We start from the raw sequence: 57,671 nt of genomic DNA on the forward strand, positions 1-57,671 counted from the left end.
GAATCCAGATAATCGGCATATTTCTTCTGAGCTGCATAATATTCTTGCTGACGTTCTTTGAAAAGTTTCTCCAAATAAATACAATCTTCTTTCGCCTTGAAAGTGCGGTAATCTATTATATATTCCTGCAATTTCTTCACTACAGAATCGGCTACGACTGCAGCAACCTTAGGATCCTGAAAAGTTGCAGTAACGGAAGTCATTGAGGTTTTCTTATCCACAGAAGCGGTTATCATTTTCTTCAGAGTCGCAATTTTCTTCGATTCCTTCTTTGAAAGCTCAATTGCGCCCTGACTTGTTTTATCAAAAGATGTAATTTCATCTTCCTCAGTAAACAAGGACTTTAATCCACCAATTACCATTCCAGGAACCCCGATTACATAACTCCACCAGGGAGATGACTCTTCATCTAAATAAGTGTTCAATGTCATTGCTTCATTTTTTGTTACCGGTATCTCCATTGCAGAAAGCTCCAATAAAAAGGGAGTAGAAGAGACAATATCAGCAGACAAGGAAGCATTTAAAGCATCAGTACCGTCACCCATAGTAACCCCACTTCCTAAAAAAGATGCAGCTAGACCAGATAAACCACCACCTTTATCATTACCCATTTCCGGAGAAAGGGTAACTTCAACCGTGTACTGCTTAGGGATACTTATTGCAACAATAATACCAATTATCAATCCGATACCCACTGCTTTATAGATCTTCTTACGAATACCTATAACCTTACGAAGAAGATCCATCAAATCGATTTCAATCTCCTCATCATTATGATTATTATGCAAATGTTTTGTTTCCTTTTCAGATGTTTGTTCCATCAAAGTAGCCATAAATAAAGGTATTCGTTATTTCTTGATTAAATTAGCAATAGAGGCGATCATCATACCCAATGAACTGAAAGAAGTGGCATATCCCAAGATTTCACCCACATTAGTACGTTTCTTCGATCTATTGGGAACGATTATTTCACAACCAGGCTCGATTTGTTTCTTACCGCTACCTTTAACCTTAGTGACTTGACCATTCATATAAACAATAAACTTCTTACTCTTTCTGGCATTATCAGAATAACCACCAGCCTGATTCAAATAATAGTCAATATTCTTACCCGCTATATAAGAAACTGTATTAGGAACCATCACAGCACCATTGATCTTAACCGTATTGGTACTTTTGGGAATAAAGACCACATCACCCTCACGTAAGACAATGTCCGCCGTGCTCCCTGGATTAGCTAAAGCTTTCTCCAAGTCAATGCCAACCGTAAAATGGTCTTCCACACGGACGCCCAAAGAATCCATCATAGCCTCACCCAACTGTCGACTCATCAAACGGATCACATCTCCCATACGTTTCTTCTCACCTTCAGTAGCTACACGAGTCAACTTGGCACCACGTAGGTAAGCGTTTTTAGTAGAACCACCAGCTTTGCGAATCAAATCGGAAAGACGTTCTTCACGGTTGGTCATGGCGTATGAACCTTCGAACAGAATTTCACCTTCAACAACCACATTCTGTTGAGCCTGATAACCCGGACTACGACGTACATAAACCTCATCATAAGGCTGAAGTACAAACCCCGGTGTTCCATCTATCACAAACCCTTCTTTAAGGGAGAATGTATACGTCCGACCGATAGTATCGTTATCCACAGTACTACGAGGATTCTTGATTCTACGCGATACATCCACACGAACAACAGAAGCGGCTTCACGCAATCCCCCTGCCTGAATGATCAAATCTTCAAGGGTCATATTATCAGCATAAGGATAAGAATCCGGTTTGGCTACTTCACCATGGATTACGACATTACCTCTGTCTTCCAAATCATGGATGCTCGGAATATAAAGGATGTCGTTTTTCGTCAGGATGATATTTTGAGAAGTACCATCCATGATGGCTTTAATGTCAACAGGGATAACCTCAGTGGTAAGGTCCTCACGTTGACGATAAAGGACAGCACGGTTCAAGAAAGCATCACCCGTCAAGCCTTGGGCTTCGTTTACCAATTCGCGGACGGTATTCAGTTTACCGTTTAGCTGGTAGATACCGGGACGGTAAACGGCACCACGGATTTCAAGCTTATTAGTGAAGCGGTTAAGGATAGCCTCGGCGGTCACAACATCACCGTTTCGCATTTTATAGACACTATAATCGAGGTCTTTAACTGTGTTTACTTCATACTCCTGTCCGTTCTGGCGTACGACACGCAGTGAACGGGTGTAGGCGTCAGCATCAAATCCACCGGCATAACTGATTAGAGTAGATAAGTTCTCATCCTTCTTCATTTCGAAGCGCATCGGACGTTTCACTTTTCCGTCGATCTTAACCAATACGTCATAGGCGGGAACAATCACGACATCACCTTCCTGCAGACGAATGTCATCCTGAATGTTTCCTTTCATGATGAACTGGTAAACGTCAATCGTGGCGATGTTTTTGCCATTACGTACCAGCTGGACATTGCGAAGGCTACCTATGTCACTCACACCTCCTGCACGGTAAAGTGCATGGAAGACAGTGGCAAAGGAAGAAAGAGAGTAAGTGCCCGGCTGAACTACTTCACCCATTACATTGATCTGAATAGTACGGATACTACCCAAAGTCAGACGGATGTCCGAAGTGGGATCGTTCGCATTATTAAGACCATTATATATCTTGTTTAATGTTTTTTTGAGATAGTCATTAGCTTCAGCAATAGTCAGTCCGTTCAGGTTGACGGGACCTATTTTCTGAATATTGATAGTGCCATCAGGAGAAATCTGTTGGCGGATAGTGTTCTGACTGGCTCCCCAGATGTCGATAATCACTTCGTCACCGGGACCGAGACGGTAATTTAAAGGGGTGGCGATGTTGACACTGGGTTCAAAAGTCAGGTTACGAGTATTGAAGATGTTACGTCCGAAAACCTGATTGCCACGTGCAAGATCTTGGGTACTCGGGTGGTCTTCCAGCATATCGGAAGTGTTTTCCTTCATTTCCTCACGAAGACGAGATTCATTGACATCCGTACCAGTAGCGTTGGAAGCATTGACATTGTTCTGCTGCTCATAAAGCTGCTTCACACGCATAGCCTGTTCCTTAGTCACACCTTTGCGTGCCAGTTCAGAGGCTAACTGCTTTTGTTCTTTCCCTTGTCTAATCCCCTCTTTGACATATTCCAATACTTGAGAATCGCTCATATTTTGAGCTGCCACAGGTGCGGCGCCCAACATCAATAAGAGGATGAGCGCCCCCATTAATTTTTGCATTTTCATTGAGTAATTTGAATTTTTAATTCAATTGATAGTGCTAAACCGGCTCTACACATCCTGCCGGTATATCTACACATGCACATCCTAACATTGTCAATCGGACTGCAACTTTTGATTTCCCATTTATATCTACCAATTCTCCTTCCAGCCCTGCTAATGGCCCTTTTATGACCCTTATTTTTTCTCCCGGCGCTAATGGCGATGTGCTCATACAGATCGTTTCATCCGAATAGTCGAGCATAAATTTGAATCGTAACATTTGTTGGTCGGGAATTACAGCCGGAGTACTCTCCCCACGAAGTACCATGTAACGACTGATAGCGGATAAGGTCAGAACTTCTTTTTGTTCTTGTGGATCAACGTGGACAAAGATCATCATTGGAAGTATGACACGGTCGACAACTTTGCGACGGTCACTCCATTTATGAACTTCTTGTTGAATAGGAAGGAAATTTTCAACGCCCATTTTAGTGAGGCGTTCACTTGTTTTTTTCTCATGATAAATGCGCACAATGGCGACTAACCAGCGTTTAGAGTGCGCTACGCTTCTGCCAATCACATCTGTTGGCAGAACTTCCCGATCGTCATTTTTGCTAATGATCATATATTTTTACCCCACTTTTTCCATTGCTACTTAGGCAATGAAATAATTCCTGCCGCAAAGATAGATAAAATAATAAATAAGAAACAAGAAAAAAATGCTTTCTTTTCTTTTTACCAATCAAAATATGCAGTTAAAGCACGTAGTAAGAATGATTACATCATATAACACAGATATGAACATAAAAAAAAGACTGAATAACTTTTATTGTTAAACAGCCTTTTCTTGTTTTTTAATAAGTTTTCCCGGAATACGAATTACCACTTATAATTGATACCGAAACTAAGCAATTCTTTCAACTGGAAGAAACTATCTCCTTCAGTCGGCTTCGAGCTGTCATCAAAACGGGTATGTATATAGAGCTTGGTAGAAAGATAACGGTTTAATACGAAATTGAACGTATTCTCCCACTCTACACGTGCCCAATGATAGTTGGTCAGGTAATTGAGACGAGACTCTAAAGTCACCGCAGAAATGATAGCCCAATTGAGTGTCGACTGCAACTGGGAACCAAAGTCATTTTTGGAGCATTTTCCTTTGTCTAAGCCAAACTTAGTTTCATCCACTTCAGAATTACCAATATAACGCAAGTTGTAAGTCAACGGCGCCATAAACACGGAAAGATTAAATTTCTTCTTACTCAACTTATAATCCATACCGACACTGACCGCCAAATCTGCCGGAGACAAGAAAGACGAAACCAATTCTTCACTGTTAGCTTTATATCCGTTGAAGAACTGTGTTTTAAACTCGGAAGAAATGGTATAATACCAATTCTTGAAAGCTCTCAAACCTAATTTATTATATATGCGGAATTGGTCGGTGTTAAAAAGGTATTTATGATATTCATCTGACGGAGTGGAGGTCATACCCACTTTAGCTTCCAACTGGTTCTCAAACAAGACCTTTTCATTGTCATTATAATTGGCAAAAATCTGGAAAGTGGCCAATCCGGAGAAGTTACTTTCACCTCCTTTATACCAGTTATCCGAAAGGTGGTTCTGACTGATCTGCAACGATCCGTTACCTCCGGTCACCCACCAGTTTGGTCGACTAATCTTCATATTGGCCTTTCCAACATTATCATCCATATTTTCCGGTTGGAACAGATGAATAACGTTTGCTCTGGGAGATATTTTCGGTTTCACATCATGGCGGAACACATCACGACTCATGATACGGTCTTCTGTAGTGACAACCAAATTTGGACATGCTAAATAAAGATCCATCAATGCACTATTCACTATTTTCCCGGCACGTTGGGTCTTGGTAAATGCCAGGGTATCATAAGGCAGAAGTTCTTGCGTCAGCCGAGGAGTGGTATCCAACTGCATGGGTTTCCATTCCAACTTCGAATATTGTGCCATCGGAGCATAATAATACGCCAATGGTGTGAACAGACGGAAATAATCGGGATCAGACGGAATATAACGTGGCGGCACAGACAGGTCGTTCAAATAATCTAATTGCGCGACATACTTATTATATAAATAAGAAACGGTATCCAGTTTCGGAGTCGGCCCCGACATATTAAGTTTAAGCATCAAATATTTCTGAAGCTCCGCCGAAAGCGTATCTGCTCTCACGACTCTGGCTTTTGCCACAACTGTTGAGGATTTGACCGTTTTAGTAGGTTTGCTCACTTCAGGAACAGACTGCAAAGAGTCAGTCGGAAGTGAAGAGGGTTCGACAGATTCCTGCGCAAAAAGCGATAACGATAAGATTGACAGGATAAACGCTGAACATAAAGTAGTAATTCTCATCATATTTGTCTATGGTTTAGGCTGCAAAGCTACATTATTTTGTTTAGAAATCATAGGATTCTTTTAAAATTGCATTTTTTAATAAAATTGTGGAGACGAAAGACTGTAATCTTCCTCTTTTTTTTATAATTTTGCGGTTTTTAAGTTCGTAAGAATACTACTAAGTAAACAATTATTAAAACAGTTATAGCTGTGGGAGAAACAAAGTATATTTTCGTCACCGGTGGTGTTGCCTCTTCTTTAGGAAAAGGGATCATTTCATCATCCATCGGTAAGTTGCTGCAAGCAAGAGGTTATAATGTAACCATCCAGAAGTTTGACCCGTATATCAACATCGACCCGGGAACATTGAATCCTTATGAGCACGGAGAGTGCTATGTAACCGTAGACGGACACGAAGCCGACCTCGACTTGGGACACTATGAGCGATTCCTAGGTATACAAACGACAAAGGCGAACAACATTACTACGGGACGTATCTACAAAAGCGTCATTGACAAAGAACGTCGTGGAGATTATCTGGGTAAAACGATCCAAGTGATTCCTCACATCACAGACGAGATCAAACGGAATGTAAAACTACTTGGTAATAAATACAAGTTTGATTTTGTGATTACTGAAATCGGTGGTACGGTAGGTGACATCGAGTCACTCCCCTACCTCGAAAGTATCCGTCAGTTGAAATGGGAACTCGGCAAGAACGCTCTTTGCGTACACTTGACTTATGTTCCTTACCTTGCTGCTGCCGGAGAATTGAAAACAAAACCTACGCAACATTCTGTAAAGGAACTCCAAAGTGTGGGTATTCAGCCGGATGTACTGGTTCTGCGTGCCGAGCATCCGCTAAGTGACGGACTGCGTAAGAAAGTGGCACAATTTTGTAATGTAGACGATAAAGCCGTTGTGCAGTCTATTGACGCGGAAACAATTTACGAAGTACCTATCCTGATGCAGGCGCAAGGACTGGACAGCACTATCCTCGAAAAGATGGGACTGCCGGTAGGAGAAACTCCGGGACTCGGCCCATGGCGTAAATTCCTGGAACGCCGTCACGCTGCAGAAACCAAAGAGCCTATCAATATTGCGCTGGTTGGAAAATATGACTTACAGGATGCTTATAAGTCTATCCGTGAAGCTTTATCGCAGGCAGGTACTTACAATGACCGCAAAGTGGAAGTTCATTTCGTAAACAGTGAGAAACTGACTGATGAAAATGTATGTGAAGCTCTGAAGGGTATGTCGGGCGTAATGATCGGTCCGGGATTTGGCCAACGGGGTATTGACGGCAAGTTTGTTGCTATCAAATATACACGTACGCATGACATCCCGACTTTCGGTATTTGCCTGGGTATGCAATGTATCGCCATCGAATTTGCACGTAACGTACTGGGATACGCTGATGCCAACTCACGTGAAATGGATGAAAAGACCCCGCACAACGTGATTGATATCATGGAAGAACAGAAAGCAATCACCAACATGGGTGGTACGATGCGTCTGGGTGCCTACGAATGTGTATTGCAGAAAGGTTCGAAAGCATATCAGGCTTACGGACAAGAACATATTCAGGAACGTCACCGTCATCGCTATGAGTTCAACAATGATTATAAAGACCGATATGAAGCTGCCGGCATGAAATGCGTAGGTATCAACCCGGAATCGGATCTGGTAGAAATCGTTGAAATCCCGGCATTGAAATGGTTTGTCGGTACACAGTTCCATCCGGAATATGGCAGTACGGTACTGAACCCTCATCCGTTGTTCGTGGCATTCGTGAAAGCTGCCATCGAAAACGAAAAAACAATGGTGAAAGACTAACGATACGCGGTAAACAACCGGTAGTTTGTAATTTTATAATTTGTAATTAAAATAAGAATGGATAAAAACACCATCACAGGTCTCGTTCTAATAGGCATATTATTGGTAGGATTCAGTTTTTTGAGCCGTCCAAGCGAGGAACAGATAGCTGCACAAAAAAGATACTATGACTCTATTGCCGTAGTACAGCAGCAGGAAGAAGCGCTGAAGGCAAAAACGGAAGCTGCGCTGGCTAACAGCCAAAAAGAGGTTGCATCGGCTGCCGATTCTTCTGCTTTGTTTTTCAATGCCTTGCATGGGACCGATTCTAAAATCAGCATCCAGAATAATGTAGCGGAAATTACTTTCGCAACAAAAGGCGGACGTGTCTATTCAGCCATGCTGAAGGATTATATGGCACAGGACAAAAAAACGCCGATTATGTTGTTCGACGGTGACGATGCTTCGATGAACTTCAACTTCTACAACAAAGCAGGAGCCATCCAGACCAAAGATTATTTCTTTGAAGCTGTAAACAAAACGGACAGTAGTGTTACCATGCGTCTGGCTACGGATAGCGCAAGCTATATCGATTTCATCTATACGCTGAAACCGGATAGCTATCTGATGAACTTTGAAATCAAAGCGACAGGTATGGAAGACAAGTTGGCAAGTACTAAGTATGTGGACATCGACTGGTCACAGCGCGCCCGCCAACTGGAAAAAGGATTCACCTATGAGAACCGTCTGTCGGAACTGACTTATAAAGTAACAGGTGACAATGTAGACAACTTATCTGCTGCCAAAGACGACAGCCAGGATTTGCCGGGACGCATCGACTGGATAGCTTTCAAGAATCAGTTCTTCTCTTCTGTATTTATTGCTGAACAGGATTTTGAAAAGGTTTCTGTAAAGTCAAGAATGGAACAACAAGGAAGCGGATATATCAAGGATTATTCTGCTGAAATGAATACTTTCTTTGACCCGTCAGGCAAGGAACCGACAGAAATGTATTTCTATTTCGGTCCGAATCACTTTAAGACACTGAAAGCGTTGGATAAAGGCCGCGACGAGAAATGGGAACTTCACAGACTGGTTTACTTGGGTTGGCCGTTGATTCGCTGGATTAACCAGTTTATCACAATCAACGTATTCGACTGGTTATCCGGTTGGGGATTGAGCATGGGTATCGTACTGTTGATTCTGACAATTATGGTGAAAGTGCTGGTTTATCCGGCTACCTGGAAAACATATATGTCTTCTGCCAAGATGCGTGTATTGAAACCGAAAATCGACGAAATCAACAAGAAATATCCGAAGCAGGAAGATGCAATGAAGAAACAACAGGAGGTAATGGGTCTTTACAGCCAGTATGGGGTAAGCCCGATGGGTGGCTGTCTGCCGATGTTATTGCAGTTCCCTATCCTGATGGCTTTGTTTATGTTCGTGCCGAGTGCTATCGAGCTGCGTCAACAGAGTTTCTTGTGGGCGGACGATCTTTCTACTTATGACGCGTTCATCACATTCCCGTTCCATATTCCGTTCTTGGGCAACCACCTTAGCTTGTTCTGCTTGCTGATGACGGCAACCAACATCTTGAACACGAAGTACACGATGTCTATGCAGGATACTGGAGCACAACCACAAATGGCGGCTATGAAATGGATGATGTATCTGATGCCGATTATGTTCTTGTTTGTCTTGAACGACTATCCGTCAGGTTTGAACTATTACTATTTCGTGTCAACACTGATTAGCGTGGGTACTATGATTCTGCTTCGTAAAACGACTGACGAAACTAAATTGTTGGCTATTCTTGAAGCGAAAAAGAAGGACCCGAAACAAATGAAAAAGACCGGTTTTGCTGCTCGCTTGGAAGCGATGCAAAAGCAACAAGAGCTACTGCAACAGCAAAGACAGAATAAAAAATAAGGAATTATTCCTGAATCATATTCTAAGAAAGCCGGACACCCTATTTTGGTTGCCCGGCTTTCTTTCTCTAAAAAAATAAAATAGGATGAAAACTAAATATTCTTATAAACAAATCTGGACGATTACCTACCCTATCCTGATCAGTCTGATTATGGAGCAAATGATCGGCATGACGGACACGGCCTTTCTGGGACGTGTGGGAGAAATCGAGCTGGGTGCTTCTGCTATCGCAGGAGTATACTATCTTGCCATCTTTATGATGGCATTCGGCTTCAGCATTGGTGCGCAGATATTAATTGCCCGCCGCAACGGAGAAGGAAACTACAAGGAAATCGGACCGATTTTCTATCAGGGCATTTATTTCCTGCTTGCCATGGCAGTGATTTTATTCACGTTCTCCATCGTATTTTCACCACATATCTTAAAGAATATCATATCGTCTCCTCACATTTACGATGCAGCCGAAAGTTATATTCACTGGCGTGTGTACGGTTTCTTCTTCTCTTTTATCATGGTCATGTTCCGCGCCTTCTTTGTAGGTACGACACAAACCAAAACACTGACACTGAACTCTATTGTGATGGTGCTTTCAAACGTAGTATTCAACTATATCCTGATCTTCGGTAAATTCGGTTTCCCGCAACTGGGAATTGCCGGCGCTGCCATCGGTTCGTCACTGGCTGAAATGGTATCGGTGATTTTCTTTACCATCTATACCTGGAAACGGATTGACTGCAAGAAATATGCATTGAACATATTGCCCAAATTCCATGGAAAAACACTGAAACGCATACTGAATGTTTCTGTGTGGACAATGATTCAGAATTTCGTTTCTTTATCCACTTGGTTCATGTTCTTCCTGTTTGTGGAACATTTGGGAGAGCGGTCATTAGCGATTGCCAATATCATCCGCAACGTGTCGGGGATACCGTTTATGATTGCAATGGCATTTGCTTCCACCTGCGGTTCACTGGTAAGTAACCTGATCGGTGCAGGCGAACAGGATTGTGTACGGGGAACTATCAAGCAACATATCCGTATCGGATATATCTTTGTATTGCCGATCCTGGCGTTTTTCTGCTTATTCCCGGATCTGATTCTGCGCATTTATACAGACATCCCGGATCTAAGAGCGGCATCCGTACCTTCACTGTGGGTACTGTGTTCTGCCTATCTGGTGCTGGTGCCTGCCAATGTTTATTTCCAATCGGTATCAGGTACGGGAAATACGCGGACTGCATTGGCTATGGAACTTTGTGTACTGGCTATCTATGTCACATACTCTGCATATTTCATCATGTATCTGCGAATGGATGTCGCATTTGCCTGGACAACGGAATGTGTGTACGGTACCTTTATACTGTTGTTCTGCTACTGGTATATGAAGAAAGGAGACTGGCAGAAAAAGAAGATTTAAGAATTTATTCCTTTATGAACCATTATGAACTTGATTTAAATAGGACAACCTCCTACCTTTGTATCAAACATTAAAAAACTAATCATTATGAAATTGCATCTATTAGGGGGAAGTTGTCTTTTGGCACTATTAAGTGCTTGTTCGGCAGGGGAAGAGGAGCAAACAAAGATACCTGAAGTACCTGTAAAACAGATTCCCATCACATTGAATTGTGTAGCAAGTAATGTAAGTATCAACGCAAAAGAAAGCGTTCATACTCGCGTCACTGACTGGGGCTATGAGAGCCAGGACAAAATCGGATTGTATGTCGTGAACTACAACGGCACAACACCGGGAACATTGCAAAACAACGGCAATCATGTGAATAACATGAGATTCACGTATGGCAGCGACGGTACATGGACACCGGACAAAGAAATCTTTTGGAAAGATGAAAACACCAAGGCGGATTTCTACTGTTATTTTCCGTATGCTACACTTTCGGACATTTCCGCACATTCTTTCTCAGTGAAAGAAGATCAGTCTACTGAACAGGCTTACAAGGCAAGTGAATTCCTGTACGGCAAGACTTCGGGAGTGGCACCTACGGAAGATGCTGTCAGCATTACGACCAGGCATATTTTCAGTTGTGCAGTTATCAACGTGAAGGCAGGCAACGGATTCACAGACGAAATTCTGGCACAATCGACCATAAGCGTAAAGATGAACGGAATAAAGACCGGAGCAACTGTCAACCTCACCAACGGCACAGCTACGGCAACGGGAACAGGCAAAACAATTCTTCCGCTCGAAAATGGAAATAACCGTTCGTACAAAGCGCTGGTTGTACCTCAAACAGCTTCGGGAGATAATTTCATCACCGTCAATATTGATGGCAGAGACTTCAATCTCAACAAGGAATTTACTTTCGTCGGAGGAAAAAGGCATACTTTCTCCGTAACCGTGAGCAAGACTAGCAATGGTATTAATGTCGGCATTGGGGCTTGGGAAGATGACGATATAGATAATGGTGGCGTAGCCGAATAAAATAGACAGACGTATGAGAAGAGAATGGCATAAATATATAGTATTCAGTGCTGTATCGGCATTGGTGCTTATGTCGTGCAACGACAATGAAATAACGGAAGGCGTCTCACGGAGACAGGATTCGAATGTCATATCCCTGTCGGGAGAAATAGATCAGGTGGCAGTGACCCGTGTCAATGACAATGGTTTCTGCGATGGCGACATCATGGGCGTATATATCGTTGACTATAACGGGAACACACCGGGAACATTGGCAAACAACGGTAACCGGGGAACGAATGTTCCGCACACTTTTGATGAAGCGGCCTATAAGTGGAACTCTGCCTACGACGTCTACTGGAAGGACGACCGGACACATGTTGATATCTATGGGTATTACCCGTACGGCACGCCAACGGATGTAAATGCATATACATTTGAAGTACAAAAAGATCAAACGAAAAATAATGGGGATGAAATGGGAAGTTACGAAGCAAGTGACTTCCTTTGGGGAAAGGCAGCGGACGTAGCACCTACGGAAAAAGTAATCCGACTGCCATTGCGGCACAAGATGAGTAATGCCCGCATTACCTTGAAAGAGGGCGAGGGATTCGCCGAAGGAGCATGGATAGAACTGGAGAAACAAGTACTGGTTCTGAACACCAAGCGTAGTTCGGTGATTGACCTCGCCACGGGTAATGTGACTGCTACAGGCGAAGTTGCCAAGACAGGGACTATCCCATTCTGTAAAGACAATGAATTCCGCGCCATTGTGGTTCCACAGACTGTGGAAGCTGGAAAAGTGCTTTTCAGTATTACGGTAGATGGAATGCCTTACACATTTAAGAAGGAAGAAGCATTCACGTACATAGCCGGGAAGATGCACAATTTCACTATTCAGGTGAATAAGAAGGAAGCAAGCGGACAGTATGAGTTTAAACTCATTGATGAGTCTATTACTGCATGGGAAAATGATATGGCTTCGCATGAAGCTACCGCCAAGGAGTATATTGTGATTAATGTGGAAAAGGCGGGGACGTTGAAGGAGTGTATCACGGCGGCGAATAAGGATTATACGAAGTTGCAGAATTTGAAGATTACGGGAGAATTAAATCCTAGTGATTTCTATTTCATGAGGGATGAAATGTCATCATTACAAGCTTTAAATTTGAAAGAAATAAAAATCAAGGGAGAAAAAATGACTGTAAATGATGGTTGGAATACATGCATATGCCAAGACGACCAAATCCCTCACTTTGCCTTTTCACAAAGAGGTAATAAAAACAAAAAGTTAGTTCGCCTTGTTCTGCCGGATAAACTTACTTCTATTGGAGTACGTTCTTTCTATCATTGCGAATATTTATCTGGTTCGCTTATCATTCCGGAGGGAGTGGTAGATATACAACAAGGAGCTTTTACCGGATGTAAATCCTTCAATGGTTCCTTATCATTACCTACAACATTAAAGTACATCGGTAATAATGGTGGAGAAGACATTGATTATTCTTGCGGAGTATTTTCAAAGTGCGGTTTTGTTTGTGAACTTACAATCCCTGACAATGTGGAAATAATCAGAGGATATGCTTTTGAAGGTTGTAAAGGATTATATGGTAACTTAAAACTTCCTTCAAAATTAAAAAAATTAGGAGAGTGTGCTTTTATAGGTTGTAATAATCTAACAGGTTCTTTATCTATTCCACAAGGAATAGTAGATATCCCTACTCAATCTTTTAGCGGTTGTAGTTTTGATGGTATGCTAAATTTACATGATGGAATAGCAACAATTGGGGAATACGCTTTTGAGGGTTGTCATTTCAAAGGAGAGCTTAATCTGCCTAAAAATTTAGTCATCCTCAATGATAATGTGTTCAATGGTTGTGATTTCTCTGGTGAGCTTAAACTTCCACAAGAACTAACAACCATCGGTGAAAATGCCTTCAAAAACAACTGGCGTCTTACGGGTATCCTCGAAATACCGGAAAATGTACAAAGCATCGGCGCAGGAGCATTTGCCAACTGCCGTAGCCTAGAAGGAGTGGTCTTCCCTGAAGGATTGGAGAATATTCGTTGGGAATCTGTATGGGGCGACGAAGGCGGCTCGTTCTCTAACTGTTTCGGCATCGGCTCCATCGTCTGCAAAGGAACCATCCCACCCTATGTACAAACAGGAGCTTTCAACGGTGTAGCTAAAGATAACTTCACTCTCGAAGTTCCCGAATCCGCCATCACCGATTACCAAACCGCAGTAGGTTGGAGCGACTTCAAACGTATCTCTGCCCACCGCGAACTGGTCTGCCGTCCTTCTATCGCCAATGCCATCAATACCCGATGCACACGCCGACTGGTATTGAACGCCGAAGGAGATTGGGAAGTAGAAAGCATGCCCGACTGGTGCAGTCTGTCACAAAACAGCGGCTCAAAGAAAACGGAACTGACCTTGACCATCAACGAAATGACCAAAGGCACTACCCAAGGACGTACCGGTGAAATCGTATTCAGACTGAAAGACAAGGATTATACTACTAAATGTTCCGTCTCTCAATATGACTATGAGTACGGCGAAGATGAAATCATTACTTTACAAAAGGCTACCAAGGGAAACAATGGAGGTATCAACCTCGTATTCCTAGGTGATGGATACAATGCGAAAGACATCTCCGAAGGCGAATACATGAAAGCCATGAGGGAGCAGGTAGATAACTTCTTCGGTATCGAGCCATACAAAACTTATCGTGATTATTTCAACATATATACCGCCATCGCTGTTTCTCCCGAAACCGGAATTGGTACTATCAATACCATCCGTTACGCCAAGTTTGAGACGACCTATACAGGCGGTGTAGGACTAAAATGCGATTATGACGCTGTGTTCAATTACGCACTGCGCATACCTACAGTGACAAAAGCAAATCTGAACCAAAGTTTGATTATCATCACCCCCAACTCTACCGACTACGGTGGCATTTGCCAGATGTGGGACGACGGTTCTGCCATTGCCTTCTGCCCGAGAAGTACCTATGGTTATCCACTTGACACACGCGGAGTGATTCAACATGAAGCCGGCGGACACGGATTTGGTAAACTGGGCGATGAATATATCTACCATAACGAATTCATTGATTTCTGTACATGTACTTGCTGCGGACACACATTCGAATTTAACTGTGCCAAAGCCTTGGGCTGGTATGACAACCTCTCACTGACAGGCAAAATGCACGAAGTGCCCTGGAGCCATCTGATATTTGACGAACGTTACAGTGACCGGGTAGATATCTACGAAGGTGGATTCATGCACAACCGCGGCGTATTCCGTTCAGAACTGAACAGCTGTATGAACAATGATATTCCGTATTACAGCGCCATCAGCCGCGAGTCTATTGTGAAACGCATCAAGAAGTATGCAGGTGAAGAGTATTCGTTCGAAGATTTTGTGAAGAATGATAAGGGAGATGCGGGATCCATCACACGCGCCATGAATGTTCCGTATGCAGGAAGCCGCGTACATACGTTCCAATATCCGCCCAAAATTCATAAAGGCAGCCCACTAAAATAGTCGAAAGGAGGCTATACATTGAATAGAAAGTAAAGAAGTCAAAAAAAATAGCAGGATTCAATTCCTGCTATCACAAAAAGACTTTGAGGAAAAAACTTTGAAAGAAAAAGACTCGAAGAAAGATATTCAAAAGAAAGAAACTCAAAAAAGGAAAAAGAACATGAAACCAACGATTCATACCATCTATACGGCTTGCATCTGCCTGCTCTCCAGCATGGCGATGGTAAGCTGCGGACAGGAAGAAACGGCAGGCAGTAAGGAGACGGAACGGAACGACGTGATGCAGTTCCGAATTGCGCATCCTTCACAGCAACAAGCTGCTCCTGCCAGCCGCGCCACGGAAACAGACTTCGAAACAAATGACCGCATCGGTCTGTTTGTCTGCGGAGAAAATGAACCTCTGCAAGTGGGAGGAAACTACGTGAACAATGCTTCACTGACCTACAACGGAACGACATGGACTCCCGCCCGCCCTATCTACTGGAACGACGGTAGTTATGACGTATACGCCTACTATCCCTTCTCCTCTCCCATCTTGTCGACAGACGAAATGGAATTCCGCGTGGCAACCGACCAAAGCGCAACAGGCACAGCCGACGCATTGGGAGGCTACGAAGCCAGCGATTTCCTATGGGCATCAGCAAAGAAACAGACTGCCGGCAATGATGCCGTGGCACTGAAATTCAAGCATTGCATGAGCAAACTTACCGTGCGCCTTATCAAAGGCGAAGACTACGAAGGCGATGAACTACCGCAGGATGCCGAAGTGTTCATTCACAACACCGTACCCAATGCTACCATCGACCTTGCTGCAGGGATAGCTACCAAAACACTCTACGGTACGGAAGCCACACTGAAAGCAAAGGCAGCAGGAAACAACAGATACACCGCTATCGTCGTTCCGCAGCGAATCACCAACCGCCGTCCGCTGGTAGAGGTAGTGATGAGAGGCGTGTCATATCTTATGGAAAGTTCATTCGTCTTCAAGTCGGGAATGCATCATATTGTATCACTGACCATCACGAAAAACCCTGAACAAGTGAAGATTGAAATTGGCGGTGAAATTGAAAATTGGGAAACAACAGAAGAATCATAATTTAGGTTTCACCACGAATTACACGGATTTTCACAGATTAAATAGTTTTCTATAGGTTGGATATAGTACATTCATCCGCATAGATTCCCCTTCTTCCAAAAAGAAGGGGGGCTGGAGGGCAGAGTGATAAACACGGCAATTAACTGGTTCACAATTGTATATAAATTTATGTATTCACTTACCACCTCCCTCTACAAATACTCCTCCTTCTTGAAGGAGGAGTATTTAGTTACTATCGGCTTTTCCCTCCAATCATGTGGAATATAGATTAATCTGTGGAAATCTGTGCAATCTGTGGTGAATTTTCTTGTAATATGTTTATATTTGCAACAGGGGTTTTAAAAGTTAACTATCAATGAACGACAAACTGAAGTATATTGTCACTTCTATCCTTCTTTCAAGCCTGTTTGCAGTGTTATATACCGGATGCAAATCGGACAGTATAGAAATCAACGCACTGCCTTTTCAGGAAAACGAAGGAGACAACTGGGGACTTATCTCCACCAGCGGAAAGATTGAAATCCCTTCCGGAAGCTTCACTCGCCAACCGTCAGCAGTGGTCAATGGAATGTTCAGTCTGCCGGACGAAAAAGGATATTATCAACTCTACGAATTAAAACATCCGACACACCCCACCAGTGCAAGGCGATTTGCGCAAATCGGACATTTCTTTGAAGACGTCACACTGGCACAGGAGTTTCCAGACTCCCCTATCCTCATCATCGACCGGAAAGGACAAAGCATCAACAATATAGGAATAAGCCTGCATTACGACATCGTATTGGCACATAACTTTGCCGAAGGCAGAGCTTTGTTCTGCACCCGAAAAGGGAAGTACGGCTATATGGATACTCGAGGGAACATCCTCATCCCACCCATATATGATCAAGCGTATGACTTCCACGAAGGCTTGGCACTGACAGGCAACACGAATGATAAGGGTGAGACCAGCTACCAACTTATCGACCTGTCCGGAAACGTACGCATTCAAATTCAAGATACGCCTGCCCTACTTGACCCACAACCGGCATGCGGACTGATAAAATACAATAACTGTCAAAGCGGGCAATGTTGCTATCTAAGCACCACAGGAAAGGAAGGAATCTTCCTGCCGGACAGCATCCGCGAAGCCTTTCGCTTCCGTCACAATGCCGCCATTATCCATACCGACCACGGCGCAGGGCTCATCGACCGCGAAGGGAAATTGCTAATTGCTCCCACATACGAAGAAGGATTCATCGTTGGCAACGACCGCGTGTGTCTACGCATCGGCAACGAATGGCAGCTCACCGACTTCGAAGGGAACAGTTTAGGAGAAGCAAAAAAGAGCTACGAACGAATATCAATTTTCTACCCTTCGGAACTTGCCATCGTCCGTTCCGGAACTCAATGCCGATGGATGAACCGACAAGGAAAGCCTGCCGACAACCGGACATACCACTGTATCGCTGAAGATCCTTCCGCATTACAACTTGTCCCACAAGTCTTCGTCCGAAGAAATACAAAGACAAAAAACGAAGAAAACAGTTCTGTGAATAGATCGGAAAAAACGGAAACTGTTTCCGCTCCATCATCAGCAATGATTTCCTCTTCACCATCAACTATGACTTCGTCATCGGAAAAGAACTCCCAAAGCAACGAGCCATCCGCAGGAAACCCACACACCACCTGCATCATCAGCAGTGATGAATGGAAGAACATCGGAAAACAAAATCCGTTCTATGCCGAAGCAAGGAAAATACTATCCGGAAAACTAGCCGAAACGGATGCGGAAAACAGACAAGTGATACTCAACTATGTGGAACATCTGCGCACATCGTACACCACCAAGGATATCGACTTCCTGACGCAACTGTTCAGCGAAGAAGCACTGATTATCGTCGGCAAAGTCATCCGCAGTACTCCCCGGACAGACGGGAAATACCTGCCACAACACCAAGTGGAATATAACATCAAAAGCAAACATACCTATCTGGAACGCCTGAAAGTATTGTTCAAACAGAACAAAGAAATCAATCTGCAGTTCAGTGACTTCAAAATAATGCGGCACCCCACACAAGAGGGGTTATACGGAGTCACGCTACGCCAAAAATACAGCTCCGATCTCTATTCGGACGACGGTTATCTGTTCTTGCTGTGGGACTTCAGAGATGAAGCCACCCCGTTAATCCATGTACGCACGTGGCAACCCCGTATGCTAGACGACCGGACGCCACTGCCGGAAGAAGAGATTTTCAACATACGTAATTTCAATCTGCAATGAACGTTTCTATATTAACTCCCGACACAGGAAAAAAACTGTCGAATGCGAAAAGGTACGTGTTAACAGCCGTCGTGCTTCTTATCTTTTCAGCTATGCACGCACAACAGTTTTCCGTACAAAGTTTCCGGCAACTGCCCAATGATATCAGTGCTTATATTCAGCCTGTGAAGGACCTGAACGATGAAGCCTGTGCACTCATCAAAATAGTGGGTAGCCGCGATTTCGCGTTCTCCACTCCCCTGGGAGTGGTGAAAAGGAAAAATGATGTCGGAGAGACGTGGATATACGTCCCACACGGCACTACGCAAATTACTATCAAGCACCCGCAATGGGGAGTGCTCCGTGATTATCGCTTCCCTTCTCCTTTAGAGTCGCGCCTGACCTACGAACTGGTGCTGAATGCTCCTGCCACCATGCCCCGGAGAAGAATCCCCCCGATGGAGAACACCGCCGTCAGTTATCCGCGCACGTACAAACTGACTGTGCAACAGCTTCCCGTACCTGAATGGCGACGTCCCCGACGACCGAAAGAGAAAGCCACATGGTTGATTATGCCGAGCATCGGACTTCATCGTCAGGAAGCGACAAGCGGTATACGTCTTGCCTGGATGCGGCGGCATGGAATATACCTGCATGCATTGAGCGACTTCCGCACCACCCCCGATACCAACGGACAAGAATGTGACAAGAACGGACTACTACCCGGCAGCGTACTTCCACCCTACTACACCGGAAAGAGCGAAAGGTCATACTACGCACTCACCGCAGGAGGGATACATCACATCGTCGGTAACTTCTGCCTTTATGAAGGTATCGGCTACGGAGCACGCACTGTTGTCTGGCAAACGGACGAAGGAACTCACCTGCGCAACAGCGATTATTCATCCCAAGGACTCACCGCTGAAGCAGGTGTCATGCTCCGACTACAAAGGCTTGCCTTTTCCGCCGGCGCCATCACCACAGGCGGGAGATACTGGATGGTGAACCTCGGACTGGGTATTCGTTTATGACCGCCTTCTTTAGTAAGAATGTAGAATTGCACAAAAGACATACCGATTGAAATATGCATACAAGAATCATTTGTTTCCTGACTCTCTTCGCTTGTTGCCTGCTCTCAACAGGATGCAGTGACGAGAACCGCCCTAATAATCCGGCACCGGAAATCATCCTGCACGAAGCACAGGACATCACCCGCACAAGCGCCCGTCTCACCGGTACAGTGAATGTCCCGCCCCATAGCCATACCGACCGTTACCGTTTCCGCTACGGCACTTCACCGGATATGGCAAAAAGTGAAGAATATTTCCAGCCAAATGGTCTTGTCACTACCGAACTACAAAACCTGACACCGGGAACCACCTATTATTACTGTCTGGAAGCAGGAAACGAAATGTATATGCGGCAAAGTCCCACCTATCATTTCACCACTTTTCCCAACGAACGTCCCCGGATAGAACCCATCACCTTTCTGGGACAAGGCCCCATCAGTATCATTCTGTTATGTGCTGTCACGGACGACGGCGGCGACCCTGTGACATCCTGCGGCTTCCGTTATGTTTCCGCCGATGGACAAGAGCTGGAAACAAACGCATTCCTGACAACCGACAATCAATGGCGACTTCACATCAACCACTTGAAAAAGTACACCCAATATACAGTGAAGGCTTTTGCCGAAAATAGAAATGGAAGAACTTACAGCGAACCATACCATTTTTGCACCAGTGATGCAGTAAACCTCATCAATGCAGGCATGCTGCCCGAAATTATCGGAGAGGACGGCAAAGACGACTACACACAACTGAGTATCACAGGTCCGCTGAACGGGACAGACCTCCGATTCATCCGAGAAATGTGTGGAAAAGACATACATGGCAACCAGACACAGGGACAGTTGCAGAAGTTGGATTTGACGGATGCACTCATCATCGCAGGCGGATTGTCTTACGATGAATCGCGGTATACAACAGAACATACGATCGGCAACGGAATGTTCGGTGAACTGGATATACTGACGGAAATCAAACTTCCGGAAAATACGTTGGTGATTGAACAGAATGCCTTCCGCAACTGCACGTCACTGACAGCACTTTCCATTCCGGGAAGTACAAAGGAACTGACTCCTTCCAGCGGATGCCGCCATCTCGAACACCTGTCCGTGATTACAGGAAATTCTGAATATAGCAGCATAGACGGGGTGGTGTACAGCAAAAACGGTGAAGCACTTGTGTGGTTTCCCGAAGGAATGGAGAAAGATGAGCTACGTCTCTCTCCCACTCTGAAGAGTATCGGAGAATACGCATTACAAAAATGCAAAATCCGGTCTATCATATTGCCCGGTTCAGTTACAAGTATCGGAAAGCTGGCTTTCTATGCTTCCGAAATTGAATCGATCGTACTGCCGGACGGATTGCGAAGTGTGTCGCTCGGGATATTCCAGCAATGCCAAAATCTCACGACTGTCACACTGGGTAGTGCCTGTGAAACTCTCTCGGATTATTGTTTCGACGGATGCCCGCTCCAGCATTTATACGTAAATGCAGTCATTCCTCCCGTCTGCCAATCGAACACGTTCAGCGGAACAGGAAACATCTTTGCCGACTGTATCCTACATGTCCCTGCGGAGAGCTTGCCGATATACAGAAACCACTCTACATGGAAACTGTTTCAACACATTGAAATTATCAAAGCTACAAGTAAATGAATGTCACCCTTGCACACCACATCAGTTTCCCCTGATGGCACTGTTGTTCCCTACTGATGAAACACCAGTTCCCCGCACATGAAACGTTCTTTTGTATGGGATCTTAACGTTGTCGGACCAGCGACTTAATCTGCTTTAACTGGCGTTCCGCCTCTTGTTGCAGCCCTTCCCACCGGCACTTATAAGCTGCAGACTCTCGCAACTCGGGCAATGGATATTCAGCATCCAGCGCAGCTTTCAATTGCTGCATCAATTGCAGGCTATCTGCCTTCCAATTACGTTCGTCCGCTAATGAATCGACAGCATGTATCATTCGCATCCGTTCAGATGCAAGCAGGCGAAAGCAATTCTCGCTACAAACCTGATTTCCGTAAACAGGATAAAAAGAGGGAGAAGAAGAGAAAGAGCCCGGTAACAGGTCACCTGCAACAACATAAACACCTACACAGACTGCCCCTGCCAACACTGCAGCAACCATCCCCGCATAAAATCTTTTCCTGCGAGGCACAATAACGGCGTCGGCCACCTCCACAACAGACGCATAACGCTTCTCCCGCTTCCGGCGGGTACACTTGCGCGAAACAGCTGCCAGATGTTTGTCTTTCAATGCAGTAGCCATCTCACCTATAATTACCCCAAGAGAATAAATATCAGCACGCAAATCCAACGGCACATCCGGTTGCAACACCTCGGGAGCAAGATAATAACGTGTGCCGGCAGGAAGCTTCAACACATCGTAATCATCACAATCGGAAAGGCTGAAATCAATCAGTTTCACATTGTTACCATTGTGTGTAATCAGAATATTGTCCGGCTTTAAATCACGGTGGACAATCTGCTTGCTATGGATATATTGCAAGGCACTGCACAGTTCGTTGATAATCTTAATCGCCACCGAGCGAGTCAGCTTGCCTTGCTGCATAAACTCTTTCAAAGTGACTCCATCAACATATTCCAACAGGATGCAGCATCCTATAGACGGTACACTCTCCCATCCCAATGTACGACAGATATGAGGATGTTCTAATTGATAGCCAATATTGAATTCTTTTTTAAGAGCCTGTTCGTAAAAAGCCGTTCCTTTATACACCGGCTGTAAAGCTTTCAACACATGCAACTTACCATGCCGATGACAACGGAACAAGCGATTCCATCCCGAACGGGAGACATATATTTCCTGAATATCAGTAAAAGCCACATCAACAGGAGGCGTTGTTTCCCCTATAAAACCGGAAGTAAAAGAATCGTCATTCATTGCTAATGCAGTTCAGTAAAGTAAGACCACCGTTCCGCCCCGCAATAAATGGCGAAGTACGAATTCCATCACGTAAAATGTATGGCAAAAACAAAGGTTGCCCTTTCAAGAAAAAGGAAGTCTCGAAACAATCTCCTTTTTGCAACTTAGACTGACGCGCCTCACACACTTCGAACAAAGCCTTTCCTTTATAAAGCAGACGCAGATAACGATTAGGCGACCATCCGATTTCAACTTCCGCCCCAGGAGCAAGCTCGCTTGCCATCACCTGACAGGCAGAGAAAAATGAAGAATTGTATGCACTGCTACTCTTCAAGTAACTACAAAAAGTACTGAATAAATCAAAACCAATGAAGCGGGATAATAAATCAAGTGTATGTATACGTGGTGTATGCATATCATTTACATACCCCCACAAACGTTTCAGTGTAGAAGTCGAAATTCTCCCCCATGAGTGATTCTGCAAATAAAAAGAAAACTCCTCAAAATCGGTAGTCGTCCGCAAAGATTTTCCATATTTCTTTTCGACCAGCAATAAAAGTTCCGCTATTTCCGGTTTATATACATTCATGATTCAATATTGGATATTTTATAATGAACAAAGATAAGTAAAATCGTTTTATTATCGTATATTTGTCCGGCTATTCTAACAAAAAAGTTACTAAACAATCATTTTAAAATATGAGACAAGCTAATTTATTTATGATGTCAGCAGCAGTGTTGTTAGCTGCCTGCGGAGGAACCAAAGACGCAGGCAAGACAGATCAGGTGCTTATCGAGAAATCGGATATTAAGATCGAAGGGAAGCGCATGACTCCCGAAGCACTTTGGGCTATGGGACGTATCGGCGGATTCGCCGTATCGCCCGACGGAAAGAAAATTGCGTATACGGTAGCGTATTACAGCGTACCGGAAAACAAGAGTAACCGCGAAGTTTTCGTGATGAACGCGGATGGAAGCGAAAACCAGCAAATCACTCATACCCCGTATCAGGAAAATGAAGTGACATGGATTAAAGGAGGCACCAAACTTGCATTCTTAAGTAATGACAACGGAAGTAGCCAACTCTATGAAATGAATCCGGACGGTAGTGGACGCAAGCAATTGACCAACTACGACGGGGACATCGAAGGTTATTCCATTTCACCGGATGGCAAAAAGCTGCTGTTTATTTCACAAGTAAAGACGAAAGAAAGCACTGCTGAGAAATATCCGGACCTGCCGAAAGCTACAGGTATCATCGTGACCGACCTGATGTACAAACATTGGGATGAATGGGTGACGACAGCTCCACATCCTTTTGTTGCTGACTTCGACGGTAACGGTATCTCCAATATCGTAGATATCCTGAACGGAGAACCGTATGAAAGTCCGATGAAACCCTGGGGTGGCATTGAACAACTTGCCTGGAATACGACTTCGGACAAAGTGGCTTACACTTGTCGTAAAAAGACAGGACTGGAATACGCGATTTCTACCAACTCCGATATTTACGTTTATGACCTGAACACCCAAAAAACGGAAAATATTACGGAAGAAAACAAAGGATACGATACCAATCCTCAATATTCACCGGACGGCAAATATATTGCCTGGCAGAGCATGGAACGTGACGGATATGAAGCTGATCTAAACCGTCTGTTCATTATGAACCTGGAAACCGGAGAGAAACGTTTCGTAAGCAAAGCATTCGAATCGAATGTGGACGCTTTTGTTTGGGGAGCAGATGCAAAGATGATTTATTTCACCGGTGTATGGCACGGAGAATCGCAGATTTATGCGCTGGATTTGGCCAATGATTCGGTAAAGGCAATCACTTCAGGAATGTACGACTACGAAGGTGTAGCTCTTTTCGGGGATAAACTGATCGCCAAACGTCATTCTATGAGCATGGGTGATGAAATCTACACTGTGGCACTGGATGGCTCTACTACTCAACTGACGCAGGAAAACAAGCAAATCTATGACCAGCTGGAAATGGGTAAAGTGGAAGGTCGCTGGATGAAAACAACAGATGGCAAACAGATGTTGACATGGGTGATTTATCCTCCTCAGTTTGATCCGAACAAGAAATATCCGACTTTGCTGTTCTGTGAAGGAGGTCCGCAAAGTCCGGTAAGCCAGTTCTGGTCTTATCGCTGGAACTTCCAGATTATGGCTGCCAATGATTATATCATTGTTGCTCCGAACCGTCGTGGCTTACCGGGATTTGGTGTGGAATGGAACGAACAGATCAGTGGTGACTACGGTGGCCAGTGTATGAAGGATTATTTCACTGCTATTGATGAAATGGCAAAAGAACCGTATGTAGACAAAGATCGCTTGGGATGTGTAGGTGCCAGCTTCGGAGGATTCTCCGTATACTGGTTGGCGGGACATCATGAACAACGATTCAAAGCATTCATTGCCCATGATGGAATCTTCAATATGGAAATGCAATATCTGGAAACTGAAGAGAAATGGTTTGCCAACTGGGATATGGGAGGCGCATACTGGGAAAAACAAAACCCGGTGGCACAACGTACGTTTGCCAACTCTCCTCACCTATTCGTAGAGAAATGGGATACTCCTATTCTCTGTATTCATGGAGAGAAAGACTATCGTATTCTGGCTAATCAGGCAATGGCTGCTTTCGATGCTGCCGTGATGCGTGGTGTTCCTGCAGAGTTGCTGATTTATCCGGATGAAAACCACTGGGTATTGAAGCCACAGAATGGGGTTCTATGGCAACGCACATTCTTCGAATGGTTGGACAAATGGGTGAAAGGAAAGAAGTAATCTGTGCTTAATTACTTATCAATAAAGTAAAATAAAGGAAGGCTCTGAACTCAAGTAGATTGAGAACAGAGCCTTCTCCATTACATTCATCATAAATCGGCTAAATCTTACTCCGAATAAATATTTTCAATTTCTACAATATACATCTTGTGGAAACCTCCATGAGCACCACCGTACCACTTCTCCCATGATTCCTTATCCAGGAAACATTCCGGTTTGATACCGTCAGCATAAAGCTTCTTACATTCCAGGCTTAAGCGTGCCTGCTCGAACAACACATTGCCATTTTCTGTAAACACCGGTTTCAGTCCGGTCTCTTTTACTTTATCGATATTGCGTCCCGACTTGGAACCACAAACAGCGTGAATCTTCTTATTTTCTTCCCCTAAGAAGGAAAGAGTCAGGTGATCGTTCTTCTCTACAAATTCATACGTATACCGTTCGGGACGGATAAAAACGAAAGCAACAGGCTTGTTCCAAAGCCAGCCGATACCACCCCAACTTGCTGTCATCGTATTAAACTTCTCTTTTGTTCCGGCCGTAACCAGCATCCACTCTTTTCCAATCGCTTCGAAAAAGTTTTCTTTCAAGTCTTTTACTTCTAATTTCTTCATCTCTTTATTCGTTTCTAATTATTTCTGTTTATTCAATTTCACAATCTCACCCAAATAGGGGATCTCCACAGGAATCTTCCGTTTCTTTGACTCTTCCGCAAAAACCTTCGGAGGATCGTGCAAAGGCTCGTCAGACAAGTCGAATGTGCCATAATGCATGGGAATGGTAAGGCCTGCATGCATTTCTTCGGCGGCAATCAATGATTCGTAAGGCGATATATGATTGGGGCGCATAAACCAGCGAGGTTTGTATGCCCCGATACCTAACAAAGCGTAATCCGGTGCTCCGAACAGATCGGGAATCTCACGAAAGTGACTGGAATACCCCGTATCACCACTATAATAAAGAGAAATCCCATTTCCTTGCAGCATAAAAGCTCCCCACAGTCGCTGACCGCCATCACGTACGGATCGTTTGCTCCAGTGTTGTGCCGGCAGAAACGTGATCTTCAATCCCTCATCTTCCATCTGTTGATACCATCCGGCTTCAATCACTTTCATTTCGGGGAACCATCCCTGAATCAGTTCACCGGTTCCCAAGCCGCAGAAAAGCTTCATTTGCGGGTTATTCTTCAATAAGCGGGCTATACTCTGTTTATCCAAATGGTCAAAATGGTCATGGCTGACAAGTAGATAATCAATCTCCGTAAATATGTCAGGATTAGCTGGAAATTCGCTCTGTCTCTTCACAAAAGGAATACTGCCGAACACCGGATCGAACATGATTCGCTTACCTGCCAATTGAAGAAAGAACGAATTATGCCCGAGCCATATCAGGGAATCTCCTACCACCGCATCCAATGAGCGGAGATAACAAACTTTCGGATCCCATTTCACCGTTTTCTTCTCTTTGCGTTGAGGATTGGGCGAAAGACGCCATTTCAGCACACTGCCCATCCCTGGACGGAAGCGATGCTGCCTGTTAAAAAAACGTCCGCGCACCATCGGATTTCCTCTCCAATAAGGATTGACTGTCGCTAAACGTTCGTTTCTCCTAAAACATATATGTTCACCCATCTTTATTTCCTGAATACGTATTTACAAACTTACATAAAAATTCTCGATTTACGATGAATAAGAGGAAACAAAAAATGTACCCCGGACACACTATCGGGGTACATTTATTTATAAAAGAATAAATATTATCCTTTTTTAATAGAATGAGGCTTAGTTAACAGCAGTGCAGCCCATATAAAGGCAGTTGCCAGCCAAGAGCAGAAAGATTAATGACCATAATGACCGCACCCAATATCCATAAAATCAGTAACGACCATTTCAAACCTGTTCCCATTGGTGACCAATGGAATAGCTGGCGCAAGATAGTATACAAGAAAGCTCCTAATGGAATACCAATGAGGGCAACTCCGGCAATCGTACCCAATAATGTCATCATAGGAGAGACGGAAACAACCGGCATCCAGTCGATGGCAGGCAACAACTCACAAAGTAAAGCTCCTCCACTGACTGCCACGGCAATTGCCGCAAATACCAACGCTACCAATACGACAGCCAATACGAACAAGACAGGGCAACAGAGAATGACAAGAGCTACCAGAAATATCTTAAAAAGAACGGCTGCAATAGAAACAAATACATCGCCTATCTTTTGAATAAAGGTACGAGGTTTGCCTGAGTTCACATAATTATTAACCCCATCTGCTACCCGTTCGAAACCGTCTGTCACTGTTTTGCCAATATTCTCAATAGTTACCGCTTCTCCACGCATACTCAACTTTTCTGCGGCCGTACGGGCTTCCGGAATAACGAGCCATCCGATAATATAAAGGATAATCATCGGACAATAAGGCACAAACACCAGGATAATCATCAGGATACGCACCAATGTGATGTCCCAACCGAAGTAGGCAGCCAGTCCTGCTGCCACACCACCCAACAATTTATTATCCGGATCACGGAACCAGCGACGTTGAGCAGAGGTTTGCGCATTACTTTGATTAGCGGACGATGCTTGTTCCGTTCTTTTCTGTGAATCTGTATCCTCGTCAGCAATACCAAAATCTTCCGGTTTGCCTACGCGGGCGATGATTTCTTCTACATCCGAAACTGTGATGACCTGTTTTCCTTCAGTTACTTTCTCGGCAAACAGTTCGGCAATACGCATCTCAATATCGTTTACGATCTCTTCCGCACCCTCCTGTTTACGAAAGTAATGTTTCAAATTAGACAGATAATTGTCTAACAGTCGGTAGGCATCGTCATCTATATGATAAACTATTCCTCCTAAATTTATGGTCAATGTCTTTTTCATTTTTATTTCTTCTTTTTCGGATTATCTATTGGCTATATGATTCACTGTGTCGTTAAGTTCTTTCCAGGAAATTTCCAGTTCTCCCAAAAAGATTTCTCCTTGTTCAGTGAGTTTATAGTATTTGCGGGGAGGCCCCTGGGTAGATTCCACCCACTCATAACTTAACAGGTCGTCATTTTTCAGACGGGTCAGCAACGGATACAAGGTGCCTTCCACTACGATCAGCTGGGCTTCTTTCAATTTCTGAATAATATCAGAAGCATAAGCAGGCTCCTTGTGCAGTAAAAGCATGATGCAATATTCAAGCATGCCTTTCCTCATCTGTGATTTTACATTGTCTACTTTCATTATTCACTTCTTTTAGATGGCACAAATATATGCATTACTCAAGTACCTTGCATTACAAAGTACTATAAATTAATAATAATTAAAACATTAGAGAGGGCCCACCTTATTATAAAAAGAAATAATGGCTATATTTGTGCCCGTTAAACCATAAAATAGAAAATACGTATGTTTACAATTCGAAAAGCAACGGTAGCCGATTGCGAGCTTATTCATATGATGGCAAAGGAGGTATTCCCCGCCACCTACAAGGATATTTTATCTCCTGAACAACTGGATTATATGATGGACTGGATGTATGCTCCTTCCAATGTGCGCAAGCAAATGGAGGAAGAAGGACATGTGTATTCCATCGCCTACAAAGAGGATGAGCCATGCGGATACGTCTCTGTACAGCAACAGGGAAAAGATGTATTCCATCTTCAGAAAATCTATGTTCTCCCCCGCTTTCAGGGTGCGCATTGTGGCAGTTTCTTATTTAAGGAAGCAATCAAGTGTATCAAAGGGATGCATCCGGAACCTTGTCTGATGGAACTTAACGTGAATCGTAATAATAAAGCCTTGCAGTTTTACGAATACATGGGAATGAGAAAGTTACGGGAAGGTGATTTCCCGATTGGCAATGGGTATTATATGAATGATTATATTATGGGATTGGATATTTAATAAATAAAAATGCCCCGAAACATTTACGATGCTTGTTCCGGGGCATTTTGTTATTTAGTCAATGACGGGATTCTACTTCGCTACGCGTTCCAACCATTTTACCATTGAAAGCATTACAATCATAGAAGCACCTGTTGCACCTACAAATACTAACCAGCAAGCCCAGATAGGAACAGTTGTATACAGAATACCACCGATAAACAGCAGTGAATTACCCACAGCTGTTGCAGCCAACCAACAACCTTGCATTAATCCCTGCAAATGCGGAGGAGCCACCTTAGATACAAACGATAATCCTAGAGGAGAAATGAACAATTCGGCAACTGTAAGGATGAAATACAAACCGATCATAATCCACGGAGTCACACGAATAGCATTTATTTCAGCAGCGCTCATAGTGCCCAACACCTCTTTCGAAGGCAATGTAAAAGAGAATACCATCAAGAATACATATGCCAATGCAGCAATACCCATACCAATGGCAATCTTCATCGGGGTAGAAGGTTCTTTACCATTCTTTTTCATTGAGCCAAACATCCACATGATAAATGGAGTCAGGAATACAACGAAGAACGGATTAACACTCTGGAATATTTCAGCTCCCTTGATCTGCGTAAAACCTAAGTCGATATTAATAACACTCAAATCCACATAGTCACGGGCAAAATAAGTCAAAGAATAACCATTCTGATGGAAGGACAACCAGAAGAAAATAACAATACCAAATACTGCAAACAAAGCATAGATACGTTGTTTGATTTCAGTAGCGCTCATTTGGATTTCTTCCTTATTCACAGTCGCAGTGCCTTTACTAGTTTCCAATTTAGTCGCAGGATCCGGGAAACGTTTCTTATTTGCCATATAAATAATGAGCGAAACAAGCATAGCACCAATAGCAGCCATAAAAGCATACTGAAAACCACGGTTAAACACATCAAGGTAGTTATTAACAAACACACCCATATCTGCTACAGGAGTTCCGTCAAGAACAGCACTCTTAGCCAAAGTTGTCAGATTCTCCATTGCCTGTGGAGCCATATCATTTCCTTTTTCTAAATATTGATGGCACAATTCAGGTAAAGTAGCATCATAATCAAAGTTGTTCACCTTCAACCACCAGTTGCGCACACCAATAGCAATAAACGGCGCAAAAACAGCTCCAATATTGATAAACATATAAAATATCTGGAAACCGGCATCACGAAGATTGGAATATTTAGGATCATCGTACATCTGACCTACCAAAGCCTGCAGATTTCCTTTAAATAAACCATTACCAAAAGCAATCACCAAAAGTCCGAAACAGGTTAATCCCAGATAAAGAGCCATACTAGGAACAGGAGTCGGAGTAGGAATGGCAATAATTAAATAACCGATAGCCATTAATATCAGCCCTACTAAAATAGTGCCTTTGAAATTTTTCGTCTTATCAGCAATAACACCTCCCGCCAAAGCTAAAATATAAATGGAAGCATAAAACGCGGAATAAATGTATCCGGTAGTTGTCTCGGACAATCCAAATTTCGCTGAAATAAACAATGTCAAAATCGCCATCATAATATAGAAGCCAAAACGCTCTCCCATATTAGCTAAAGCAGCAGCAATCAGACCTTTAGGGTGTTTACTGAACATAGATATAAGTTTTTAGAATTAATAAATGATTGATTTAAATAAATATTTCTTGCAAATATATACTTTTTCTTGAGTTTTTGCACAATGATTTGTTAAACTACTCCTCAAATAAACGACAAATTTCTGCCCTGGATTCACGAATCAAATCTTCCGGAGCTATTTTTATCTGAAGCCCCCTCACTCCGGCACTTACATAAATATACGGAAACTGCCGGCTGGTTTCATGGATATAAGTAGGAAAATGTTTCTTCATGCCGATAGGCGAACAACCTCCCCGGATATATCCGGTAAGTGGCAGAAGTTCTTTTACGGGAATCAAATCGCACTTCTTATTACCTGAAGCTTTAGCTGCCAGTTTCAAGTCAACTTCATGTTCTCCTGGAATGACACAGACAAAATATCCGCTTTTATCACCGTGCAGAACAAGAGTCTTAAACACTTGCTCAATGTTTTCTCCTAAATCTGCTGCTACATGAACAGCACTCAAGTCGTTTTCATCCACTTCGTAGGGAATCAATTCATAGGCTATCTTAGCCTTATCTAACAGCCGCGCGGCATTTGTTTTATTGATTTTCATTTTCGTTGTAATTATACTTTCTATATCTGATAAATAAAGAATTAGTGGGAGACAAAGTCCTCTATGACTTTTATTAAGGCACGGATTACACGGCTCTAATTAAATAAAAACTGTGTAATCCGTGCCTTAATTAATATAGCTAGGGATAGTTGACTTTATTAGGGGAACGCCCTCACTCTCTGCTTCAAATTAGAGTCCCAGTTCTTCGCGAAGAAACTTAGGTGTATATCCCTTATGGCTCTTCGCAACTTCTTCCGGGGTTCCGTAACTAAGGAGTTCTCCCCCGCCCTTACCACCTTCAGGCCCCATATCGATAATATAATCCGCCATTTTAATCACATCCAGATTGTGTTCGATGACAATAACCGTATTACCTTTATCCACAAGCTTATTCAGTACTCCCATCAGTACGCGGATATCTTCAAAATGAAGTCCGGTAGTCGGTTCATCAAGGATATAAAGGGTCTTGCCTGTGTCTCTTTTCGATAGTTCCGTTGCCAGCTTCACACGCTGGCTTTCTCCACCGGAAAGAGTGGTAGAAGATTGTCCTAACTTTATATATCCGAGTCCGACATCCTGCAATACTTTTATCTTATTCAAGATTTGCGGAACGTTTTCAAAGAATTCTACGGCACGGTTGATTGTCATGTCCAGCACATCGGCAATTGATTTTCCCTTGAAACGTACTTCCAGTGTTTCCCGATTATAACGTTTGCCGTGACATACTTCACAAGGCACATATACGTCAGGAAGAAAATTCATTTCAATTGTCTTATAACCATTTCCCGTACAGGCTTCACAACGTCCACCCGAAACATTAAAGGAGAAACGTCCCGGTTTGTAACCGCGAATCTTAGCTTCCGGAAGCCCTACAAACAAATTACGAATATCAGAAAACACACCGGTATAGGTAGCTGGATTGGAACGTGGCGTACGCCCCAAAGGTGATTGATCGACATTCACTACCTTATCGATGTTTTCCAACCCTTCAATCGAATCGTATTCCAAAGGATCCTGCAAAGAACGGTAGAACTTCTGCGACAGAATAGGTTGCAGAGTTTCATTAATCAAAGTAGATTTTCCGCTTCCTGATACACCCGTCACACAAATTAGTTTACCTAACGGAAACTCTACATCGACATTCTTCAGGTTATTCCCTTTCGCTCCTTTCAGCCAGATAGATTTTCCGTTTCCTTTTCTACGCTTGGCGGGGATTTCTATCTTCATCTTTCCATTCAGGTATTGCGAAGTCATCGTATCGGTTTTCAGCATCTCCTGGGGAGTTCCTGCAAAAACAACTTCTCCACCGAGACGTCCGGCTTTTGGTCCCATATCGATGACATAGTCGGCAGCCAGCATCATATCCTTATCATGTTCCACCACAATCACAGAGTTTCCCATGTCACGAAGTTCTTTCAAAGAGTTGATAAGGCGCAAATTATCACGCTGATGCAAACCGATACTCGGCTCGTCGAGAATATAAAGCACATTCACCAATTGAGAACCAATCTGCGTAGCCAAACGGATACGCTGGCTCTCACCACCGGAAAGGCTGACAGAACTACGGTTCAGTGCCAGATAATCCAAACCGACATCCAACAGGAACTTCAAACGCGTACGAATCTCTTTCAGAATCTCCACTGATATTTTCTTCTGCTTATCGGAAAGGAACTCATCTACCTTCATCAACCAGTCATACAACTCGTTGATGTCCATGTTTGCCAATTCATTAATATTCTTATCATGGATGCGGAAATGCAGCGCTTCCTTATTTAAGCGGGCCCCTTTACATTCAGGACAAACCGTTGTTTTGGCAAACTGTTCCGCCCATTTCTGCGCTGTCGCAGAAGCATCTTTTTCCTGCAACATCTGAATATACTTCACCACTCCTTCATAGGTAACAAAGTAATCGGATGAAGTGCCGATCAGTGAACTCTTGATTTTAATCCGTTCGTCAGATCCGTACAATACTTCATCAATCGCATCGTCCGGCAACTCCTTAATCGGTGTTTTCAGCGTTGCATCATATTTTTCAAGCAAAGCACCTATTTGCCAGAAAATCATCGCATTCTTATATTTTCCCAAAGGAGCTATCGCACCTTCATAAATGGAAAGTTCACGGTCAGGAATCACTTTGTCCACGTCAATCTGATTGACTACTCCCAACCCTTTACACTTCGGACACGCTCCTTGCGGTGAATTGAATGAGAAGTTGTGCGGGGCCGGTTCACGATAAGACAACCCGGTGACAGGACACATGAGCCGCTTACTATAATGCCGGATACTTTCGGACTGGGCATCCAGAATCATCATCAGCCCGTCTCCCTGACGCATGGCAGTTGCCACACTCTGTTTCAGACGCCGGTCATCTTTCTCTGCAACCACTAATTTATCGATAACCACTTCCACATCGTGGTTCTTATAACGGTCGAGCTTCATACCATGCGTAATTTCACGCACTTCACCGTCCACCCGTACATATAAATATCCTTTTTTGCGTATCTGTTCAAAAAGTTCTCTATAATGTCCTTTACGTGAACGTACCAATGGCGCCAGCAGGTATATTTTCTTTCCTTTATAATCTTTCAGAATCAAATCCAGAATCTGCTCTTCGGTGTACTTCACCATTTCTTCCCCCGACAGATACGAATAGGCGATTCCCGCACGGGCATACAACAAACGGAGATAATCGTAGATCTCGGTAGTTGTTCCTACGGTAGAACGGGGATTTTTATTCGTTGTTTTCTGTTCAATGGAGATAACCGGACTCAAGCCTGTTATTTTATCGACATCCGGACGTTCCAGATTGCCCAGGAAATTGCGGGCATACGCTGAAAAAGTTTCGATATAGCGGCGCTGTCCTTCGGCAAAAATTGTATCGAAGGCTAAAGAAGATTTTCCACTACCGCTCAATCCGGTGATAACAGTCAAGCTGTTACGGGGAATCTCGGCATCAATGTCCTTCAAATTGTGCACGCGCGCACCGTACACATTAATATATTCTGTTTCCTGCATATTCATATCCTTCCATAAATGTTGCAAAATTAATGTTTCCGCCCGAAATATGCTCCTAAAAAAGCACAATATTATTTTCTTAACTCAAATCTTATGAAGATATAGGGCATTATTTGTACCTTTGTTCCTTGATTTCAAGAACCAATAGTTATAATTTGATGAAACCGATAAACCGAATATTCTTATTTCTGCTTTTTATAAGCGTTTCATACGCTATCAGTTATGCACAGGAAAACCAATCTTATTTCTTGCATACCATCGAAAAAGGACAAAGTTTATACTCCATTTCCAAGATGTATAATGTCACTACGTCAGACATCATACGTCTGAATCCAGGTTGTGACGAAAAGATCTACGCCGGACAGACTATCAAAATCCCTACAGGAAAAGAGAGTCAGAAGGGAGAAACATTCCATACGATTCAAGCCGGAGAAACATTGTACAAACTGACAACGATGTATAATGTGTCCGCCAAAGATATTTGTGAAGCAAACCCAGGTTTGAGTGCCGAGAATTTCCGTATCGGACAAGTTATTCTGATTCCGCAGAAAAAAGAAGTACAAGCTGATGCTGTAGTTCAAACACCTACTGAACAATCGACCATCCAAGGTCCGGTTGTTCCAAGATGTAAGGATATGCACAAGGTAAAACGCAAAGAGACTATATTCAGCGTGAGCCGTGAATACGGAATCAGCGAGCAGGAGTTGATTGCCGCTAACCCGGAACTGAAAAAGGGCATGAAAAAGGGACAATTCCTTTGCATCCCCTACCCGGCAGCAACCACCGTACAACCTACGCAGAAGGAAGATCCATACGCTGTTCCTCCCAGCAATAGCGAGCTTTTCCGCAAAAGCAAGGAGACTCCCCAAAAACTGTCTACCATTAAGGCTGCCTTGTTGTTGCCTTTCCAGGAGGACAAACGCATGGTGGAATATTACGAAGGTTTCCTGATGGCAGTAGACAGTCTGAAACGTACGGGCATTTCTCTTGATTTATATGTATATGATTGTGGAAAAGACATTTCTACATTAAATACGATTCTTGCCAAAAACGAGATGAAGAGTATGAATATCATCTTCGGTCCGATGCATCAGAATCAAATAAAACCATTGTCAGACTTCGCGGAGAAGAACGACATACGTCTGGTGATTCCTTTCTCTCAAAAGGGAGAAGAAGTATTCAACAATCCTGCCGTTTATCAGATTAATACACCTCAATCTTATTTGTATTCAGAGGTTTATGAGCATTTCACCCGTCAATTCCCTAATGCGAACGTTATTTTCATCGAACCGTCAAGTGCTGACAAGGAGAAAGCTGAATTTATCAGCGGCTTGAAACAAGAGTTGAAAAGCAAAGGAATTCCAATGAGAACCGTCAGCGAAAGCGCAACTAAAGAAACATTGAAAGCAGCACTTCGCAGTGATAAAGAAAACATCTTTATCCCGACATCGGGCAATAATGTCTTACTGATTAAGGTACTTCCTCAACTAACGCTATTAGTCAGAGAGAATCCTGCAGAAAAAATTCACTTGTTCGGCTATCCGGAATGGCAGACTTACACCAGAGATCACCTGGAAAATTTCTTTGAGTTGGATGTATATTTCTACTCTTCATTCTATACAAATACATTGTTCCCGGCAGCTGTGCAATTCACCAACGCTTATCATAAATGGTATAGCAAAGATTTGGCGAGCAAATACCCTAATTACGCAATGCTTGGCTTCGACACCGGTTTCTTCTTCCTGAAGGGATTATCGCTCTATGGCTCGGAATTGGAAAACAATCTGCCTAAGATGAATCTGACTCCGATTCAGACAGGATTCAAATTCCAGCGCGTGAACAACTGGGGAGGATTTATTAATAAGAAAGTGTTCTTCATACGTTTCACTAAGAATTTTGAATTAGTAAAACTTGACTTCGAATAATACGAAAATGATAAAGATAAAACCATTTTTGATTGCAACACTCCTACTTACAGGATTTGCCCTTCCTGCCACTGCCCAAATTGGAGAAGCACGAAGTAATTTATCAGTAGGTGTCAATGGAGGCGTCAACCTAAACAGTGTTTCTTTCACTCCCAGCATCAAGCAAAATAGCTTGATGGGAATTACCGGAGGATTGACGGCACGCTATATATCCGAGAAGTATTTTGCCATGATTTGTGGCGCACAAGTCGAATTAAATTTCTCGCAAAGGGGCTGGGACCAATTGTTTGAGATACCAGGGGAAAACGGAGAAATGGTGAAAGACCCTACTCAAACTTACACCCGTAAAATGACTTATATCGATATTCCTTTCCTTGCCCACCTTGCTTTCGGACGAGACAGAGGATTACAATTCTTTGTTCATGCAGGTCCACAAATTAGCTTTCTCATCGGAGAGTCAGAGACTATTTCAGGTGTAAACATGGACCAACTTTCCAATACACAGAAAGCCGTGTATGGAGTTAAGATTCAAAATAAATTCGACTATGGTATTGCCGGCGGCGGCGGTGTAGAACTCCGAACAAAAAAAGCCGGTAGTTTCATCGTTGAAGGCCGTTACTATTTTGCACTGTCTGACTTTTACAGCACCACAAAGAAAGACTATTTCGCCCGTGCAGCGCATGGAACAATCACCATAAAGCTCACATACTTATTTGACCTGAAGAAATAAAACCTTCTCCTTTCGAGAGAAGGAATTTGAGCATTACAAATATCGTTTTAGGGCTACTCTTTAGAAGATACAAATAAGGCAACTGATTCATTACGAATTAGTTGCCTTATTTGTATCTTCTAAACAGGAATATTTAGTAAATGTCCTGTTTTAGAGATGCTAAAGCATAGCTTTAGAGAGCAAAAAGCATCGCTTTAACCCTTATAAAGCGATGCTTTTCATTAATCATATTAACGAATAACCCAAAGTATAGGGAGGAAATTTATCTCAATCTATCCGCAGCCTTTACCATCACCTCGTCACGTCCAATAGCACGAATAGCCAATATATTCAGAATGATGGAAATAAGTGGTAAACACAATGCCCAGCCTACCCGGAACATATTTGCGTCATTCTTCAACGCAAAATAAAAAGCGAGGGCGGCAATGTAATAACCTACCAACAATAAGCTATTGAAAATCGTCATACGAATCTGCAACATACGGTTCTTATATAAAAAAATGGTAGCCACGGCAACGATAGTGCTAAGCATTAGAATCCCGAATAAGCCCCATGTAGACTGAAAAGCATCGTTCACTTCCAATCCTAATACCTTAAAAGGATGTTCACCCATTGTATCAATAAAGTAACCCATCGGCATACACATCGCTGTAATCAGCAATCCTGCAACAATCAATAAATAAACTGTTTGAATTCGTTGAATCATAAGTATTCTAAATAGTAGTTGAGTTAAACAATAATAGCCAAGCAATAAGGAGCAGGGATGATGATCCCACTTACTACTTGACTATCAATTTTTTGTCAGAAAATAAATTACTGAAGTTTTTCTTTCTCCTTAGCCGGATTTCTATAATATATTTTCCCTTCGATGTATTCTTGCGTAGCAATCAAGTCCGGTTTCGGCAATTTCTCATAATAACGAGAAATTTCGATTTGCTCTCTATTTTCAAATACTTCTTCCAAATTGTCATTGTAAGAGGCAAACTCTGCCAATTTCTTTGAAAGATCGTTTTTGATTTCTACACTGATCTGATTAGCACGCTTGCCAATAATGGCAACAGTTTCATAAACATTACCTGTATCAGCACAGAGTTCCATCATGTCACGGGTTACTGTTGTAGCAGGAGCATTCGTTTTTTTGTAGTCCATAAATCTATTTAAATTTAGTCTTTAATTACTTTTTGTGATTCATTGAATATTTTCTCGGCTTCTTTCAGATATTTACTTTCGGGAAATTCATTCTTGAAAGCATAATATTCGTCCACTGTTTCGCGGTAACGATCCATCTTCTTGTCTTCTACACTATAGATAGCCATTTCGTGTCTCGCACGCAGAATCAAGATAGAAAGTTCTTCACGATAATCAGTATAAGGATAATCCTTCAGTGCATTTTGAGCTGTGATTACACAAGACTCATAGTTATTGCCTAAATAATTACCCAGATTATAATATAATCTTGCAGAATAAAGTTCTTTCAAAACCAGCTTATCCTGCAAAGCAAAAATCATATCCTGTGCTTCCTGCTTCTTTGTGCTGTTCGGGAAATACTCCATGAACATCTGCAACTGCTGGATAGCCTGATAAGTGCTTGATTGATCCAAACGTGGTTCCGGGGTATCCAGAAATAAAGCTTTACCTGCATGGAAACGTGCCAGTTCGGTAAAAGTACCACGGGGATATGTATTAAAATAGGTGATAAATGTCTGGGCAGCTGTCTGATAATCTTTCTGATTATAATAACTCATTCCCAACATATACAAAGACTCTTCCGCTTTATCGGTTCCTTTAAGAATGGTTATCAACTCATTCAGCAAAGTAGCTGAACGATTATACTGTCCCTTCGCAAAATAGTTTTTGGCGGCTTCGTACTTGTATTCGTAATCGGTGCTTTTCAGCAATTTATTGTACTCTCCACATGATGTTAGAGTAGCCGCCGCAAGCAAAGTTATAATGATATTTTTCTTCATCCTATTTAAAAATAATGCGCAAAGTTACTTATTCGCTGGGAATTTAGCAATTAATCTGTGTTTTTTAATACATAAAAGGCGTTAAACATCGACAAAAGGAGAGAAAATGACGTCGAATCGCAAACGCCAAACTATAAATGGCAGGTAATAAACGAATCACACAGAAATCATGACTGACATAAACCTGACGAACAAACATCAGATACCTTGTTATAAGGCAGAAAAAAAATAGTGACGGTATATGCTCGGGATAGTGACGGTATCAGTGGCATATACCGTCACTATCCGCATCGGATAGCGTCACTATTTTTTATAGCAAAAAAACGGCAAACAAATGTGTTATCCCATTCAAAGACAACACAGCTATTTACCGTTCCCAGTTTATCGTTTACTGCTATATTTACAGCTTGTACAAATCACTTGCAGCCAACAGATCGACTTTCTTTTCTTTCAGCACCTCGATACATTTATCCAGATTGCTGGGGCGAATTACCACATTTGCAATATTGTTATTGGCAAACGAATACATATATTCAATAAATACACCCTCATCTGATAAATATCCCAGCACTTTTGCCAAAGCACCCGGTATATTGGGACAGCTTATACCTACTACATCAGTCACATTCACTGCAAAATGATTATCTTTTAAAGCTTTGTATGCTTTATCCGGATCAGATACTATTCCACGCAAAATACCAAAATCAGCATTTTCGGCAATGCACAAGGCAGAAAGATTGATATTTTCTTTCGCCAGCACTTCAGTCACTTCCGTCAAACGGCCTGACTTATTTTCCAAAAAGATAGAAAGTTGTTTTGCTACCATATTTATTAAAGTATTAAGTAATAAGTATTAAGTATTAGGTAACAGGTATTAGGTTACCTAATACTTATTTACATTTTTCTGTTATCAATCACACGTTTTGCTTTACCTACGCTACGCTCAATACTGCGAGGCTCTACCAGTTTCACGTTGACTCCCAATCCAAGTACGCTTTGCAAACGTCCTCCCAGCTTTTTCTTCAAAGCCAGCATTTTGTTGATTTCATCAGAATAGAATTCCGGACGTACTTCAACCTGAAGTTCCATCGTATCGGTATTGTTTTCACGCCCCACTATCAACAGATAATGCGGTTCAAATTCTGCCATTTCAAGGATGACAGATTCAATCTGTGTCGGGAATACGTTCACACCACGAATAATCATCATATCATCACTGCGTCCCAAAATACGATCCATACGTACTAATGTACGACCGCAAGAACATTTATCATGATGCAAGGCAGTCAAATCACGCGTACGGTAACGGAGCAACGGCATCCCCTCTTTGGTCAGGTGGGTAAACACCAGCTCGCCCGTTTGTCCCGGCTCAACCGGTTGCAATGTATTCGGATCGATAATTTCCGGGAAATAATGGTCTTCATTCAAGTGAGTACCATTCTGACATTCACACTCGTAACCGACACCCGGTCCGGCAATCTCACTCAACCCATAAATATCGTATGCTTTGATTCCCAATTTCTCTTCAATTTCATGACGCATATTTTCCGTCCAAGGTTCCGCACCGAACGCACCGGCTTTCAGTTGAAATTCTTCACGCGGCAAACCGGAATCTTTGATTGCATCTGCCAGATAAAGCGCATAAGAAGGAGTGCAACAAAGCACTGTCGACCCGAAATCATGCATCAAGGTGATCTGTTTTTCTGTATTGCCACTGGACATCGGAATAACAGAAGCGCCGATATTCTCGGCTCCGGCATGTGCCCCCAGTCCGCCCGTAAACAGTCCGTATCCGTATGATACCTGAAAAATATCAGAACGGCCCGCTCCGTAAGCGGTAAAAGCACGTGATATACATTCCGCCCAAGAGGCCAAGTCCTTGCGGGTATATCCGACAACCGTCGGCTTTCCGGTCGTTCCGGAAGAGGCATGAATACGTACAATCTGGCTCATCGGCACGGCACAAAGTCCGAACGGATAATTATCTCTTAAATCATGTTTCGTGGTAAACGGCAGTTTTACAATATCATCAATACTATTGATATCATCGGGAGTTATTCCCATTTCCTGCATCTTCTTTCGATAGAAAGGAGTGTTGTGATAGACGTAATCTACAATTTTCTTGAGTCGTATGCTTTGAATCTTGCGAAGACTTTCGCGGTCCATACACTCAATGCTCTCATTCCAAATCATGTGTTTCTGGTATTACTAGTTGTATGAATCTGTTTTTTGATATTAATATGTTGCAAAGTAAAGGATTTATTTGGAAAAATGATTTGTTATCTCGATTATTTTACCGAATATTGCTCCACTTTTTAGGATTTAACTATGAATTATGAACTAACATCAGCTTATAAACCTACCGGGGATCAGCCGGAAGCGATAGCACAACTGACTGAAGGGGTACTTCAGGGGGTTCCCGCACAGACTTTACTGGGAGTGACCGGGTCGGGAAAAACATTTACCATTGCCAATGTGATCGCCAATATCAACAAACCCACGTTGATTTTGAGCCATAACAAGACATTGGCTGCCCAACTCTATAGTGAGTTTAAAGGATTCTTCCCCAATAACGCGGTAGAATATTACGTTTCTTACTATGACTATTATCAGCCGGAGGCCTATCTCCCGAGCAGTGATACTTATATAGAGAAAGATCTTGCCATCAATGACGAAATCGACAAGCTTCGACTCGCAGCCACTTCTGCCCTACTCTCCGGACGAAAAGACGTGGTAGTGGTTTCTTCCGTATCTTGCATCTACGGTATGGGAAATCCTTCGGACTTCTACAAAAATGTCATTGAAATAGAACGAGGACGGATGATGGACCGTAATGTGTTTTTACGTCGTCTGGTAGACAGTTTGTATGTCCGCAATGATATCGACTTGAACCGTGGCAATTTCCGCGTTAAAGGTGATACCGTGGATATCTATCTGGCTTATACCGACAATCTGCTCCGTGTCACCTTTTGGGGGGATGAGATTGATGGCATAGAAGAGGTAGACCCGATCACAGGAGTCACCATTGCTCCATTCGACGCCTATAAGATTTATCCGGCCAATTTGTTTATGACGACCAAAGAGGCAACTCTCCGTGCTATCCACGAAATAGAAGATGATCTAACCAAACAAGTGGCATTCTTCGAGTCTATCGGTAAAGAATATGAAGCCAAACGACTATATGAACGGGTGACTTACGATATGGAAATGATCCGGGAGTTAGGGCATTGCTCCGGAATTGAGAATTATTCCCGTTATTTCGACGGTCGTGCTGCCGGCACTCGTCCTTATTGTCTGCTCGATTTCTTTCCGGATGATTTTCTGATTGTCATTGACGAAAGCCACGTAAGTGTACCCCAAATCCGTGCGATGTACGGAGGAGACCGTGCACGTAAAATCAATCTGGTGGAGTATGGTTTCCGATTGCCTGCGGCTATGGACAACCGTCCGTTGAAATTCGAAGAGTTTCAGGAAATGGCGAAACAGGTAATTTATGTCAGTGCCACACCGGCAGATTATGAATTGATTCAGTCTGAAGGTATCGTCGTAGAGCAGGTGATTCGTCCTACGGGACTGCTTGATCCTGTCATCGAAGTGCGCCCGAGCCTTAATCAGATTGACGACTTAATGGAAGAAATCCAGCTCCGCATTGAAAAGGAAGAACGCGTACTCGTCACCACACTAACCAAACGAATGGCAGAAGAACTGGCAGAATATCTTCTTAATAATAATGTAAGATGTAACTATATCCATAGTGATGTTGATACATTGGAACGTGTGAAGATTATGGATGATCTCCGGCAAGGAATCTATGATGTGCTTATCGGAGTCAACCTGCTCCGTGAGGGACTCGATCTTCCGGAAGTGTCGCTCGTTGCTATTCTTGACGCTGACAAAGAAGGATTCCTCCGCTCCCACCGTTCGCTGACGCAAACCGCAGGACGTGCTGCCCGTAATGTAAACGGCAAGGTAATCATGTATGCGGACAGAATGACGGATAGCATGAAACTGACGATTGACGAAACCAATCGCCGCCGCGAAAAACAGTTGGCATACAATGAAGCAAACGGAATTACTCCGCAACAGATTAAAAAGGCCAGAAACTTGTCGGTATTCGGTAATGCAAAAGAGGCGGATGAACTGCTAAAAGAAAAACATGCTTATGTAGAACCTTCTACTCCGAACATTGCAGCCGATCCGGTAGTGCAGTATATGAGTAAAGCGCAAATGGAAAAGAGTATCGAACGTACTCGCAAACTGATGCAGGAAGCAGCCAAGAAACTCGAATTTATTGAAGCTGCACAATACCGTGACGAGTTGTTGAAACTGGAAGATTTGATGAAAGAGAAATGGGGGTAAAAACTCCCCCTCTTCATATCTTACACAATGATTGTCAAAGGCTGAAACTCTTAACAAAACTGTAACACAGGATTCAATCTATTAATTAGTGTTATAAAAACACCAATTAGTAGCTGATAATTTGCAAAGTTGCCGGAACTCCGTATCTTTGCATTGTGTTTTTCATAGTATTAGATTTAAGGTTAACAAAGGTTGGAGCAAGGCGTTGCTCCTTTTTTTATGTCTATACGTCATCTAAAACCTTTTCAACAACTATATCCATAGAAGTGCACATTCACAATAAATGCTGCCCAACTTGATTATCAGACAGCATTTATATTTCAAAATTTACATCAATAAACCTTAGAGCGATTTCTCTATCGCACTCTTAATCAACGGCTCCATAATATCATACCCCTCGCCTGTCGGATGAACTCCATCTTTAGTATATTGGGGATTCAAGGCCTGATTTTCATCCACCATTGCCTTATAATAATTAACAAACGGAATTTTATTAGCTTTTGCATAAGCCTCAATCCGATCATTTAAAGATTTAATTTTCTGTGGAACATCTTTTATTTCCATTCTCCATTTAAATGCAGCGGCAGGCAATACAGAAGTCAGAATCACTTTTATCTTATTTGCTTTTGCCAATTCTGTCATAGAAACGATGTTTCCAAATGTATAATCTTCATTATAAGTTTGTGTATTTTCGGCGACATCATTGGTTCCGGCATTAATCACCACTAAAGCAGGAGAAAGATTAATCACATCTTCCCGAAAACGCAACAAGAATTGATAGGAAGTCTGCCCACTGATTCCACGACCGATGTAACCGTTTGATTTGAAAAAGTCCGGATGAGTACGTACCCACCCTTCCGTAATGGAATTTCCCAGAAAAATAACCCGTTTGTCTTTCTTTGTCGCCTGTGGAAGTGCGGCATTTTGTTTTGAATAACGAGCTAAATTTCCAAAATCATTTTTCTGTGCATAGCTTTCTCCTATTGAGAAACTCAAGCAAACAATAGCCAATAACATCCATTGGCTCAATCTTCTTTTATCCATGTTTATATTAAGTATTAGTAATATGATATTTTGCACAAAGATAAAAAAAACTCCATACATAGACGCCCAAAATATCGAATAACCGTTAAGACGAAAGATGTTTTTCTTAATCTATGTTATATAACATGCTATTTTACTTGGATTATTTGCTAATTTCCCAAGAGTCCGTATCTTTGCAATGTGTTTTTCATAGTATTAGATTTAAGGTTAACAAAGGTTGGAGCAAGGCGTTGCTCCTTTTTTTATGCCTATATATTAGAAGTGAGTTTAACATACCTTGAATAAAAAGTGATATATACGTTTCTTTATTCCCAAATATAACTTTACCTTTACTGAAAAATCAGAATATGGCAAAGATTACAGTTCAGACCACAGACGTTACTATCTTAAAGATCAACGATACAGATTATATTTCTTTAACCGACATAGCTAAATACAAGACAACAGATACTAATACTGTTATTGCCAACTGGCTACGTAATAGAATGACTATTGAATATCTAGGATTATGGGAAATATTATATAACCCCCATTTTAAACCCCTCGAATTCGAGGGGTTTAGAAAAGAAGCAGGTTTAAATGCATTCACTCTTTCTCCTCAAAAATGGATAGAAACGACCTGTGCTATTGGACTCATATCCAAATCCGGAAGATATGGCGGCACTTTTGCTCACAAAGATATTGCATTCAAATTTGCAAGTTGGATTTCTGTTGAATTTGAGTTATATATAGTAAAAGAATTCCAACGTCTCAAAGAGCAAGAGCAAGCTCAAATTGGTTGGTCAGCAAAGCGAGAACTATCTAAAATTAATTATCATATTCATACTGATGCAATCAAACAGCATCTTATCCCTCAAGAAATCACTCCACAGCAAGCATCCATGATTTATGCCAGCGAAGCTGATATCCTTAATGTAGCCATGTTTGGAATGACAGCCTTAGAATGGCGTGATACACACCCTAATTTAAAAGGTAATATTCGTGATTATGCCTCAATCAATGAACTTATCTGCTTATCAAACATGGAAAATTTAAATGCCGTTTTCATAAATGAAGGTTTGACACCCAAAGACAGACTTATCAAATTAAATCAAATAGCAATTCAACAAATGAGCATACTAGAAGATATCAAAAATAAAAAGTTATTGAAATAATTTATGGAACAACAAATTCAACTCAACGACCACAACAAGCAGGAGTATCCTCCTATGCATACAGCAGAGCATCTACTCAACGCAACCATGGTGAAAGCCTTCGGTTGCCCGCGTTCCCGCAATGCCCACATCGAAAGAAAAAAGAGCAAATGTGACTATATACTTTCCTCATGTCCGACAGCGGAACAAATCCAGTCAATTGAAGAGATGGTAAATGAAGCAATTGATCAAAACCTACCTGTGACTGTTGAGTATATGACACACGAACAGGCCAAAGACATCGTAGATTTAAGCAAACTACCTGCTAACGCAAGTCCTACCCTTCGCATTGTCCGCATTGGAGATTATGACGCCTGTGCCTGTATCGGATTGCATGTATCAAATACTTCTGAAATGGGAACTTTCAAAATCATTAGCTATGACTATGACAAAGAAAGGCAAACATTAAGAATGAGATTCAAACTAATCGAGAAGAAATAGACATATTATCAAATTAATATCTATCTTATATAAAATAAATAAAAATAGGATACATTTTGTCATCATTATTGCAAAATTGGCATTATTATAATGACAAATAGACAATTTTAGTCTCAAAAATCACTTGGCATAAGGTTTGCACTTATAGAAGCGAACAACGGTTCGAGAGCGGATGACGGAAACCGGGAAAACCGGTAACCACCAGAAGTGAAAATACCGAAGTTCAAGAATAATTAACTGAATGTTTAACTTAAAGATAGGAGACTAAAATTATGATGCCTGTTAGAAGAACTCAAAGTTGGTTACCAAGTATCTTTAATGATTTCTTTGATAACGATTGGATGGTAAAAGCAAATGCTACTGCACCTGCAATTAATGTTTTGGAAACAGAAAAAGAATACAAAGTGGAATTGGCTGCTCCGGGTATGACGAAGGATGATTTCAATGTTCGCATTGATGAAGATAATAACCTCGTTATCAGCATGGAGAAGAAGACTGAAAACAAGGAGGAAAAGAAAGACGGTCGCTATCTGCGTCGCGAATTCTCATACTCTAAGTTTCAGCAAACAATGATTCTACCGGATAATGTAGACAAAGAGAAAATTGCTGCATCTGTAGAACATGGCGTTCTAAATATCGAACTTCCGAAACTCTCTGAAGAAGAAGTAAAGAAGCCAAATAGACAAATCGAAATAAAGTAATACAGTAACCACTTACTATTCACCGGAGACGGTGATGAAAAGGATCAAAAACAGCTCTCTCCCTTAAAGGGAAACGAGCTGTTTTTTTATTGTCTTTGCAGGCAATGCCGCCTTATTATCTTCAGTTGTTCTTCCGATAACTAATTACCGCCCAACTATTAAACACGACTGCAAAAAGCAACAATATTCCGAACTGCGGCAGCAAATCAAAGAAACCACTCCCCTTCAGATATATCATTCGCATCACCTCCATAAAATACCTCAAAGGATTGAATATCGTTATTATTTGTGCCCATTCCGGCATGCTGCTAATGGGGGTAAACAAACCGCTCATCAAAATCACCACCAACAAACAGAACCACATAACAAACATTGCTTGCTGCATCGTTGCTGAATAGTTGGAAACGACAAGTCCGAAACCGGACATCACCAGAACAAAAAGAACCGCGAAAAAGTAAATCAACAGAAAATGCCCGACAGGTGCTATGCCATAAATTAACCAAGCTAATATGAAACACACCGTCAGCACTAAAAAACCAATCAGCCAATAAGGCAAGAGTTTTGCCAGAATAAAAACAAACTTCGGAACCGGAGTCACATTGATTTGCTCTATTGTCCCCACTTCCTTCTCGCTAACCACATTCAATGCAGGCAAGAAACCACAAATCAAAGTCAACAACATGACCATCAATGCCGGAATCATATAGAGCTTATAGTTCAGATTCGAATTAAACAATCCCTGTGTATCAACCTGTATGGAAGGGAAAGTGCCGGAAACGGTAGCTACTTCGGGATGTTCCGAACGTAGTTCGACTGCATAATCATTAATGATAGAAGATAAATAAGAACTGCCCAGACCGCCTTTCGTTCCATTCACGGCATTGGCTGCTATCAATACATGAGCATCCTCTCCATTCATCCAGTCCCGTTCCAAGTGCCTCGGAATTTCCATCACAATATCCGCCGTTCCAATTTCAATGTTTCGAAGACCTTCTTCATACGAGGCCGGTATTTCTACCAAGCGAAAGTAAGTGGAGGCAGCAATCTTATTCACTAAACGTTGCGAAATAGCGGAATGGTCATTATCCACAATATTCAGCTGTATATTCTTGATTTCCAGATTTACCGCCCAAGGCATCAATAGCATAATCATGCACGGAAATACAAGAATCAATTTCGGAAGAAACGAATTGCGAAGCAATTGTTTAAACTCTTTTTCTATCAGGAACTTTATCATAAATAATTCTTCAGTTGGCCAATGTACCAATTGACATGCAGGATAGCACAGTCAATTGACATATCAACATATTATATTATTCCAATCTATACTTGAATTTCTTGATACTGATCGTAATAAGTACCGTCGCCATTAATAATAAGATGCCAATCTCCTTATATACCAATACAACAGGCACTCCTTCAATCATCAATTTTCGCACAGCCTGAATATACCAACGCGCCGGAAGTATATCCGAGATCCATTGAAGTATCAACGGCATACTCTCAATAGGGAAAATCATCCCCGATAAGAGCATTGTGGGCATCATCAGCATCAAACCGGAAACCAGCATGGCCGCAACCTGTGTACGCGTGATTGATGAAATCAATAAGCCCAATGCCAAGGATACGAAGATAAACAACAAAGAGACTGTTATCAACCAGAACAAACTTCCTACTACCGGAACATCCAGTACAAAGACCGAAAGTAAAAGGATGGTAATCAGATTGACAAACGACAACACAAAATAAGGTACAGCCTTTGCCAAAATAATAAATAGTGGCTTCACAGGCGAAACCAGTAATACTTCCATGGTACCCGTCTCTTTTTCACGAACGATGGAAATCGAGGTCATCATAGCACAAATCAGCATCAGGATCAAACCCATTACCCCCGGAACAAAATTATAAGCACTCTTCATTTGCGGGTTATACAACAGTTTTATATCAGGCGTTAAACGGGCAGCCGACATATTGGGCGGCATCATTTCCTGACCTACCATAGAAACAATTCCCGTCGCATAATTAACCTGCGAAGTCGACATATTCGGATCTGTCGCATCTACTACCAGCTGTACACGAGCATCACCCGTATAGAGATCATCAACAAAACGTTCGCTAAAAACAATCGCCATATCAACTTTATTCTTCAGAAAAGCAGCTTCCATTTCCTGGGGCGAATGGAAACTCGCAGTAACGGTGAAATACTCACTAGCGTCCAAACGATCAATTATTTTTCGTGTCACCACATCATTAGAAGGATCGAGTACCGCTAACCGGACATTTTTCACCTCTGTAGTGATGGCAAAACCGAATAGTATAATTTGCACAATCGGCATCCCCAACAAAATCAGCATGGTTCGCCGGTCACGGAAAATATGATAAAATTCTTTCTTTACAAAAGCTATAAACTGTCTCATAATCAATCTGCTTTACGCACCGCACTGCGGGCTAATTTCTGAAAAACATCATCCATCGTTTCCGCGCCGAATTGTTGCTTCAGACGGGCAGGTGTATCAAGAGCTTTAATCTGACCGTCCACCATGATAGATATCCGGTTACAATATTCCGCTTCATCCATATAATGGGTAGTGACAAACACGGTGATTCCCTGATCGGCTGCCTGATAAATCAATTCCCAAAACTGCCTTCTCGTAGCAGGATCTACTCCACCCGTCGGCTCATCCAGAAAAACAATTCTCGGTTCGTGGAAGATTGAAACTGAAAAAGCTAATTTCTGCTTCCATCCCACCGGAAGACTCTTCACCAGAGTATCCCGCTCGGAAGCAAGCCCCAGGCGATCCAACAATTCTTCCGTCTTCCGTTCTATCTCTTGCTCTTTCATCCCATAAATCCCGGCAAACAGACGGATATTCTCCCACACTTTCAAATCTTCATACAGCGAAAACTTCTGACTCATATATCCGATATGCTTCTTTACTTGTTCAGCCTCCCGGAAAATATCATATCCTGCCACCTTTCCTATGCCCGATGTCGGTTTGCTCAATCCGCAAAGCATGCGCATAGCTGTAGTCTTTCCGGCTCCATTGGCACCCAAGAAGCCAAATATCTCTCCCCGATTCACCTGAAAGGAGATATGATCTACCGCTGTAAAATTGCCAAAACACTTTGTCAGTTGCTCCACCTCAATGACCGGAGCGGTTCCATGTCTCACCTCCTCCCGTTCTAAAGAAGGAGGACAAAGGATGGACGCAAATTGCTGAAGAATACGCTCGGGGGTATCAATGCCATGAATCTTTCCATGATTGATAAAAGCAATCCGGTCACATTGCCGGGCTTCATCCATGATGGGAGTAGAAACAACAATAGTAATACCCTGTTCCCGCAAGTTCCGAAGCATTTGCCAAAATTCCTTGCGCGACACAGGATCCACCCCGGTAGTGGGTTCATCCAGAAATAAAATATCCGGTTTATGGATCAAAGCACAACTCAACGCCAGTTTCTGCTTCATACCACCCGACAAGGCCCCTGCCCTTCTTTTCCTGAACGGTTCTATCTGCTGATAGATATCTTTAATTAAATCATAGTTCTCCTGAACAGTCGTATGGAATACGGTTGCGAAAAACTCCAGATTCTCCTCTACTGAAAGATCCTGATAAAGTGAAAAACGACCGGGCATATATCCCACCTTCGTACGAATCTGTTTATAATCTGTTGCCACATCCAGTCCACCGATCGTGGCCGTTCCCTTATCTGCCAGCAGCAAAGTAGTCAGAATACGGAATAGGGTACTCTTACCGGCACCGTCAGGACCTATCAGCCCAAAGATTTCTCCCCGTTCTACAACAAAAGAGACCTCTTTCAGCGCTTCCACCGTTCCATAGCTCTTGCCGACTTCTTTCACAACCACTATGGGTGCATCCTTCTCCATCTCCTTGACTTTAATTTTTAATCTTCACTCTTTAATTTTACTCCGCCATACATACCAATCTTCAATGCTCCGTCATTCTTCACCGCAATCTTCACCGCATAGACCAGATTAGCACGTTCATTCTTCGTCAGAATTGTTTTGGGAGTGAATTCCGAACGATCGGAAATCCATGTCACTTCCCCCGGATAAGCTTTCTGCTCCGAGTTGCCATAGTCAGCATACACAGTCACTTGATCTCCCAGTTTCACTTTTGACAACTGTTCAGAAGTAATGTAAGCCCTCAAATACATACGATCCACTTCGCCCACCTTAAATAAAGGCTTGCCAATAGCCGCCAATTCACCGGCTTCCGCATATTTAGCCAACACCGTACCTTCGATAGGTGACTGGATATGACATTTATCCAATTGATCCTCCACTTGCGCTACCTGTATAGCAACCGAATTACCTTGTTCTGTAAGGCTATTCGTACTATTACGCAACGATGATTCCTGTGCGACGAGCTGCCGTTCGAGTAATTTGACTTGCGCATCCCAATCATCCAGTTGTTTCTGATTGGCCGCACCTGCAGCAAGCAAGTTTTCCACCCGTTTCCTCTCACGCTCTGCCGTGACAATTTGCTGCTTGGTAGCGGCAATCTGTTTGGCAAGATCAGGACGCTGGTTTTCTACTGATTTCATACTGGCTTCCAATTGCAGTTTCTTTAAATACAATTGTACCGTATCTACCAAACCGATCTCCTCACCCGCTTTCAGCTTTGTTCCCTCTTCTACTTCCAGTCGTAGCAATTTTCCGGCAGCCTCGGCGGACACTATTACTTCCGTAGCTTCAAATGTACCGGTTGCGTCATAATCAGGTGTTCCATTTCCGCAGGCAGATAACATCATCAACGTTATCCCCCACATTCCTATTTTTGTTATTCTTTTCATATCCGGAGAAGTTATATTAATAATTCGTTGTATATTTCAATTGATAAATTCCCATCAACCGTTGAATCTCATGCATGGCTTTCGACTGACGCGCCAAGCTCTCATTGGTCAGTTCACGTAACATTTCAGTCACGGTCAACGTTCCATTTGCCACCTTTGCTTCGGCAGCTTTACGGATATTCGTACGCAACCGGATAATTTCATCATCATCCCGCATTTGCTTCTCCAAAGAACGGATAGCCTGATCCTGCTGTGTCATTTCCAGTCTTGTATTGAAAAGGAATACATCCCGGTTATTATCCAGTTGCTGCCTTTTCTTCTCGATCACCCGACGGTCATTTTTCAAAGTATACAGACTACCGAAATTCCATGAAAGCCGGACACCTGCCATATAATAAGGAGAGAATTCATTCTTCAGCATATTCAATCCGGGATTTCCATAAGCCCCCTGTACAAACAGTCCGAACTGTGGAAGATGACGCACACTCAAAGCCTTCTCCTGCACTTGCAGTCCGGCTCCCTGTGCATCAAACAAAGCCAACTCCGGGCGACGAATCTCACTGACAGCCGAAACCATACTTTGAGGTACAGGTTTCTCCAGCACCGTCTCCGGAGACAGCGCTTCTCCTACCAACAGTGAAAGCATTTTCAAATAAGCTGCACGTGATGATACTAAATCCACTCTTTTCTGTTTGGTATTCAACTGCTCCACTTTCACTGCATCCAGATCAGCCTGATTGGCTATTCCATTTTCCACATAAGCAGTAATCTGACGATAATTTCTCTCTAGTTCATCTTGCAACAATGTATTTTGTTTGATTTGTTCATCCAGCAGGAGAATTCCAAAATAAAGATCGTTCACGCGGTTGTTCAGCGCATACATATCTACATTCAGTTTTTCTTTCTCCACTTCAGCCTCTGCAATCGTCTGCTTCTTCTGCATACGGATTCCTCCTCCGTCCCATATCTTCTGTTGCAACTCCAACATTACCAGATATTGGTCTTTGGACAATCCTTTTAAATCTACTCCGGGAAGTTTTACCGGAATTTCTGTTACATCACTCTGATAAGAGGCCTTAGCCGAAAGAGCCAATTGAGGTAAATATCCCTTGGCTGCATTTTCCAGGTTATATTCCTTTGTCTTCTCCACTAAGCCATACTGATGTACCAGCGGGTAATTATCCTGCGTCTTCCGCTGACATTCTTCCAATGTAATCTGCGCATACGCTCCTGCTACATACAGTAAAAAGGAGAGACTGAAAATCATTCTTTTCATATCCATCATTTCTTTGGTTTCTTCGAAAGACAAAGATAAGTATTTCAAAGACACTGGTCGTTTCCAAAAGTTGGTAAATATGTTCTATTAGTTCGAAAAATAGAAAAAAGCAAATAAATATGCTGCATTTTATTACCTTTGCCGGAAAAGAGAGAAGAAAATGGAACAAAAAGAACCGATAGAGTTAGCACTTAAATTATTAGACAATCTCAATATTGTCCGGCATAACGAGTATCGCTATATATCTTCTGATTTCGGGTTCGTCAATAGCTTTGTGAAGATGGAAACGACTCTTTTCTCACTCGGTCAGCCGTATCGTATTAAAGAAGGGCGCATTGCATTCGTCAAACAAGGTTCTGCCCGAGTTCTCATTAATCTGATTGAGCATATCATCCAACCGGGATACATTTCAGTAATCGCCCCCAATTCTATCATTCAAATTATAGAAATATCTCCTGATTTTGATATGCAAATGATGGCAGCCGATCATGATTTCCTTCCTATACCCGGAAAAGATGATTTTTTCTCTTACCTTCTCCATCATCAGAAAAATATCTTATTGTTACTACTTCCACAAGAGCAGCAACAAGTGAAAAACTATTTCACTTTGATATGGGGAGTATTGCAGGAACCGACATTCCGCAAAGAAGCTATACAACATCTTTTGGTCAGCCTTCTCTATTATTTAGCATATATCGCTCAAAATAACATTGAGCTGAATCCTGTCCAGTTGACAAGGCAGGAAGAGATTTTCCAACGTTTCATCTCTCTTGTCAATACGCACAGTAAAAAAGAGCGTAACGTGAATTTCTATGCGGACAAGCTATGTCTCACTCCGCGTTATCTGAACACTGTCATCCGACAGGCCAGTCAGCAAACAGTAATGGACTGGATAAACCAGTCCATTATACTAGAAACAAAAGTATTGCTAAGACATAGCAATTTGCTCGTTTATCAAGTTTCTGATGAATTAAATTTCCCTAATCCTTCTTTTTTCTCGAAGTTCTTTAAACGAATGACAGGAATGACACCACACGAATATCAGCAAACGAAATAATCTTTATTTCGAGAACTCTTTAATCCGTTGCTCCTCTTCCAGTTTACAAATTAGTAATGTATTATCTTTCTCTGCGATGATATATCCATCTAACCCTTGAACAACAACTCGTTTTTCTTCGCTGGCATGCACAATACAATTCTTACTGTCATACAAACGTATATCGGTTCCTACCGTAGCATTTCCCGATTTATCCTGTGGCAAAAGACCGCGAAGTGCTCCCCATGTGCCTAAATCCGACCAGCCGAAAGAAGCTGGCAAGACGTAAATCGCCTCCGCTTTTTCCATCACCGCATAGTCGATAGAAATACTTTCGCAAGTTGGGAATAACTTTTTGATTGTTTCATTTTCTTTTTCCGTATAGAAATCCGGGAAAATACGATCAAAAATTTGTGCGATACCCGGAGCATATACACGCATCACGGAAGTGATAGTACGCACGTTCCACACAAAGATTCCCGCATTCCAGAAGAAACTGCCTTCCGACAAATACTTTTCTGCTGTCTCTTTATCGGGTTTTTCCTTAAATGCGTCCACCGTATAAATTTCTTTATCAGTCTGAAGCTGGTTGGCAGCAGCAATATATCCGTAGCCGGTCTCCGGACGAGTCGGCCGAATACCTATTGTGACAATAGCACTGCTATCATCTGTGAAGCGAAGCGCTTTCTCCATCACTCTACGGAACTCGCGCGTATCAATGACTAGTGCATCCGAAGGAGTTACTACAATGTTAGCACCGGGATGCTTCTTTTTGATTTTCCAACAAGCAAACGCGATACAAGGCGCAGTATTTCGTGCACAGGGTTCTGCTAAAATATTACTTTCCGGAATTTCCGGCAACTGCTCCCGAACAATATCAATATATTTTTCAGAAGTTACCACCCACATATTTTCTCTGGGGCAAACACCATCAAACCGATCTGCCGTCAATTGAATCAGTGACCGGCCACATCCCATTACATCAATAAATTGTTTAGGACATTCCGGAGTGCTCATCGGCCAGAAACGGCTCCCTATGCCACCAGCCATTATTACAACATGATTATCCATACCTATCATTCTCCTGTTAAAAAAATGTTATTTAAATAAGTGCGCAAGTTACATTAAAATGTCCAAAACAACAAATAAAGCCCAAGAGTATTTAATTTTCCAACTGAATAATCGGAAAATTGTATTTCTACAATAACAGACAAAGGCCGCTCCCCAATAATAGGAACGACCTTTGTCTTTTCATCTCAATAAGATATAATCATCTTATTTATATTCTGCCCAGCTCTTGATAGCAATATCATCAACACTCATCGTACAGAAGGCATTGATAAACGCACTGGCCAGACGAGCGTTCGTAATCAACGGGATATTCAAGTCGATGGCAGCACGACGGATTTTATACCCATTATTTAATTCTCCGGCTGTCAGATTCTTTGGTATATTGACTACCATATCTATTTCCTTGGTATGAAGCATCTCCAACGCCTGCGGATGTCCCTCTTCACTCGGCCAATATACATGAGTACTTTCAATGCCATTCTCTGCAAGCGTTTTATGTGTACCACCCGTCGCAAAGAGTTTGTATCCCTTATTCACCAGCATACGAGCCGCATCCATCATATCCGCTTTTTGCTTCATCGTGCCCGTGGAAAGCAGGATATTCTTTTTCGGAATACGATAGCCTACAGAAAGCATTGCTTTCAATACAGCACAAGAAGTATCCATACCGATACAACCTACTTCACCGGTGGAAGCCATATCTACTCCCAATACCGGATCCGCTTTCTGCAAACGGTTGAAAGAGAACTGTGAAGCCTTGATTCCGACATAATCCAGTTCGAAGAGATTCTTTTCCGGTTTTTCGACAGGCAGACCGAGCATAACCTTAGTTGCCAATTCGATAAAATTGATCTTCAACACTTTGCTGACAAACGGGAAAGAACGACTGGCACGCAAGTTACATTCAATCACCTTGATATCATTGTCTTTCGCCAAATACTGAATATTAAACGGACCGGAGATATTTAAAGCCTTGGCAATCTCACGGCTGATACGCTTAATACGACGAACAGTTTCTACATATAGCTTCTGTGGCGGGAACTGAATAGTCGCGTCACCGGAGTGTACTCCCGCAAATTCGATATGCTCACTAATAGCGTATGCCACGATTTCGCCATTCTGCGCCACGGCATCCATTTCTACCTCTTTGGCATGTTCGATAAACTGACTTACTACCACCGGATGTTTCTTCGATACATTGGCTGCCAATTTCAAGAAACGCTCCAGTTCTTCCTGATTGGAACAAACATTCATCGCAGCTCCCGAAAGCACATAAGACGGGCGAACGAGTACGGGGAAACCTACTTCTTCGACAAATTCATGGATATCTTCCATAGAGGTCAACTCACGCCAACGGGGTTGATCCACCCCGATACGATCGAGCATGGCAGAGAATTTCTCACGGTCTTCAGCATTGTCGATACTCTTAGCACTTGTACCGAGAATATTAACCTTCTGTGCGTCCAGACGCAAAGCAAGGTTATTCGGAATTTGTCCGCCAGTAGACACAATTACCCCATGCGGATTCTCAAGCTCCAGAATATCCATCACGCGTTCGAAAGTCAATTCGTCAAAATACAAGCGATCGCACATATCATAGTCCGTAGATACAGTTTCAGGATTATAATTAATCATCACGCTGCGCCATCCTTCTTTACGAATAGTATTCAAAGCCTGCACTCCACACCAGTCGAATTCTACGGAAGAACCGATACGATAAGCACCGGACCCCAGTACGACGATGGATTTATGGTCGCCCAAGTAATGCACATCATTCGCCACACCGCTATAAGTAAGATACAGATAATTGGTTTGTGCCGGATATTCGGCTGCCAAAGTATCAATCTGCTTCACAACCGGAAGAATACCCGCCTCTTTACGGTGTTTGCGGACATAAAGAATACCATCCTCCATATCACCTTCGTAGCCGATGGCACGGGCAACCTGAAAATCAGAGAAACCTTGAACCTTAGCTTTACGAAGCAATTCGTTCGGCAGATCGACAATCTGTTTGTGGTTGTTTCCCCAGCTATGCAGTTTCTCGGAAGTCTGCATGATATTCATCAATTTCTGAAGGAACCATTTATCAATCTTAGTCAGTTCATGCACCTGGTCGATGGTGTAGCCGGCACGAAAAGCCTTCGAGATAACAAAAATACGTTTATCAGTCGGTTCGCGCAAAGCCTTGTCGATATCGGAAATAACTAACTCCTTGTTTTCTACAAATCCGTGCATTCCCTGTCCGATCATGCGGAGACCTTTCTGGATAGCTTCTTCAAAAGTGCGCCCGATGGCCATCACTTCACCGACAGATTTCATAGAAGATCCCAATTCTTTATCTACGCCGTGGAATTTACCCAAATCCCAACGTGGAATCTTACATACTACATAGTCCAGTGCCGGTTCGAAGAAAGCAGAAGTAGTCTTTGTTACAGAGTTCTTCAGGTCGAAGAGTCCGTAACCCAGTCCCAATTTGGCCGCAACAAAAGCCAGCGGATAACCGGTTGCCTTAGATGCCAAAGCCGATGAACGGGAAAGACGGGCATTTACTTCAATCACCCGATAATCTTCGGA

Annotated in this window: 44 protein-coding genes (1 of these 44 running past the window's edge); 18 read left to right on the forward strand and 26 right to left on the reverse strand. The window is 42.6% G+C overall.

Annotated features, from left to right (window positions below; all coding sequences use genetic code 11):
• From I2I04_RS14020 to I2I04_RS14035, 4 genes are all read right to left on the reverse strand, one after another.
• A partial coding sequence (locus I2I04_RS14020; protein WP_195655287.1) for a chain-length determining protein occupies positions 1-833 on the reverse strand: 833 nt, incomplete at its 3' end.
• Between the two features lie 15 nt (positions 834-848).
• Positions 849-3,260: a polysaccharide biosynthesis/export family protein gene (locus I2I04_RS14025; protein WP_195655288.1), complete on the reverse strand. Its 2,412-nt coding sequence runs from the start codon at positions 3,258-3,260 to the stop codon at positions 849-851.
• A 34-nt stretch (positions 3,261-3,294) separates the two neighbouring features.
• Entirely contained in the window at positions 3,295-3,861 is a 567-nt protein-coding gene (locus I2I04_RS14030) for a UpxY family transcription antiterminator (RefSeq protein WP_195471030.1), read from the reverse strand.
• Between the two features lie 254 nt (positions 3,862-4,115).
• Positions 4,116-5,624 carry a DUF3078 domain-containing protein gene (locus I2I04_RS14035; protein ID WP_195655289.1) on the reverse strand — a complete coding sequence of 503 codons (1,509 nt, stop codon included), beginning with the start codon at positions 5,622-5,624 and terminating at the stop codon, positions 4,116-4,118.
• Between the two features lie 189 nt (positions 5,625-5,813).
• On the opposite strand from I2I04_RS14035, the gene I2I04_RS14040 reads away from it, so the two are divergent.
• From I2I04_RS14040 to I2I04_RS14080, 9 genes are all read left to right on the forward strand, one after another.
• Positions 5,814-7,439, forward strand: a complete 1,626-nt coding sequence (locus I2I04_RS14040) for a CTP synthase (RefSeq protein ID WP_143259738.1) — start codon at positions 5,814-5,816, stop codon at positions 7,437-7,439.
• A 57-nt stretch (positions 7,440-7,496) separates the two neighbouring features.
• On the forward strand, positions 7,497-9,350 hold the full coding sequence (gene yidC / locus I2I04_RS14045; protein WP_195655290.1) for a membrane protein insertase YidC: 1,854 nt from the start codon (positions 7,497-7,499) through the stop codon (positions 9,348-9,350).
• A gap of 85 nt (positions 9,351-9,435) precedes the next feature.
• The gene (gene bexA / locus I2I04_RS14050) at positions 9,436-10,767 is read left to right on the forward strand and encodes a multidrug efflux MATE transporter BexA (protein WP_195655291.1); all 1,332 of its coding nucleotides are present in this window, start codon (positions 9,436-9,438) and stop codon (positions 10,765-10,767) included.
• 87 nt (positions 10,768-10,854) lie between these two features.
• Positions 10,855-11,793, forward strand: a complete 939-nt coding sequence (locus I2I04_RS14055; RefSeq protein WP_195655292.1) for a fimbrillin family protein — start codon at positions 10,855-10,857, stop codon at positions 11,791-11,793.
• 13 nt (positions 11,794-11,806) lie between these two features.
• The gene (locus tag I2I04_RS14060) at positions 11,807-15,325 is read left to right on the forward strand and encodes a fimbrillin family protein (protein WP_195655293.1); all 3,519 of its coding nucleotides are present in this window, start codon (positions 11,807-11,809) and stop codon (positions 15,323-15,325) included.
• Positions 15,326-15,485: 160 nt separating this feature from the next.
• Positions 15,486-16,421 carry a fimbrillin family protein gene (locus tag I2I04_RS14065; RefSeq protein ID WP_195655294.1) on the forward strand — a complete coding sequence of 312 codons (936 nt, stop codon included), beginning with the start codon at positions 15,486-15,488 and terminating at the stop codon, positions 16,419-16,421.
• A 355-nt stretch (positions 16,422-16,776) separates the two neighbouring features.
• Complete coding sequence (locus I2I04_RS14070; protein ID WP_195655295.1) at positions 16,777-18,684, forward strand: WG repeat-containing protein; 1,908 nt, start codon at positions 16,777-16,779, stop codon at positions 18,682-18,684.
• Positions 18,681-19,694 (forward strand): hypothetical protein, encoded by a 1,014-nt coding sequence (locus I2I04_RS14075; RefSeq protein ID WP_195655296.1) that lies wholly within the window; start codon positions 18,681-18,683, stop codon positions 19,692-19,694. Before I2I04_RS14070 ends, I2I04_RS14075 begins: the two co-directional genes overlap by 4 nt.
• A gap of 53 nt (positions 19,695-19,747) precedes the next feature.
• The gene (locus I2I04_RS14080) at positions 19,748-21,385 is read left to right on the forward strand and encodes a leucine-rich repeat protein (protein WP_195655297.1); all 1,638 of its coding nucleotides are present in this window, start codon (positions 19,748-19,750) and stop codon (positions 21,383-21,385) included.
• A gap of 103 nt (positions 21,386-21,488) precedes the next feature.
• Here I2I04_RS14080 and I2I04_RS14085 read toward each other — a convergent pair whose 3' ends face one another.
• Positions 21,489-22,640, reverse strand: a complete 1,152-nt coding sequence (locus tag I2I04_RS14085) for a serine/threonine protein kinase (RefSeq protein ID WP_195655298.1) — start codon at positions 22,638-22,640, stop codon at positions 21,489-21,491.
• Positions 22,633-23,211 (reverse strand): hypothetical protein, encoded by a 579-nt coding sequence (locus tag I2I04_RS14090; RefSeq protein WP_143259758.1) that lies wholly within the window; start codon positions 23,209-23,211, stop codon positions 22,633-22,635. The genes I2I04_RS14085 and I2I04_RS14090 overlap by 8 nt, the downstream gene beginning before the upstream one ends.
• A 110-nt stretch (positions 23,212-23,321) precedes the next feature.
• Here I2I04_RS14090 and I2I04_RS14095 point away from each other — a divergent pair, with 110 nt between their 5' ends.
• A complete protein-coding gene (locus I2I04_RS14095) occupies positions 23,322-25,418 on the forward strand; it encodes an alpha/beta hydrolase family protein (RefSeq protein WP_195655299.1) in 2,097 nt (698 codons plus the stop codon).
• Positions 25,419-25,525: 107 nt separating this feature from the next.
• Here the strand turns inward: I2I04_RS14095 and I2I04_RS14100 are convergent, their stop codons facing one another.
• The 4 genes from I2I04_RS14100 to I2I04_RS14115 form a co-directional block, all read right to left on the reverse strand.
• Positions 25,526-26,032, reverse strand: a complete 507-nt coding sequence (locus I2I04_RS14100) for a flavin reductase family protein (RefSeq protein WP_195471022.1) — start codon at positions 26,030-26,032, stop codon at positions 25,526-25,528.
• 18 nt (positions 26,033-26,050) lie between these two features.
• Positions 26,051-27,049, reverse strand: coding sequence for an MBL fold metallo-hydrolase (locus I2I04_RS14105; RefSeq protein WP_143259762.1), 999 nt, complete (start codon positions 27,047-27,049; stop codon positions 26,051-26,053).
• A 154-nt stretch (positions 27,050-27,203) separates the two neighbouring features.
• Positions 27,204-28,301 carry a PspC domain-containing protein gene (locus tag I2I04_RS14110; RefSeq protein WP_143259764.1) on the reverse strand — a complete coding sequence of 366 codons (1,098 nt, stop codon included), beginning with the start codon at positions 28,299-28,301 and terminating at the stop codon, positions 27,204-27,206.
• Between the two features lie 21 nt (positions 28,302-28,322).
• Positions 28,323-28,649: a PadR family transcriptional regulator gene (locus tag I2I04_RS14115; RefSeq protein WP_195471020.1), complete on the reverse strand. Its 327-nt coding sequence runs from the start codon at positions 28,647-28,649 to the stop codon at positions 28,323-28,325.
• 165 nt (positions 28,650-28,814) lie between these two features.
• On the opposite strand from I2I04_RS14115, the gene I2I04_RS14120 reads away from it, so the two are divergent.
• Positions 28,815-29,312 carry a GNAT family N-acetyltransferase gene (locus I2I04_RS14120; protein ID WP_004312714.1) on the forward strand — a complete coding sequence of 166 codons (498 nt, stop codon included), beginning with the start codon at positions 28,815-28,817 and terminating at the stop codon, positions 29,310-29,312.
• 72 nt (positions 29,313-29,384) lie between these two features.
• Here I2I04_RS14120 and I2I04_RS14125 read toward each other — a convergent pair whose 3' ends face one another.
• From I2I04_RS14125 to uvrA, 3 genes are all read right to left on the reverse strand, one after another.
• On the reverse strand, positions 29,385-30,944 hold the full coding sequence (locus I2I04_RS14125; protein WP_143259766.1) for a peptide MFS transporter: 1,560 nt from the start codon (positions 30,942-30,944) through the stop codon (positions 29,385-29,387).
• A gap of 97 nt (positions 30,945-31,041) precedes the next feature.
• Complete coding sequence (ybaK, locus tag I2I04_RS14130) at positions 31,042-31,521, reverse strand: Cys-tRNA(Pro) deacylase (RefSeq protein ID WP_143259767.1); 480 nt, start codon at positions 31,519-31,521, stop codon at positions 31,042-31,044.
• A 189-nt stretch (positions 31,522-31,710) separates the two neighbouring features.
• Complete coding sequence (gene uvrA, locus I2I04_RS14135) at positions 31,711-34,536, reverse strand: excinuclease ABC subunit UvrA (RefSeq protein ID WP_143259769.1); 2,826 nt, start codon at positions 34,534-34,536, stop codon at positions 31,711-31,713.
• A 158-nt stretch (positions 34,537-34,694) separates the two neighbouring features.
• Here uvrA and I2I04_RS14140 point away from each other — a divergent pair, with 158 nt between their 5' ends.
• The gene (locus I2I04_RS14140; RefSeq protein WP_195471019.1) at positions 34,695-36,461 is read left to right on the forward strand and encodes a LysM peptidoglycan-binding domain-containing protein; all 1,767 of its coding nucleotides are present in this window, start codon (positions 34,695-34,697) and stop codon (positions 36,459-36,461) included.
• 7 nt (positions 36,462-36,468) lie between these two features.
• Positions 36,469-37,191 (forward strand): porin family protein, encoded by a 723-nt coding sequence (locus I2I04_RS14145; RefSeq protein WP_143259773.1) that lies wholly within the window; start codon positions 36,469-36,471, stop codon positions 37,189-37,191.
• 262 nt (positions 37,192-37,453) lie between these two features.
• Here the strand turns inward: I2I04_RS14145 and I2I04_RS14150 are convergent, their stop codons facing one another.
• From I2I04_RS14150 to I2I04_RS14170, 5 genes are all read right to left on the reverse strand, one after another.
• Positions 37,454-37,897: a DUF4293 domain-containing protein gene (locus tag I2I04_RS14150; protein ID WP_143259775.1), complete on the reverse strand. Its 444-nt coding sequence runs from the start codon at positions 37,895-37,897 to the stop codon at positions 37,454-37,456.
• A 107-nt stretch (positions 37,898-38,004) separates the two neighbouring features.
• Positions 38,005-38,340 carry a DNA-directed RNA polymerase subunit omega gene (locus I2I04_RS14155; protein ID WP_004299989.1) on the reverse strand — a complete coding sequence of 112 codons (336 nt, stop codon included), beginning with the start codon at positions 38,338-38,340 and terminating at the stop codon, positions 38,005-38,007.
• 14 nt (positions 38,341-38,354) lie between these two features.
• Positions 38,355-39,158, reverse strand: a complete 804-nt coding sequence (locus I2I04_RS14160) for an outer membrane protein assembly factor BamD (RefSeq protein WP_004312707.1) — start codon at positions 39,156-39,158, stop codon at positions 38,355-38,357.
• 400 nt (positions 39,159-39,558) lie between these two features.
• Positions 39,559-39,984, reverse strand: coding sequence for an amino acid-binding protein (locus tag I2I04_RS14165; protein ID WP_008022809.1), 426 nt, complete (start codon positions 39,982-39,984; stop codon positions 39,559-39,561).
• Between the two features lie 68 nt (positions 39,985-40,052).
• Positions 40,053-41,351 (reverse strand): phenylacetate--CoA ligase family protein, encoded by a 1,299-nt coding sequence (locus tag I2I04_RS14170; protein WP_143259777.1) that lies wholly within the window; start codon positions 41,349-41,351, stop codon positions 40,053-40,055.
• A gap of 135 nt (positions 41,352-41,486) precedes the next feature.
• Here I2I04_RS14170 and uvrB point away from each other — a divergent pair, with 135 nt between their 5' ends.
• Complete coding sequence (gene uvrB / locus I2I04_RS14175; RefSeq protein ID WP_143259779.1) at positions 41,487-43,517, forward strand: excinuclease ABC subunit UvrB; 2,031 nt, start codon at positions 41,487-41,489, stop codon at positions 43,515-43,517.
• A 342-nt stretch (positions 43,518-43,859) separates the two neighbouring features.
• Here uvrB and I2I04_RS14180 read toward each other — a convergent pair whose 3' ends face one another.
• Entirely contained in the window at positions 43,860-44,561 is a 702-nt protein-coding gene (locus I2I04_RS14180; RefSeq protein WP_185911500.1) for an SGNH/GDSL hydrolase family protein, read from the reverse strand.
• Between the two features lie 347 nt (positions 44,562-44,908).
• Between I2I04_RS14180 and I2I04_RS14185 the strand changes: the two genes are divergently transcribed.
• From I2I04_RS14185 to I2I04_RS14195, 3 genes are all read left to right on the forward strand, one after another.
• On the forward strand, positions 44,909-45,715 hold the full coding sequence (locus I2I04_RS14185) for a KilA-N domain-containing protein (RefSeq protein WP_143259781.1): 807 nt from the start codon (positions 44,909-44,911) through the stop codon (positions 45,713-45,715).
• 3 nt (positions 45,716-45,718) lie between these two features.
• The gene (locus I2I04_RS14190) at positions 45,719-46,195 is read left to right on the forward strand and encodes a hypothetical protein (RefSeq protein WP_143259783.1); all 477 of its coding nucleotides are present in this window, start codon (positions 45,719-45,721) and stop codon (positions 46,193-46,195) included.
• A 272-nt stretch (positions 46,196-46,467) separates the two neighbouring features.
• Positions 46,468-46,896, forward strand: a complete 429-nt coding sequence (locus I2I04_RS14195; protein ID WP_004300008.1) for an Hsp20/alpha crystallin family protein — start codon at positions 46,468-46,470, stop codon at positions 46,894-46,896.
• Positions 46,897-47,017: 121 nt separating this feature from the next.
• Here the strand turns inward: I2I04_RS14195 and I2I04_RS14200 are convergent, their stop codons facing one another.
• From I2I04_RS14200 to I2I04_RS14220, 5 genes are all read right to left on the reverse strand, one after another.
• A complete protein-coding gene (locus tag I2I04_RS14200; protein ID WP_195655300.1) occupies positions 47,018-48,133 on the reverse strand; it encodes an ABC transporter permease in 1,116 nt (371 codons plus the stop codon).
• Between the two features lie 76 nt (positions 48,134-48,209).
• Positions 48,210-49,313 carry an ABC transporter permease gene (locus I2I04_RS14205; protein ID WP_195471015.1) on the reverse strand — a complete coding sequence of 368 codons (1,104 nt, stop codon included), beginning with the start codon at positions 49,311-49,313 and terminating at the stop codon, positions 48,210-48,212.
• Between the two features lie 2 nt (positions 49,314-49,315).
• On the reverse strand, positions 49,316-50,785 hold the full coding sequence (locus tag I2I04_RS14210; protein ID WP_143259788.1) for an ATP-binding cassette domain-containing protein: 1,470 nt from the start codon (positions 50,783-50,785) through the stop codon (positions 49,316-49,318).
• Between the two features lie 17 nt (positions 50,786-50,802).
• On the reverse strand, positions 50,803-51,714 hold the full coding sequence (locus I2I04_RS14215) for an HlyD family secretion protein (RefSeq protein ID WP_117683529.1): 912 nt from the start codon (positions 51,712-51,714) through the stop codon (positions 50,803-50,805).
• A 16-nt stretch (positions 51,715-51,730) separates the two neighbouring features.
• A complete protein-coding gene (locus I2I04_RS14220; RefSeq protein ID WP_195655301.1) occupies positions 51,731-52,990 on the reverse strand; it encodes a TolC family protein in 1,260 nt (419 codons plus the stop codon).
• A 160-nt stretch (positions 52,991-53,150) separates the two neighbouring features.
• Here I2I04_RS14220 and I2I04_RS14225 point away from each other — a divergent pair, with 160 nt between their 5' ends.
• On the forward strand, positions 53,151-54,047 hold the full coding sequence (locus I2I04_RS14225) for an AraC family transcriptional regulator (protein ID WP_195471009.1): 897 nt from the start codon (positions 53,151-53,153) through the stop codon (positions 54,045-54,047).
• A 3-nt stretch (positions 54,048-54,050) separates the two neighbouring features.
• Here the strand turns inward: I2I04_RS14225 and I2I04_RS14230 are convergent, their stop codons facing one another.
• Both I2I04_RS14230 and carB read right to left on the reverse strand, forming a co-directional pair.
• Positions 54,051-55,097 (reverse strand): mannose-1-phosphate guanylyltransferase, encoded by a 1,047-nt coding sequence (locus I2I04_RS14230; RefSeq protein WP_143259796.1) that lies wholly within the window; start codon positions 55,095-55,097, stop codon positions 54,051-54,053.
• Positions 55,098-55,301: 204 nt separating this feature from the next.
• On the reverse strand, positions 55,302-57,671 hold the 3' portion of the coding sequence (gene carB / locus I2I04_RS14235; RefSeq protein ID WP_195655302.1) for a carbamoyl-phosphate synthase (glutamine-hydrolyzing) large subunit. It continues 858 nt past the right edge of the window; only the last 2,370 of its 3,228 coding nucleotides appear in the window; its start codon lies beyond the right edge, outside the window; the stop codon is at positions 55,302-55,304.

Origin of the sequence: Bacteroides sp. 1001136B_160425_E2 (assembly GCF_015559655.1) — a bacterium.
In the GTDB taxonomy this organism is placed as follows: Bacteria; Bacteroidota; Bacteroidia; order Bacteroidales; family Bacteroidaceae; genus Bacteroides; species Bacteroides luhongzhouii.

Coding starts and splice junctions, on each gene's coding strand:
- I2I04_RS14085 (WP_195655298.1), bottom strand. CDS start 22,640: ATGAATGACGATTCTTTTACTTCCGGTTTTATAGGGGAAACAACGCCT.
- I2I04_RS14035 (WP_195655289.1), bottom strand. CDS start 5,624: ATGATGAGAATTACTACTTTATGTTCAGCGTTTATCCTGTCAATCTTA.
- I2I04_RS14110 (WP_143259764.1), bottom strand. CDS start 28,301: ATGAAAAAGACATTGACCATAAATTTAGGAGGAATAGTTTATCATATA.
- I2I04_RS14230 (WP_143259796.1), bottom strand. CDS start 55,097: ATGGATAATCATGTTGTAATAATGGCTGGTGGCATAGGGAGCCGTTTC.
- I2I04_RS14155 (WP_004299989.1), bottom strand. CDS start 38,340: ATGGACTACAAAAAAACGAATGCTCCTGCTACAACAGTAACCCGTGAC.
- yidC (WP_195655290.1), top strand. CDS start 7,497: ATGGATAAAAACACCATCACAGGTCTCGTTCTAATAGGCATATTATTG.
- I2I04_RS14190 (WP_143259783.1), top strand. CDS start 45,719: ATGGAACAACAAATTCAACTCAACGACCACAACAAGCAGGAGTATCCT.
- I2I04_RS14100 (WP_195471022.1), bottom strand. CDS start 26,032: ATGAAGAAATTAGAAGTAAAAGACTTGAAAGAAAACTTTTTCGAAGCG.
- I2I04_RS14025 (WP_195655288.1), bottom strand. CDS start 3,260: ATGAAAATGCAAAAATTAATGGGGGCGCTCATCCTCTTATTGATGTTG.
- I2I04_RS14090 (WP_143259758.1), bottom strand. CDS start 23,211: ATGAATGTATATAAACCGGAAATAGCGGAACTTTTATTGCTGGTCGAA.
- I2I04_RS14055 (WP_195655292.1), top strand. CDS start 10,855: ATGAAATTGCATCTATTAGGGGGAAGTTGTCTTTTGGCACTATTAAGT.
- I2I04_RS14065 (WP_195655294.1), top strand. CDS start 15,486: ATGAAACCAACGATTCATACCATCTATACGGCTTGCATCTGCCTGCTC.
- I2I04_RS14160 (WP_004312707.1), bottom strand. CDS start 39,158: ATGAAGAAAAATATCATTATAACTTTGCTTGCGGCGGCTACTCTAACA.
- I2I04_RS14095 (WP_195655299.1), top strand. CDS start 23,322: ATGAGACAAGCTAATTTATTTATGATGTCAGCAGCAGTGTTGTTAGCT.
- I2I04_RS14140 (WP_195471019.1), top strand. CDS start 34,695: ATGAAACCGATAAACCGAATATTCTTATTTCTGCTTTTTATAAGCGTT.
- I2I04_RS14165 (WP_008022809.1), bottom strand. CDS start 39,984: ATGGTAGCAAAACAACTTTCTATCTTTTTGGAAAATAAGTCAGGCCGT.
- I2I04_RS14105 (WP_143259762.1), bottom strand. CDS start 27,049: ATGGGTGAACATATATGTTTTAGGAGAAACGAACGTTTAGCGACAGTC.
- I2I04_RS14185 (WP_143259781.1), top strand. CDS start 44,909: ATGGCAAAGATTACAGTTCAGACCACAGACGTTACTATCTTAAAGATC.
- I2I04_RS14060 (WP_195655293.1), top strand. CDS start 11,807: ATGAGAAGAGAATGGCATAAATATATAGTATTCAGTGCTGTATCGGCA.
- I2I04_RS14220 (WP_195655301.1), bottom strand. CDS start 52,990: ATGAAAAGAATGATTTTCAGTCTCTCCTTTTTACTGTATGTAGCAGGA.
- I2I04_RS14210 (WP_143259788.1), bottom strand. CDS start 50,785: ATGGAGAAGGATGCACCCATAGTGGTTGTGAAAGAAGTCGGCAAGAGC.
- I2I04_RS14225 (WP_195471009.1), top strand. CDS start 53,151: ATGGAACAAAAAGAACCGATAGAGTTAGCACTTAAATTATTAGACAAT.
- uvrB (WP_143259779.1), top strand. CDS start 41,487: ATGAATTATGAACTAACATCAGCTTATAAACCTACCGGGGATCAGCCG.
- I2I04_RS14170 (WP_143259777.1), bottom strand. CDS start 41,351: ATGATTTGGAATGAGAGCATTGAGTGTATGGACCGCGAAAGTCTTCGC.
- ybaK (WP_143259767.1), bottom strand. CDS start 31,521: ATGAAAATCAATAAAACAAATGCCGCGCGGCTGTTAGATAAGGCTAAG.
- I2I04_RS14030 (WP_195471030.1), bottom strand. CDS start 3,861: ATGATCATTAGCAAAAATGACGATCGGGAAGTTCTGCCAACAGATGTG.
- I2I04_RS14215 (WP_117683529.1), bottom strand. CDS start 51,714: ATGAAAAGAATAACAAAAATAGGAATGTGGGGGATAACGTTGATGATG.
- I2I04_RS14070 (WP_195655295.1), top strand. CDS start 16,777: ATGAACGACAAACTGAAGTATATTGTCACTTCTATCCTTCTTTCAAGC.
- I2I04_RS14195 (WP_004300008.1), top strand. CDS start 46,468: ATGATGCCTGTTAGAAGAACTCAAAGTTGGTTACCAAGTATCTTTAAT.
- I2I04_RS14205 (WP_195471015.1), bottom strand. CDS start 49,313: ATGAGACAGTTTATAGCTTTTGTAAAGAAAGAATTTTATCATATTTTC.
- I2I04_RS14145 (WP_143259773.1), top strand. CDS start 36,469: ATGATAAAGATAAAACCATTTTTGATTGCAACACTCCTACTTACAGGA.
- I2I04_RS14180 (WP_185911500.1), bottom strand. CDS start 44,561: ATGGATAAAAGAAGATTGAGCCAATGGATGTTATTGGCTATTGTTTGC.
- I2I04_RS14115 (WP_195471020.1), bottom strand. CDS start 28,649: ATGAAAGTAGACAATGTAAAATCACAGATGAGGAAAGGCATGCTTGAA.
- I2I04_RS14075 (WP_195655296.1), top strand. CDS start 18,681: ATGAACGTTTCTATATTAACTCCCGACACAGGAAAAAAACTGTCGAAT.
- I2I04_RS14200 (WP_195655300.1), bottom strand. CDS start 48,133: ATGATAAAGTTCCTGATAGAAAAAGAGTTTAAACAATTGCTTCGCAAT.
- bexA (WP_195655291.1), top strand. CDS start 9,436: ATGAAAACTAAATATTCTTATAAACAAATCTGGACGATTACCTACCCT.
- I2I04_RS14080 (WP_195655297.1), top strand. CDS start 19,748: ATGCATACAAGAATCATTTGTTTCCTGACTCTCTTCGCTTGTTGCCTG.
- I2I04_RS14120 (WP_004312714.1), top strand. CDS start 28,815: ATGTTTACAATTCGAAAAGCAACGGTAGCCGATTGCGAGCTTATTCAT.
- I2I04_RS14125 (WP_143259766.1), bottom strand. CDS start 30,944: ATGTTCAGTAAACACCCTAAAGGTCTGATTGCTGCTGCTTTAGCTAAT.
- I2I04_RS14150 (WP_143259775.1), bottom strand. CDS start 37,897: ATGATTCAACGAATTCAAACAGTTTATTTATTGATTGTTGCAGGATTG.
- uvrA (WP_143259769.1), bottom strand. CDS start 34,536: ATGCAGGAAACAGAATATATTAATGTGTACGGTGCGCGCGTGCACAAT.